This window comes from Rhodosalinus halophilus, assembly GCF_003298775.1.
In the GTDB taxonomy this organism is placed as follows: Bacteria; Pseudomonadota; Alphaproteobacteria; order Rhodobacterales; family Rhodobacteraceae; genus Rhodosalinus; species Rhodosalinus halophilus.
The window spans coordinates 109,659-163,346 of the sequence record NZ_QNTQ01000002.1 but is presented as its reverse complement, the minus strand read 5'-3'; the positions used below and the strand labels follow the sequence as shown (position 1 = coordinate 163,346).

Genomic DNA, 53,688 nt, shown 5'->3' with positions numbered 1-53,688 from the left:
ATCCACGCGCTGGCGCTCGATATCGACGCCTGACGCGTCAGCTCTGCTCGTCCTCGCGGCGCACGGCCCAGAGCCGGCGCCCCGCGGACTTGTCCGCGATGCCCCGGTCGTCATGGCCGCGCTCGGCGCGCAGCACGCCCGGGATCGCGATCGGGTCTTCGCCGTCATCCTGCGCCGCAGCGGCCGAGGGCTCGCCCGGCGGCTGAGCCGCTTCGCCCGAGACGGGCCGCAACGCCGGGCGTTCGCCGGGGGCAGACGGCGCGGACGCGGGCGCCCCCAGCGACGCGGCGCTCGCCGGCCGGCCCTGCGCGGCGGCGGGTCTGCGGAACACGAGCAGCGTCCGCATCTGCGTGGTCTTGCCTGCGAGGCCCTTGCGCTCCTCCGAGGGCAGCGTCTCGGCGCGCAGATATTCCCAGCCCTCGGCGGCGTAATGATTCATCAGTTTCTCGACCGAGACGGCGAAGCGCTGCTCCGGCGCGCTCACGCCCTTGAGCTTTTCCGCCCGGGCGGGCGCGGGCACCACCTTGTATTCATATGCTGACATGTGTTTCTCCGGCCGGCTGCGGCGGCGCAAGCTAGCAGATGGGGGGCGTCGATACCAGCCGCGCGCGACCTCACTCCGCCGGCGGACGACGACGGGCGTCGATGCGCCGTGCCTCGGCCCGCAGCAGCAGGATGCCCACCCCTGCGACCGTCAGGGCCGCGAGCGGAACCGCGAATTCGAACAGGGTCATGCGCGGGGCTCCTTCCTCAGCATGCCCAGAATATAGTGCGCCGCAGCGTGCAGCGCCAGTCCGGCGACGCTCCACCACAGCGTGAGCCAGCCGAGCGCCGCGCCCTGCTCGACCAGCGGGCGGATCAGGGCGAAGGCGATGAGCCCCAGCCCCACCGCGTTCAGAAAGCCCGAGAAGAGCTTCACCCGCTCGTTGTGGACGAGGATCTCGTCACGCAGCGGGCGCATCGGGCCTCAGAGCCCCAGCTTCGCCGCCACGATGTCGTTGACCGCCTTGGGGTTGGCCTTGCCGCCGGTGGCCTTCATCACCTGGCCCACGAACCAGCCGGCGACCTTGGGGTTGGCGCGCGCCTTTTCCACCTGCGCGGGGTTCTCGGCGATGATGCGGTCGACCTCGGCCTCGATGGCGCCCGTGTCGGTGACCTGGCGCATGCCGCGGGCCTCGACGATCTCGGCCGGGTCGCCGCCCTCGGCATAGACGATCTCGAAAAGCTCCTTGGCGATCTTGCCCGAGATGTCGCCGCTGGCGATCAGATCGATGATGCCGCCGAGCTGCGCGGGCGAGACGGGGCTTTCGGTGATCTCGCGCTCGTCCTTCTTGAGCCGGCCGAAGAGCTCGTTGATGACCCAGTTGGCGGCCTGTTTGCCGTCGCGGCCGTCCGCCACCTGCTCGAAGTAGTCGGCCGCGGCGACCTCGGCGGTCAGCACGCCCGCGTCGTATTCGGTGAGCCCGTAGTCGGCGACGAAGCGGGCCTTCTTGGCGTCCGGCAGTTCCGGCAGGCTGTCCGCGATCGCGTCCACCCAGTCCTGTTCCAGTTCCAGCGGCAGCAGGTCGGGATCGGGGAAATAGCGGTAGTCGTGCGCTTCCTCCTTGGAGCGCATCGAGCGCGTCTCGCCCCGGTCGGGGTCGTAGAGGCGCGTCTCCTGCACCACCTCGCCGCCCTCCTCGAGCAGCGCGATCTGGCGGCGCGCCTCGTAGTCGATGGCCTGCTGGATGAAGCGCATCGAGTTCATGTTCTTGATCTCGCAGCGCGTGCCGAGATGGCCGGGATCCCCCGTTTCGATGAACTTCTCGTAGGCGCCGGGCCGGCAGACCGAGACGTTCACGTCCGCGCGCAGGTTGCCCGACTGCATGTTACCCTCGCAGGTGCCGAGGTAGCGCATGATCTGCCGGAGCTTGGTGAGATAGGCCGCCGCTTCCTCCGGCCCGCGGATGTCGGGGCGCGAGACGATCTCCATGAGCGCGACGCCGGTGCGGTTGAGGTCCACGAAGGACATCGCCGGGTCCATGTCGTGGATCGACTTGCCGGCGTCCTGCTCGACGTGGATGCGCTCGATCCGGACGCGCCGCGCGACGCCGGGCGCCATGTCCACCAGCACCTCGCCCTCGCCCACGAGCGGGTGGTAGAGCTGGCTGATCTGGTAGCCCTGCGGCAGGTCGGGGTAGAAGTAGTTCTTGCGGTCGAAGGCGCTCACCAGGTTGATCCTGGCCTTCAGCCCCAGCCCCGTGCGCACCGCCTGCTCGATGCAGAACTCGTTGATGACGGGCAGCATGCCGGGCATCGCCGCGTCCACGAAGGACACGTTAGAGTTCGGCTCGGCGCCGAAGGCCGTGGAGGCGCCGGAGAAGAGCTTGGCTTTCGAGGCGACCTGCGCGTGCACCTCCATCCCGATCACCAGCTCCCAGTCATGGCGGGCGCCGGAAATGACCTTGGGCTTGGGCGGTTCGTAGGCGAGATCGAGCATGGACGTCCCCCGTGTGCGCTGCGGCCTTGAGGTAGCCAAAGCCGCGGCGACATGCAATCGCGCCGCGCTCAGCCGGCGCGGGGGAGCGCCGCGGCCGCCGCCGCCTCGAGCGCGGCGCAGGCGAGCGTGGCGCCCGCCTCGATCGCCGCGGGCCGGTCGCCGCGGTGCCCTGACGCCTCGGCCCAGACGAGCGGGTGAATCTCGGTCATGTGGTCGCGGAGGATGCGAAGGCCCGCCTCGCGCACGGCCTGGCGGCGCGGGGCGATCGCCGCGTTCATCTCGGCCTGTCCGCGCCCCCTGTGGCCTGGCGCGAGCGCGCAGAAGGCGGCGAGCTGGTTGAGCAGGTGCTGATCCTCGTGGCGGAGCAGGATATCCTCGATCCCCTGCATGAAGCGGCCGAGCTCCAGCCGCTCGAAGCCGCGCGGATCGGCGAGCAGCACGTCGCGCCAGCACCAGACGTAGCCGCCCGCGCCCCAGATGTCGGCGGTGCGCTCGGCGGTCGCGCAGGCGACCCGGTCGAGCTCGGTGAAGGCGCCGAGGCCCCGCGGCCGGAGCGCGCGGCCCAGCGCGCGCATGTGACGCGGGTTCGCCGGGTCGAGGTCGATCAGATCCTCGTAGAGATCCGCGACATGGCCCGCGTCCGCGCGCCAGACGGGCGCCACGGCACAGCGCGCGGCCGCGAGCGCCGGACTGTCGAGCTCGATCGGGTCGAAGGGGTCGAGGACCTGCGCGGCCTGGGCGAGATGGGCGAAAAAATCCATCCGCTGCGCGACGCCGAGCTCGCCGGGCTCGGAATCGCCGCGGGCGGTCTCTGCGGTGGCGATCTCGGCTAGGGCGACCGTAAGCGCGATGCCGGGTCGTTCGGGTTGCTCGCGCAGCAGATCGTGCAGCCAGGGGATTCCGGCGCCCGGCGTCCCGTCGAGGCCGGGTTCGAGCGCATCGGTGACGGCCCCGCGCGCCAGAAGTTCGGCGACGGTCTCTCCGCCGGGGGTCGCTGCCCGCACCGCGTCGGTCTCGCGGATCAGCGCGTCCAGTTCGTCCCATCGCTCCTGCCGTGCGAGAAACAGGCCCTGGCGGAGATAGTTCGTCCTTTCGCGCTCGTCGTGGGTGATGTCGCGCACGGGCAGCACGCCGTCCCGCTGGCGCGGCGACCGCCGCAGGCTCGACGGCAGCGGGGCGCGCAGCGGCGCGGGCGCCACGGGGTCGGCCTTCCCCTCGGTCGCAGGCAGGCGGAAGTTCCGGGCGATCCGTCGGATTATGATGCGCAATGCGCTCATGGCGCGGGGCCTCTCCCGTTCGAGGTGCCCCTCATTTGTCCTCCCGCAATCGGGCCGAAATCGGGCAGGGCTGAGAAAAGATCGCGCTATACGTGTGCGATCCGATCGAACGCGATCAGTTGGAACTCGTCTGCCGGATCCAGGAGGGCCGCCGCGTGTTGTCCACCAGCGAGACGACCGGCGCGCGATGGCCGCCGAGCGCAAGCGTGGCGCGCCGCATCAGCTCGATTCCCTCTTCGGATTTCGCGGGCAGGGACCGCGGCGAAATCGGCTCGCCTACCGTGATGCGGTACGGCTGGCGGTGCTTGTTCAGCGTCTCGTGGAACAGCGTGATGTCCCGCAGCGTCGGGTGCAGCAGGTCGAACAGGTAGAACAGCACCGAGTTCCGCGCCCGGATGTTGACGGGAATCACGGGCAGCTCGAACTTGCGGGCGATCATCGCGGCCGAGGGCATCCATTCCCGCTCGTGCAGGCTGAGGCCGCGGCGCTTGGCGAGGCGGCCGGAGGGGAAGATCACGCCCAGCCGCTCCTCTTCGACCGCACGGCGGGTGTAGGCCATGGTCTCGCGGGTCTTGCCGTGAGTGCGCTTCTCGACCCGCCATTCGACAGGGGCGATCATGCGCTCCATCTGCGGCATCACCCGCAGGATGTCGTGGTTGGCGAAGAAATAGAGATCAGGGCGCAGCTCGGCCAGGACGGCGTGCAGCATGATGCCGTCGGCGATGCCGGTGGGATGGTTCGCCACGACGAGCGCCGCGCCCTGGCGCGGGATGTTGTCGAGGCCCGACGCCTCGATGTCGCGGGCGAGCAGGCGCACCATCTCGCCCATGACGCGATCCGCCGGCAGGTCGCGCAAGGCGCTGCCCAGGTCGATCGTGCGGTCATAGCCCAACACGCGATTGAGCACGGCGCGGGCCGGCGCGACCAGCGGGCTGTCGGAAAAGAGCCAGGGCGCGCGCTCGGCGATCAGCGGGTCGATCCGGTCCTTCATGGCGCCCTTTAACCACTCGCGTTGCGACGAACATATGACGGCGATCGGAAAATTGCACGGATCACCGGAAGCTGGAACCCCCGAAGCGGGGTTCGGTTCCCTTGGGCGGTGTGGCGCGCATCGCTCACATGAGCGAGAAATGGTGCCGTTCGGTGGCGATCCCGCGCTCCGCCAGGGCGGCCTCCAGGTCGCGCCAGGGCGGCACGCTTTCCTGCGGCAGGCGCAACTTGCGTCCCGTGACGAGCACGATGCTGACCTTCACCGACAGGTCGAGTCGCGTGTCGAAGCGTACCTTGTCGATGCGGCCGAAGACGACTTCGCCCGCGCTGCGGCCCGAATGCCAGCGGATCGTGTCCTCGCCGATCTCCAGGCCCGCCCTGCGGTCCGAGATGAGATCCCAGACCGCCGGCAGGGTGAAGAGCGCGGGGATCGCCAGTACCCAGAGCGCGGCGTCGAGGAAGACCACCAGCGCGCCCATGACGGCCCAGACCGCGGCGAGCGCGACGGCGGTCTGCCGGGTTCGCCCGCTGCGCTCGAAGCGGTAGGGCGCCACCGCCTCAGCCCAACATGCGCCCGACCATCTCGGCCCCGTCGCGCGAGAGGTCGGGCGTGGCCGCGATCCGCTCCAGCGCGGCCTTCGCGTGCGCCTGCCGCCCCGCGTCGTAGCGCCGCCAGGTCTGGAAGGCGGTCATCATCCGCGCCGCGGTCTGCGGGTTCACCGGATCGAGCCGGATCAGCCAGTCGGCCAGCAGCGCGTAGCCCGCGCCGTCCGCCCGATGGAATCCCGCATGGTGGCCGGCGAGCGCCCCCATGACCGCGCGGAAGCGGTTGGGATTCTTCCAGTCGAAGGCCGGATGCTCGGTCAGCCGCGCGGCCGTCTCCACCGCGCTTTCGGGCTTCGCTTCCGCGATCTGCAGCGCGAACCACTTGTCCATCACCAGACGGTCGTCCTTCCACCTTTCGTGGAAGGCGGCGAGTTCGGCGGATCCCTTGCCCACGCGCAACAGGCACGCGAGCGCGGCCAGCGCGAGCGTCATGTTGTCCGCCTCGGCGTATTGCCGCGCGGCCAGCGCGCCCGCGTCGCGGCGCGAAATGAGCCCCAGCATCGCGTTGCCCAGCGCGCGCTTGCCCGACTGCTCCGCGTCGGGCGCGTAAGGCCCCGTTACCCGCATCGCGTCGTAGAGCCCTGGCGCGAGGTCAGACAGGTGCCGCGCCATCGCGTCCTTCAGCCCCTCGACCGCGCCGTGAATGGCGTCGGGGTCGGGTGTCTGGCCCCGGTCCGCCAGCGCCTGCGCGAGTTCCGATTGCGTCGGCAGCGCCAGCACCTGCGCGCGGAAGGCCGGGTCGAGCGTGTCGTCGCGCAGCATCGCGGCCAGCCCCTCGAGCCAGTCGGCATCGGGGGCGGCCCCCTCGCGGATCGTGGCGATCAGGCTGTCGCGTGCAAGGCTGCGCGCCGCCTCCCAGCGGTTGAAGGGGTCGGTGTCATGCGCCATCAGAAAGGCGCGCTCGGCCCGCGACGCCGCGCGCTCCAGCACCACCGGCGCGGAGAAGTCGCGCAGGATCGACGGCACGGGCTTGGACGCGAGCCCCTCGAAGGCGAAGCTCTGCCGCGCCTCCGTGAGCTCCAGCATGCGGGTCGGCACCACCTCGTCGCCGTTGGGCGACAGCAGGCCCACCGCGATCGGGACGACCAGCGGCCTCTTCTCCTCCTGCCCCGGCGTGGGCGGCGTGTGCTGCGTGAAGGTGAGCGTGTAGGTGCCGCCCTCGAAGCTCTCCTCGACCGAGACCCGCGGCGTGCCGGCCTGACTATACCAGAGCTTGAACTGGCTCAGATCGCGCCCCGTCGCATCCTCGAACACCTTGAGCCAGTCCTCGATGGTGCAGGCCTGCCCGTCGTGGCGGTCGAAGTAGAGATCGAGCGCCTTGGAATAGCCCGCGTCGCCCACGAGCCGCTTGAGCATCCCGATCACCTCGGCGCCCTTCTCGTAGACGGTCGCGGTGTAGAAGTTGTTGATCTCCTGGTAGCTCTCGGGCCTCACCGGGTGCGCGAGCGGGCCCTGATCCTCGGGGAACTGGCGCGCGCGCAGCATCCGCACGTCCTCGATCCGCTTCACGGCGGCCGAGCGCATGTCGGAGGTGAACTCCTGATCGCGGAAGACGGTGAGCCCCTCCTTCAGGCAGAGCTGGAACCAGTCGCGGCAGGTGATCCGGTTGCCCGTCCAGTTGTGGAAATACTCGTGCGCGATGATCGATTCGATGCGCTCGAAGTTGGCGTCGGTCGCGGTGTCGGGGCTGGCCAGCACGGCGGCCGAGTTGAAGATGTTGAGCCCCTTGTTCTCCATCGCGCCCATGTTGAAGTCGTCCACGGCCACGATGTTGAAGACGTCGAGATCGTATTCGCGCCCGTAGCGCGCCTCGTCCCAGCGCATCGAGGCCTTCAGCGCCTCCATCCCCCAGGCGCATTTCCCCTCGTCGCCCGGTCGCACCCAGAGGGCGAGGTCCACCGTCTTGCCCGACCGGGTGACGAAGCTGTCGCGGTGCGCCACCAGGTCGCCCGCCACGAGCGCGAAGAGATAGGCGGGCTTGGGCCAGGGGTCGTGCCATTCGGCCCAGCCCTCGCCCACGCCCACCGGGTTGCCGTTCGACAGCAGTACCGGTGCGTCCCCTTCGATGCGCACGGTGAAGGGCGCCATCACGTCGGGGCGGTCGGGGTACCAGGTGATCTTGCGGAAGCCCTCGGCCTCGCACTGGGTGCAGTACATGCCGCGGCTCATGTAGAGCCCTTCCAGCGCGGTGTTCGTCTCGGGCGATATCTCCACCTCCGCCTCCCAGGTGAAGGGCGCATCGGGCACCGCGCAGGTCAGGCCCGCCTCGGTGATGTCCGGGCGCACCTCCTGCCCGTCGATGGCGGCGCGGATCGGGGTGAGGCTCTCGCCATGCAGGAAGAAGTCGCGCGACGACGACTCGGGGTTCGGGCGAAAGCGGATGCGGCTCAGCACCCGCGTGGCCGTGGGTGCGAGACGGAAAGTCAGGTGCACCTCGTCCACCAGATAGGCGGGCGGCGCGTAGTCCTTCAGATAGACGGTCTGCGGCGCGGCGTCCTTCATGGCGGCCTCCTCTGGCGCGGGCTTTCCGGGCGGTCGGCGTGACCTACCCTTGCTAGTGACTGGGGCAGGGCACGGCAAGCGAATGGCTGGGGCGCAATCTGGCACGGCGATCGTCTGGTTCAAGCGCGACCTGCGGGTGGCGGATCACCCTGCGCTGGCGCGCGCCGCGGCAAGCGGCCTGCCGGTGCTGCCGCTCTACATCGTGGAGCCCGGCCTCTGGGCCGAGCCGGACGCGAGCGCGCGGCACTATGCCTTTCTCGGGGAAACGCTCGCGGACCTTCAAGACGATCTCGCCGCGCTCGGCGCGGCTCTGGTGGTGCGCGTGGGCGCGGCGGTGGAGGTGCTGGAGGCGCTGCGCCGCGCGCATGGGGTGACCCACCTCTTCAGCCACGAGGAGACGGGAAACGCCTGGACCTATGCCCGCGACCGCAGGGTCGGCGACTGGGCGCGCGCGCAGGGCGTGAGCTGGGAAGAGCTGCCGCAGTCCGGCGTGGTGCGCCGCTTGCAGGGCCGCGACGGCTGGGCCGCCCGGCGCGACCGCTTCGTCTTCGCCGAGCCGGTGCCGGCGCCTGTGCGATTGCAGGCAGTGGCGGCGCGGAGCGACCCTTGGCCCGAGGCCGCGCGGTTCGGCCTCGCCGCAGATCCCTGCCCGGGCCGCCAGCGCGGCGGGCGCGCCGAGGCTCTCCGAACGCTCGACAGCTTCCTCACCGAGCGCGGGCGTGATTATCGTCGCGCCATGTCCTCGCCGCTGGAGGGGGCCGAGGCCTGTTCGCGCCTCTCGCCGCATCTGGCCCTTGGCGCCCTGTCGGTCCGCGAGGCCGCCCTTGCCGCCGCATCCCGCCAGCGCGCGGTGCGCGGCACCCGCGACGGCTGGGCCGGCAGCCTGCGTTCCTTCCAGTCGCGGCTCGCCTGGCGCGACCATTTCATGCAGAAGCTCGAGGACGAGCCGGCGCTGGAGCATCGCTGCCTGCACCCCGCCTACGAGGGGCTGCGCCCGCGCCCGCCCGACGCCGCCCGCCTCGCGGCCTGGGCGAGAGGCGAGACCGGCATTCCCTTCGTGGACGCCTGCATGCGCTCGCTGATCGCGACGGGCTGGATCAACTTCCGCATGCGCGCGATGCTGGTGGCGGTGGCCTCCTATCACCTCTGGCTCGACTGGCGCGACACGGGCCCGGTGCTCGCGCGGCTCTTCACCGACTACGAGCCCGGCATCCACTGGCCGCAGATGCAGATGCAGTCGGGCACCACCGGCATGAACACGGTGCGGATCTACAACCCCGTCAAGCAGGGTCGTGACCAGGATCCCACCGGCGCTTTCACGCGCCGTTGGGTGCCCGAACTGGGCGAGGTGCCCGATGCCGTCCTGCAGGAGCCGTGGCGATGGGAGCGCGCCCCCGCGCTGCTCGGCCGCGGCTATCCAGCGCCCGTCGTGGAGGTCGCCGCCGCCGCCCGCGCCGCGCGCGAGGCGGTCTGGGGGATACGCCGTGGCGAGGGCTTCCGCGAGACGGCCGACGCGCTGGTGACGAAGCACGCCAGCCGCAGGGAGGGCACCGGCCGCTTCGTGAACGACCGCGCGCCGCGCCGGCGCAAGCCCGCCGACGACCGGCAGGGGAGCTTCGGCTTCTGATGGCCCGGATGCGCAGGAAGTCCGACCTGCCGCAGAAGATCTGCGTCACCTGCGGCCGTCCCTTCGCCTGGCGGCGGAAATGGGCGAAGGTCTGGGACGAGGTGCGCCACTGCTCGGACCGCTGCCGGCGCGCGGCCAGGCGCCACTGAGCGGAGCGGCCTGCGGCCGCACGCCCTCTGGCGCTTCGCGCGGCCGGGGGCGCTGCCCCCGGACCCCCGGGATATTTTTCGCAAGGAGAAGACCGGGGACGCGCGAGGGGGGCACGACGCGTCTTCGGGCGGTTTCAGGCCCAGTCGGGCCCGAGATCGGCGCGCGCCCGATCGATCCAGTGCTCGCGCAGCCAGGGGCAGGGTTTCGAGCGGCGGATCAGCGAGCCGCGGTAGCCTTCGACCGCCTCGGGCATCTTGGGCCGGCCGTGGAAGCAGACGACGCGCGCGTTCTCCGGCAGGCGCGGCGCGCGCAGCCAGTTCACCGGCGGCAGGCCGAGGCAGTCGTACTTGAAGCTCACGACCAGATCGCCGGGGATGTATAGAAAATCGCCCCGCTCCATCGCCTTGTGCGAGGTGTAGCGCTGCTCGGACCCGCGGGCGGTCTCGACCTCGGTGTAGGGATTCGCGGCGAGATCGGCGTAGAGATAGCCGTGGCGCGCCGGGTCGAAGCGGAAGACCGAGCCGTGGCCGGTGGGGCGGCCCTTGCGCGCCTCGGTCCAGTCGTGGCGCATGGCGACCTTCGCCGGGTCGAGCGCCCGGATCGGCTCCAGGTTTCCGGTGATCACCACGTCGAGGTCGAAGCCCAGCACCGGGCCCGCGAGATCGGGGATCGCGCCGGGGCGGAAGAGCGAGACCTTGCGCATCGCGCCCTGCCGGTTGGCGCGGGCGAGCGCGCGGTCCATCTCGTCCTGGAAGGGTTCGCGGGGCAGGGGGATCACCTCGACGTCCGGGTGAAGCCCCTCGGCCCGCTCGGTCATGCAGACGAAGCGGACCGGGCACGCGAGGTTGCGTCGCACGCCGGAGTAGAGGCGATTGACGTATTCGGGGCCGAAGGCGGTGCCCCACTTGATGCAGGCGACGGTGGCAGGCTCCACGCGCGCTCTCCGGTCAGGATTCGCGCGCTGCCTAGCCCAGGGCGGCGGGATTGGCCAGCCGCCCGCGAAGAGGCCCGGCAGGGCCGATGAGCGCGGCCCGCCTCAGGCCGCCGGCATCCGGCGCTCGATCACCTCGGCCCACCAGGAGCAGCCGGCGGGGATCGTCGCGTCGTTGAAGTCGTATTCCGGGTGGTGGACCATCGCCGTGTCGCCGTTGCCCACGAGGATGTAGGCGCCCGGCCGCGCCTCGAGCATGTAGGCGAAATCCTCGCCGCCCATGACCTGCGGGGCCTCGTCGCACGCGCCCGAGACCGCGCGCGCGACCTCGGCGGCGAAGTCGGTCTGCGCCTCGTGGTTGGCCATGACCGGATAGTTCCGGTGGTAGTGCACCTCGACCGTGCCGCCGAAGGTCGCGGCCACGCCTTCGCAGACCGCGCGGATGCGCCGTTCGGCCAATTCGCGCATCTCGGGCGACAGCGTGCGCACCGTGCCGCGCAGATGCACCCGTTGCGGGATCACGTTGAAGGCCTGCGAGGAGGTCTGGAAGCTGGTGACCGACACGACGATCTGGTCCACCGGGTCGGCGTTGCGGCTGGCGATGGTCTGAAGGGCCGTGACGGCATGGGCCGCCATCACGGTCGTGTCCACGGTGTCGTGCGGTTTGGCCGCGTGGCCGCCCACGCCCTCGAATTCGATGTCGAACTCGTCCGTGGCGGCGAAGAAGGGGCCCGGGCGGATGGCGAAGCTGCCCACCGGACGGCCCGGCCAGTTGTGCATGCCGTAGACTTCCTGGATGCCCCAGCGATCCATCAAGCCGTCGTCGCACATCTCCTTGCCGCCGCCGCCGCCCTCTTCGGCGGGCTGGAAGATGACCACGCAGGTGCCGTCGAAGTTGCGCGTCTCGGAGAGGTATTTCGCCGCGCCGAGCAGCATGGCAGTGTGCCCGTCGTGGCCACAGGCGTGCATCGCGCCCGCGGTCTTGGAGGCATGCGGCGCGCCGGTCTGCTCGTGGATGGGCAGCGCATCCATGTCCGCCCGCAGGCCGATCACCCGGCCGGCGGTGTCGGCCTTGCCCTTGATCACGCCCACGACGCCCGTGCGCCCGATGCCTTCCACCACCTCGTCGCACCCGAACGCGCGCAGCTTCGCTGCGACGATCTCGGCGGTGCGGTAGGTCTCGAAGAGGATTTCGGGGTGCTGGTGGAAATCCCGGCGCCAGGCGGTGATCTCCTCGTGCAGTTCGGCGAATCGGTTCTTGACGGGCATGGGCGTGTCTCCTGTGCGCCCGAGGATCGGGCATCTTCGTCACAGATAACGCGACGCGGCGGAGATGTCACATGGCCCTCCCGCTGCGTGGGCCGCGACGAAAAAGGACCGGTGTGCCGGGGCTGCGGCATGCCGGGATCGGTGTGTTCCAATGCGGGCGGAGGCAAAGGGTCGATGTTCGGCCGGGTCTTGCAGGCCGGGAAAACGTTCCGTCTCGACGGGTCTGTACGCGGGAACCATGCCTTGATCCCTGCGCTTTCGCGCCGCAACTGGACGGATATTCCGACGCAGGGGAGTGTGCGATGTATCAGGATCTGGGCATCGCGGCGCTGAGCGCGCCGCAGGCGGCAGTGGTGTTCGGGGTCTTGCTGGGCCTCGCCTTCGGCGTGCTGGCCGAACGCACGGGCTTCTGCCTGCGCCGCTCGGTCGTGGCCGGGCCGGACCGCCGGCCGGCGGCGGGCGTCTGGCTCGCGGCGCTGGCCGCCGCGGTGGCGGGCACGCAGGCCGCGGTGGCACAGGGCTGGATCGGCTTTTCCGACCACCGCTTCATGGCGGGGGAACTGCCCGTGCTGGCGGTGGCGCTCGGCGGGCTCATGTTCGGAGTCGGCATGGTGCTGACGCGCGGATGCATCTCGCGGCTGACGGTCCTGTCCGGCACCGGCAACCTGCGCGCGCTGCTGGTGGTGCTGGTCTTCGCGCTCGCGGCGCTGGCGACGATCCGCGGCGTGCTCGCGCCGGCGCGGCTCTGGCTGGGCGAGACGACGGTCTCTCTCGGCGCGGCGGCGTCGCTCGCCGCGCTGCCGGGCGGGGCGCTGGTCTGGGCCGCGGGGATCGGCGCCGGGGCCCTGGCCGTCGCGCTGCGCTCGGGCGCGCCGGCCGGGCGGCTCGCGCTCGCCGCGGCGCTGGGCCTTCTGGTGCCGCTGGGCTGGGTCGGCACCGGGCTGGTGCTCTACGACGACTTCGATCCGGTCGCCTTCCAGAGCCTCGCCTTCACCTCGTCTTCGGCCGAGACGCTGTTCTGGCTGGGTGCCGCGACCTCGATCCCGCTGAGTTTCGGCGCGGGCCTCGTGGGCGGCACGCTCGCGGGGGCGCTCGTCTCGGCGCTGTCCGCGCGCCGCTTCCGCTGGCAGAGCTTCGAGAGCCCGGCGCAGACCGGCCGGTATCTCGCCGGGGCGGCGCTCATGGGCTTCGGCGGGACGCTGGCCGGGGGGTGCACGGTGGGTGCGGGGCTCTCGGGGACGGCGACGCTGTCGGTCGCGGCTTTCCTCGCGCTTGGCGCGATGGTCGCCGGGGCCCGGGTCGCCGACCGGGCGCTCGTCAGTCGAGCTTCGTCCGGATCCGCCGGACCGCGAGGAACACGATCGCCACAACCGGCAGAGTGATCGCGGCCGTCAGGACGCCCTTGCTCACGCCCAGCGGTTCGGCCACCGGGTACAGAAGGTAGCCCAAAAGCGAGACCGCGTAATAGCTGATCGCCACGACCGAGAAGCCCTCGACCGTCTTCTGAAGCCTCAGTTGCAGGTCCGCGCGGCGGTCCATGCTTTCCAGCAGCGCCTGATTCTGGGCGCTGCGCGCCACGTCCACCCGCGTGCGCAGAAGGTCGCCCGCCCGCATCGCCCGGTCCGCCATGGCCTGCAGCCGGCCCTGGGTCGATTTCACCGTGCGCATCGCCGGGTCGAAGCGGCGCATCATGAATTCGTTGAAGGTCTGCCGCCCTTCGAATCGTTCCTCGCGCATGACCTCGATTCGCTGATGCACGATCGCCTCGTAGGCCGCCGTCGCGCCGAAGCGGAACGAGGCCTGAGCCGAGAGCGATTCGAGCTCGGCCGAGACCGCGAGCAGTGCCTGCAGCGTCTCTTCGGCCGGGGCGGCGCGGTCGGTCATCCCGGACATCAGGCGCGAGAGTTCCTGGTCGATCTCGCCCATGCGCGGCGAGAGCGCCTTGACCCGCTGGAAGCCCAGCATCGACATGGTCTTGTAGGTCTCGATCTCGGCCAGCCGCTGCACGATCCGGCCGATGCGGCGGCGGCCGGTGCCCTCCGAGGGGAAGACCGCGAAGCGCATGTGCCCGGCCGGGTCGATACGGAAATCGCCCGCCACCACGGCGCAGTCGTCCTGCACCCGGCTGACGGCCACGCTTTCCGAGACGAACCATTCGCCGATGCGCTCGGCGATCTCCTCGGCCGACGGGCGCGGCTCGATCCGGATCAGCGCCGAGGTGATGCGCTGCCCCGGCGCCGCCTCCAGCCAGTCCTCCGGGAACACGTCGAAATCGTCCGGGTCGAAGGGCTTGGCGCCCGTGCCGTCGATAAAGACGGTGTAGGTGACGAACTCGGTATGGCTTTCCCATTTCAGCCGATGCTTGCCGATCTGGCCGAACCAGTGGGTCGCGCCCGGCTTGGGATGGTCGGTGCCGTGCCGGTCGAGCAGGGCGATCAGGTGATCGAGATCGGCCTGCCGGTCGCGGCTCTCGGCTTCGTCCGGGCGCTTGATGGCGAGATACACGGCCCGCCCCGGGGCGGCGAGCGACGGGAAGGGCCGCGCGTGCAACTCGTTGGCGAGCTGGTAGCGCAGGGGATGGTCGGCGATGGGCGGCATGGCGGTCTCCGGATGGCGTGGAGGTAATGCTGCGCTGCGGAGAAGTAAAGGGGAATATACAGCAAACTCATGGGGTTAGGCGTGTGCGATGGTATGCTGCGCCACACCCGCGCGGCCAAGCCCATGTTTCGGAACGACAAAGGGCGCCGCGTCCCGCGGCGCCCTTCGCAAGCCGTGCGGGCGGACCCCGCTCACTCGATCAGCGACAGCAGCTTGGTCAGGCTCTCCTTGGCGTCGCCGTAGAACATCCGCGTGTTCTCCTTGAAGAAGAGCGGGTTCTCGATGCCCGAGTAGCCCGTGCCCTGGCCGCGCTTCGAGACGAAGACGTTCTTGGCCTTCCAGACCTCGAGCACCGGCATCCCGGCGATGGGGCTGTTGGGGTCGTCCTGCGCCGCCGGGTTCACGATGTCGTTCGAGCCGATCACGATCACCACGTCGGTGTCGGGGAAATCGTCGTTGATCTCCTCCATCTCCAGCACGATGTCGTAGGGCACCTTGGCCTCGGCCAGAAGCACGTTCATGTGCCCGGGCAGGCGGCCCGCCACCGGGTGGATGGCGAAGCGCACTTCCTTGCCCTTGCCGCGCAGCTTCTTCGTGAGCTCGCTGACCGCGTTCTGCGCCTGCGCCACCGCCATGCCGTAGCCCGGCACGATGATGACGCTGTCGGCCTCCTCCAGCGCCGCGGCCACGCCCTCGGCGTCGATGGCGACCTGCTCGCCCTCGATGTCCGCGGCCGGTCCCTGGCTGCCGCCGAAGCCGCCCAGGATCACGTTGATGAACTTGCGGTTCATCGCCTTGCACATGATGTAGCTCAGGATCGCACCCGAGGAGCCCACCAGCGCGCCGGTGACGATCAGCAGGTCGTTCGACAGCGTGAAGCCGATGGCCGCTGCCGCCCAGCCCGAGTAGCTGTTGAGCATCGACACGACCACGGGCATGTCCGCGCCGCCGATCCCCATGATCAGGTGGTAGCCGATGAAGAACGCCAGTGCCGCGATGGCCAGCAGCGCGGTCATCGAGACGACGCCGGAATCGGCGGTCAGATAGACGATGGCCAGCACCAGCGAGCCGGCCGCGGCGGCTGCGTTCAGCAGGTGCCCGCCGGGCAGTTGCACGGGCTTGCCGTCCACCTTGCCCGCGAGCTTGCCGAAAGCGATCACCGAGCCGGTGAAGGTCACCGCGCCGATGAAGACGCCGAGCACGACCTCGATCTGCAGGAAGACGACCTCGGGGCCCGTCTTGGTGGCGACCTTGGCCGCGAAGGCGGAAAAGCCCTCGACCAGCGCGGCGGGCGGCGACACGCCCTCCGGGTTGGGGAAGGGCACGCCCGCCTCTTCGAAGGCGGCGGCCACGCGCAGGCGCGCGGTCTCGGCGTTGATGCCGACGAAGACGGCGGCGAGGCCCACGAAGGAGTGCAGCGCGGCCACCAGCTGCGGCATCTCGGTCATCTCGACCTTGGCCGCGACATAGGCGCCGACCACGGCGCCCACGATCATCATCGGGATCATCAGCCAGTAGGCGCCGATCCCCGGCCCCAGCGCGGTGAAGACAACCGCGAGCGCCATGCCCACGATGCCGTACCAGACCGCGCGCTTCGCGCTCTCCTGGTTCGAGAGGCCCCCGAGAGAGAGAATGAAGAGGACGCTCGCGGCGATGGCCGCGGCGGTGACGAACTGTTCTCCGACCATTGTCCTGCCTGTCCCCCGCTCAGGATTTCTGGAACATGGCGAGCATCCGGCGCGTGACCAGGAAGCCCCCCACGATGTTGATTGTGGCGATCAGCACCGAGATCGCGGCCAGCAGGATCACCAGCCAGTTGCCCGAGCCGATCTGCAGGATCGCGCCCAGGACGATGATCCCCGAGATCGCGTTGGTGACCGCCATGAGCGGCGTGTGCAGCGCGTGGTTCACGTTCCAGATCACCTGGAAGCCCACGAAGCAGGCGAGCACGAAGACGATGAAGTGCTGCATGAACGAGGCCGGCGCCACGAGGCCCAGAAGACCCATCAGCACCAGGCCCCCGCCGAGCAGCGTCACCTGGTTGCGCGTCTGCTTGCGGAACTCGGCGATCTCCTGCTGGCGCTTCTCCTCGGCCGTGAGCTCCTTCGGCTTCTCCTTGGGCTTCTGCGCCGCGATCGCCTGCACCTTGGGCGGAGGAGGCGGGAAGGTGACCTCGCCGGCGTGCGCCACGGTCGCGCCGCGGATGACGTCGTCCTCCATGTCGTGCACGATCTTGCCGTCCTTCTCGGGCGTCAGATCGGTCACGAGATGACGGATATTGGTGGCGTAGAGCGTCGAGCTCTGCGTGGCCATCCGCGAGGGGAAGTCGGTGTAGCCCACGATCGTCACGCCGTTGTCGGTGACGATCTTGTCGTCCGGCACGGTGAGCTTGCAGTTGCCCCCGCGCTCGGCGGCGAGATCCACGATGACGGAGCCCGGCTTCATGGCCTTGACCATGTCCTCGGTCCAGAGCTCCGGCGCCTCCTGGTTGGGGATGAGTGCGGTGGTGATGACGATGTCCATCTCCGGGGCGAGCTCGCGGAACTTGGCGAGCTGCGCCTCGCGGAACTCGGGGGAAGAGGGCTTGGCGTAGCCGCCCGAGGCGGAGCCGTCCTCCATGTCCTCCTCGAAATCCAGATAGACGAACTCGGCGCCCATCGATTCGACCTGCTCGGCCACCTCTGGGCGCACGTCGAAGGCGTAGGTGATCGCGCCCAGCGAGGTCGAGGTGCCGATCGCGGCGAGCCCCGCGACGCCCGCGCCCACGACGAGCACCTTCGCCGGCGGCACCTTGCCTGCCGCGGTGACCTGTCCGGTGAAGAAGCGGCCGAAGTTGTTGCCCGCCTCGATCACCGCGCGATAGCCCGCGATGTTGGCCATCGACGACAGCGCGTCCATCTTCTGCGCGCGGCTGATGCGCGGCACCATGTCCATCGCGATGACGGAGCTGCCCTTTTCGGCCAGCGCCTTCATGTGATCCTCGTTCTGGGCGGGCCAGAAGAAGGAGATCAGCAGCTGCCCCTCGCGGGTGCGCTCGACCTCGGCGTCCGTGGGCGGGCGGACCTTGGCGACGATCTCCGCCTCCTTCCAGAGCGCCTCGGCGTCGGGCACCACCGTCACGCCGGCCTCTTCGTAGGCGGAGTCGTTGAAGCCCGCCTTCTCGCCGGCGCCGGCCTCGATGAGGCAGTCGTGGCCCAGCTTTTGCAGATCGCGCGCGCTCTGCGGCGTCATCGCGACGCGCGCCTCGCCCTCCATCACTTCCTTCGGCGTTCCGATCTTCACCGGTCTCGTCCCCCCGCGTTGACGGGCCCGAAGGCCCGGGACTGGCTCTTCAACGTGCGACCCCTAGCGTCAAGGCCGCGTCTTCACAAGGCGCGCGGTCGCCCCCGGACCGGGACGCGTCGCCTTTTTGCTATATCCAGCGCCGCACCTGGCGCTCGTAGCGCGCGAACTCCGCCCGGAACGTCCGGCGCAGGCGATCCTCCTCGGGCACGACGAAGCGCCGCTCGAGCACCCACAGCAGGAGCGGGACCAGCGCGAGCGACGGCACTGCGTCCCAATAGAGCACGAGCCCGGCGAGAATCATGAGGTCGGCCAGATAGATCGGATTGCGCGTGCGACCATATATCCCGGTCGTGATCATCGCCGTGGGCTGGCGGTGCGGCACGATGGTGGTGCGGGCGCGGCGGAACTCGGCCGCCGCCAGCGCGATCAGCACCAGCCCGCCGCCCACCAGCAGCCCGCCGGCGAGATCGGCCCAGCCGCCGCCGAAGGACAGCCCCAACGGCCACCATCGCGCCTGCGCCCAGGCGAGCGCCAGCGCGCCCGCAAGCCAGACGGGCGGAAGGTCGAGCCATTTCAGCATGACGGGCCAGCCTGCGAATTCTCGTACGAAAGTTCGCAGGTGGATTGCGGGGCTGTGGAAGAACTTTCGTACGAAAATTCTTCGGATCTGGCGCGGGCGATCATCGGAGGCCTCCTTTTTGCGCCATCCTGATTTCGTGCCGTGCGCGATTCGGGAAGGGGCCGTATCGTCGCGCCGCGCTTGCGGCCGGATGCCTGCCCGCTAAGCTCGCGGCAAAGGGAGGACGCCATGACATTGCAGGGAAAGCACGCGCTCGTCACCGGGGGTGGCACGGGCATCGGGCTCGCCATCGCGCGGGCGCTGGCCGGGCAGGGGGCAGAGGTCACGATCACCGGGCGCCGCCGCGAGGTGCTGGAGCAGGCGGCGGGCGATGGCCTGCATCCCCTCGTCATGGACGTGACCGACGAGGCACAGGTGGTGGAAGGCGTCGCGGCCGCGGTCGCGGCGCGTGGCCCCGTGCAGGTCTGCATCGCCAACGCCGGCATCGCCGAGGGGCGGTCCCTGCACAAGACCGACACGGACTTCTGGCGGCGCATGATGGCCACCAACCTCGACGGCGCCTTCCTGACGATCCGCGAATCGCTGAAGGGCATGGTGGGCACCGACTGGGGCCGGGTGCTGGCGGTCTCGTCCATCGCGGGGCTGCGCGGCCTGAAAGGCGCGCCGGCCTACACGGCCTCGAAGCACGGGATGATCGGGCTGATCCGCGCGCTGGCGGAGGATTTCGTGGGCAAGCCCTATACCTTCAACGCGATCTGCCCGGCCTATACCGACACCGACATCGTCACGCGCAATACGCGCTCGATTGCCGAGCGGGCCGGCGTGGACGCCGACCGCGCCTTCCAGATGATGGTGAGCATGAACCGTCACGGTCGGCTGATCGCGCCGGAAGAGGTCGCCGCGGCCGCGCTGTGGCTCTGCGGGCCGGGCTCGGAAAGCGTGAACGGCCAGTGCATCGAGATCGCAGGCGGGCAGATCTGAGCGCCTTGAGCGACGACAGGGGGCTGTCTGGCCCCCTCGGCGGCTCTGGCCGCCTCACCCCCCGAGGGTATTTCTCGCAAGAGGAAGACCCTGTTCCGCGCCTCCGGCCGATCTGGACGGCCGGGGCGGATGGCACTAGGGTCCGCGGCAATCCCCGGGGAGAACCTGCCGCATGACCGATTTCGCCGCCACCAAGGCCCGTTTCCACCTGCCCGAGGGGCTGATCTATCTCGACGGCAATTCGCTGGGCCCGCTGCCTCTGGACGCGCCGGCGAAGATGGACGCGGTGATGCGCGCCGAATGGGGCGAGATGCTGATCACCGGCTGGAACCGCGCCGGCTGGATGGACCGGCCGCAGTCGATCGGCGACCGCATCGGGCGGCTGATCGGGGCGGAGCCCGGCCACGTGGTGATGGGCGACACGCTGTCGATCAAGGTCTATCAGGCGCTGGCCGCGGCGCTCGAGATGCGCCCCGACCGCCGCGTGGTGCTGTCGGACACGGGCAACTTCCCTTCGGATCTCTACATGGCCGAGGGCCTGCTGGGCATGCTGGGCGAGGGCTACGAGCTGCGCGTGGTCGCGCCCGAGGAGGTGGCCGACCACATCACCGAGGAGGTCGCGGTCACCCTGATCACCGAGGTGGACTATCGCACGGGACGGCTGCACGACATGCGCGCGCTCACGAAGAAGGCGCATTCCGTGGGCGCGCTGACGGTCTGGGACCTGGCGCATACGGCCGGTGCGACGGAGGTGGATGTTTCGGGCTGCGGCGCGGATTTCGCGGTGGGCTGCACCTACAAGTACCTCAACGGCGGCCCCGGCGCGCCGGCCTTCATCTACGTGGCGCCGCGGCATGCCGACCGCGCGCGGCCGGCGCTCTCGGGCTGGCTGGGTCATGCCGCGCCCTTCGAGTTCGAGCAGAGCTACCGCCCCGCGCCGGGGATCGAGCGGATGCGGGTCGGCACGCCGCCGATCCTGGCACTCGCCGCGCTCGAGGCCGCCCTCGACGTCTGGGAGATGACCGACATGGCCGCCGTCCGCGCGAAGTCGCTTGAGCTGACGGCGCTTTTCATCGAGGAGGTCGAGGCGCGCTGTCCCGAACTGGTGCTCGCCACGCCGCGCGCGCCCGCCGAGCGGGGCAGCCAGGTCTCCTTCCGCTTCCACGAGGGGTTCGCCGCGATGCAGGCGCTGATCGCGCGCGGGGTGATCGGGGACTTCCGCGCGCCCGACATCATGCGCTTCGGCTTCACGCCGCTCTTCATCGACGAGGGCGACGTGGTGCGCGCGGCGGAGATCATGGGCGAGGTGTTCGGGGAGAGGCTCTGGGACGACGCGGCCTACCGCAAGAGGGGCCGGGTGACCTGATGGCGCTGCGCGTGCCCCTCTGCCGGCCCGCGGGCTGGGTGGCGGCCTGGCGCCGGATGGCGGCGATCGCGAGCCTCGACGGGTGAGGCGGGGCAACCGCCCCGCCGTTCCCCCTTTCGAGGAGATACACCGATGACCGACCCCTACGATCCCGCCCGGGAAGGCGCGCAGATGGCCTTCGACGGGCGCATGTCCTATGGCGACTACCTGCGGCTCGACGCGATCCTTGGCGCGCAGCATCGCCTGTCGGACGCGCATGACGAGATGCTCTTCATCATCCAGCACCAGACCTCCGAGCTCTGGATGCGGCTCGCGCTGCACGAGCTGGGCGCGGCGCGCGAGGAGCTGACCGTGGGGCGGGTGCGCCCGGCCTTCAAGATGCTCGCGCGCGTGGCGCGGATCTTCGAGCAGCTCAACTCGGCCTGGGACGTGCTGCGCACGATGACGCCCGCCGACTACACCCGTTTCCGTGACGCGCTGGGACAGAGTTCGGGCTTTCAGTCGCACCAGTACCGGCAGATCGAGTTCCTGCTGGGCAACCGCAACGCGGCGATGCTGCGGCCCCATGCGCATCGGCCCGAGATCCATGCCGCGCTGGAGGCGGAACTCGCGCGGCCCTCGCTCTACGATGTCGCGCTCCGGCTCCTGCATGACGCCGGCCACAGGGTGCCCGACCACGTGCTGCACCGCGATCTCGCGCGGCCGCATGTGGCCGATCCGGGCGTCATGGCGGCCTGGACCGCGGTCTATCGCGCGCCGGAGGCGAACTGGGAGCTTTACGAACTGGCCGAGAAGCTCGTGGATCTGGAGGACTATTTCCGCCGCTGGCGCTTCAACCATGTCACCACGGTCGAACGCGTGATCGGCTTCAAGCGCGGCACCGGCGGCACGGGGGGCGTGAGCTACCTCAAGCGGATGCTGGAGGTGGAGCTCTTTCCGGAGCTCTGGCACCTGCGCACGGCGCTCTGAGGCCCGGGCCGCAGGAAGGGGGGCTGTCTGCCCCCCTCTGGCCCGTTCCGGGCCATTCACCCCCCGAGGATATTTCCATCCAAGAAGAAGGGTGAAGGCCGGCACGGAGCGGCTGTCGCGCGAGTGTCAGGCCACCTGCGCCCGGCGGTCCAACGAGAGCGGGCCTGCGCCGAAGGCCACGAGCATCCCCATGCCGCCGGCGATGGCGAGGTTCTTGAGGAAATGGTTGATGTCGTTCTGCGCCGCCATGCCTTCGGCCGCCAGGCCGGGGACGAGGTGGAAGATCACGCCCGAGACGAGCGAGAAGCCGCCCAGCAGCACCGCCCAGAGCCGCACGCGCCAGCCCAGCAGCAGCGCGAGGCCGCCCGCGATCTCGAGCGCGATCACCAGGGCAGCAGCGCGCCGGGCACCCCCATCGCCTCCATGTAGCCCTGCACGCCAGCGTAGCCGCCGAGCTTCTGCACTCCGGCGAGCAGGAAGATCGCGGCGAGGCAGAGCCGGCCCAGCGGCGCGGCGTAACGCGCGATTTCGGTCATCGGTGTCCCTCCGTTTTCCGGCGGGCGCGACGGCGCCCGCGACGCGGGGGAGATGGCGCGCGGCGGGCGTCTGCGCCAGGCGGGAAATGCGCGCGGTCCTGTGCGCGGATGCGCAGCCCTTCAGCCGGCCGCTTCGGGCCAGCGGTCGAAGAGCGCGCCCAGCGCGTCCCAGTCGGTGTATTCGCGGTCCTTGCCGGGGTCGATCGTCTCGCCCTTCTGGGCCGCGATATGGCGCATCGCCCAGCGGCGGAAGAAGTCGTACTGCGTGAAACGGAAGGCGCCGGCGACCTGAACGATCCGCCCGGGCCGCCAGCCCGCCCTGTCGCAGAAGGCCTGCGCGATCCGGTCGATGTCGGCCAGTTCGTCCTCGTCCGTGCCGGCCGCGGCGAGGGAGACCTGCAGGAAGAGCGTGGGCCGGGCGTTGAGCTCGTCCGCATGCGCGGCGGCGAACTCGGCCAGCTCGTCCTGCACCCGGCCCATGTGCAGCGAGCCCGCGAGCACCGCCGCCTCCACGCCGGCCCAGTCGATGTCTTCGGCGTCGGCGACGTGCAGAAGCTCGGCGCCGTGGCCGCGGTCGGCGAGACGGCTGGCGGCGAAGCGCGCGATCCTGCGGGTCTGACCCTCCGTGGTGGCGTAGACGATCAGGATCTTCATAGAGTCCTCCGGGCTCTGCCGCGGGCGACGGGTCAGGCGCGCCGCGCCACGGGCGCGGCCCGGCGCTCGGCCGCGAAGGCGTGCGTCGCGGCGCCGAAGGCCTCGAAGAGCGGGCGCGAGACCGGGTCGTTGGCGGCGTCCCATTCCGGGTGCCATTGCACCGCGAGGGTGAAGCCCGGCGCGCCCGCGACATAGCCCGCCTCGGGCGTGCCGTCGTCGGCCCAGCCGTCGATGACGAAGCGGGCGCCGGCGCGCTTGATTCCCTGGCCGTGCAGGGTGTTGGTCATCACCTCGCGCGCGCCCATGAGGCGGTGGAACAGCCCGTTTTCGCTGAAGCGCACCTTGTGGCGCAGGGCGAATTTCTCTTCCAGCGTGCCGTCGGGCGGCATCCGGTGGTTCATACGCCCCGGCAACTCGCGGATCTCGGGGTGGAGCGAGCCGCCCATCGCGACGTTCACCTCCTGGAAGCCGCGGCAGATGCCGAGGAAGGGCTGGCCGCGCGCGACGCAGGCCCGCACGAGCGGCAGCGCGATCGCGTCGCGCGCCCGGTCGAAGGCGCCGTGCTTCTCGGTCTCCTGCTCGCCGTATTCCTCGGGGTGGACGTTGGGCCGCCCGCCGGTCAGCACGAAGCCGTCGCAGACCTCCATCAGCTCGTCGACCGAGACGATGCGCGGGTCGGAGGGGATGACCAGCGGCACGCAGTCGGCCACATGGCTGACGGCCTCCGAGTTCATCGTGCCGCCCGCATGGGTCGGATACTGATCGTTGATCAGATACTGGTTGCCGATGATGCCGACGACGGGCCGCGCCATGTCTCTCCCCGATATGCTTCCGCCAGAAGATAGGCCGCGGGGCCCGGATGGGAAAGGGGCGACGGCGCAGGCTCAGTCCAGCGGGAACTCCTCGACGCTGTCCGCGGTGTTGTCGATCAGCATGAAGATGTCGAAATAGGCAAAGCGGGGCGTGCGCCCGGTACGCGCGCGGAACCGTTCCACCCACTCTGCATCATGCGCGCGCTCGGCCGCCGCCCGGTCCGGCCAGAGGTAGATGCCCGCGATGGTGCCGTCCTCTGCCCGCGCGAAGTGCTTGCGGATCAGGTCGGGGTCGGCGCGCCACTTCGCCACCGTGGAGCGCGCGTCCTCCAGCAGATCCGCGTCGGAGAACCCTTCGGGCCGCTCGAAACTGACCATCTCGAGGATCATCCTCGCCTCAGCCGCCCGTATGGCTCATGTGGCGCGAGACCTGGCCGTCGGCGCGCTGGCGCGAGTAGTCGAAGTCGTGCCCCTTCGGCTTGCGGTCGATGGCCTCGCGGATCGCGGCCTCGAGGGGCGCGTCCGTCTCGGGGTGGTTGCGCAGCGGCGCGCGCAGATCGGCCTTGTCCTCCTGCCCGAGGCACATGAAGAGCTCGCCCGTGCAGGTCACGCGCACGCGGTTGCAGCTTTCGCAGAAATTGTGCGTGAGCGGCGTGATGAAGCCGATGCGCTGGCCGGTCTCCTCGAGGCGGACATAGCGCGCGGGGCCGCCCGTGCGCTCGGGCGTGTCGATCAGCGTGTAGCGTGCGGCCAGCCGCGCGCGCAGGTCCGAGAGCGCCCAGTACTGGCCCACCCGGTCCTCGTTGCCGAGATCGCCCATCGGCATGACCTCGATCCAGGTGAGGTCCATGTCGTGCGCCGCGCACCATTCGGTCAGCTCGAAGAGCTCTTCCTCGTTGAAGCCCTTGAGCGCCACGGCGTTGATCTTGACCCGGAGCCCCGCCTCGCGCGCCGCGCGGATGCCGTCGAGCACCTGGGGCAGGCGGCCCCAGCGGGTGACGCGGGCGAATTTTTCCTCGTCGAGCGTGTCGAGCGAGACGTTCACCCGGCGCACGCCGGCGGCGTAAAGCTGGTCGGCGAAGCGGGCGAGCTGCGAGCCGTTGGTCGTCAGCGTGAGCTCCTTCAGCGCGCCGGAGTCGAGGTGCCGCCCCATGCCCTCGAAGAAGGTCATGATGTCGCGCCGCACCAGCGGTTCGCCGCCGGTGATCCGCAGCTTTTCCACGCCCAGCCGGACGAAGGTGGTGCAGAGCCGGTCGAGCTCCTCGAGCGAGAGCAACTCCTTCTTCGGCAGGAAGGTCATGTTCTCCGCCATGCAATAGACGCAGCGGAAGTCGCAGCGGTCGGTGACGGAGACCCGCAGGTAACGGATCGCGCGCTGGAAGGGGTCGACGAGCGGTGCGGTCATGCCCGCAACCTAGGCTCGGCGCTGAATCGGGGCAAGAGGCGTCGCCGTTGCGGAGTTCCGTGCGAGCGCCTAGGCTCGGGCCATGCGCGTGATCTCCGTTCTGCTCCTGGCCTTGGTGACGGCCGCCTGCGCGGCACAGATCGAACGGCCGCAGGCGCCGACGGGCGACGGGCAGACGCGGCCGCTCGCGCGGCCGGCGCAGGACGCAACGGCGCAGGAACGCACGGCCGATACGCTCGGCACCACCACGCCGGCCGGGAGGCCGGCGGCAGCCGGTGCCGGCGGCGGCGTTTCGCTCGGCACCACCGTGGCCTCGCTGGGCGATCCGACGGAGGCGGGCTTCTGGCTCAAGACGCCGCTCGTCGCGGCGACCTCGCCGGGCCGCGTCGAATATGCCGGCACGGGCCAGGCGGTGGAGGTCGAACTGCGCCCCTCGGGGACGGAGGCGGGCGGCGGAAGCCAGATCTCGCTCGCCGCCATGCGCGCGCTGGGCGCGCCGCTTACCGGGTTGCCGGAGCTGCGGGTCTATCGGCGGTAGGTCGGCCCGTCAGAGATATCTCGACGCCTCGCGCCGGGCGAAGGGCTTCATCGCCGGCCCGTGATCGGCGAGAAAGGCGCGCACCCGGTCCGGATCGCGCTTCGACAGATCCCGCAGCCACCAGGCCACGGCCTTCTGGATGAACCACTCGGGATCCCGCGTGTATGCGCCCGCCCAGCCCAGAATGCGCTCTCGTCGCGCGGCGTCGGCGGCGTCGGGATGGCGCATCCGCGCCCAGGGCAGCGTCATCACCAGCGCGGCGCGGCGTGCCCACATGTGGGGCGATCGGGTCCAGCCCTCGACCTCGTTAAGCCGGTCCGGCACGGCCTCCAGCCGGCGCTGGCCGGCCATCGCGGCGTGGTCTGCGATCGCCCAGCTGTCGAACGCGTCCACCCAGGAAGCGATCAGCCGCCAGGCGGCCTCTTCCTGCGGCGCGGGCTTCATGCGCGCCTGCGTGAGCAGCTTGGCCGCGGCGATCCGCGCCTCGAAGATGTCGCTCTCCCACAGCGCGGCGGCGAGCGGGATGCGTTGGTCGAGCGGCAGCGCGCGCCGCCAGTCGCGCACCATGGGCTCGATCGCGGCATTGGCGACGCCCAGAACCTCGCGTGCCTGCTTGTGATAGCGCGCCATCTCTGCGGCGCGTCCGGGCTCCGCGGCCGCGCGCAGGGCCTCCAGAGCCGCCGCCGGCGTCATTCCACCGTGACGGACTTGGCGAGGTTGCGCGGCTGATCCACGTCGGTGCCCTTCGCGACGGCGGTGTGATAGGCGAGCAGCTGCGCGGGGATCGCATAGAGGATGGGCGTGAGCATCGGGTGAACGGTGGGAACGACGATCCGCCGCCAGACCTCCTCGCCCGCGGCCTCGGCGCCGGGCGCGTCGGTGACGAGCAGCACCTGCCCGCCGCGCGCCATGACCTCCTGCATGTTGGACACGGTCTTGTCGAAGAGCCCGTCGCGCGGCGCCATCACCACGACGGGCACCGCCTTGTCGATGAGCGCGATGGGGCCGTGCTTGAGCTCGCCCGAAGCATAGGCCTCGGCGTGGATGTAGCTGATCTCCTTGAGCTTCAGCGCCCCTTCGAGCGCAAGCGGATACATCAGGCCGCGGCCCAGGAAGAGCACGTCGCGCGCTTCGGCGAGGCGCTGCGCGGCCTCGCGGAGCGTGCCGTCGAGATCGAGCGCTCCGGTGATCTGCGCGGGCAGGGCGCGCAGCGCCGAGAGCCGGTCGGCGAGCGCGTCGCCCTCCAGCGCGCCCCGCGCCTCGGCCGCCCGCAGCGCCATCAGCAGCAGCACGGTGAGCTGGCAGGTGAAGGCCTTGGTCGAAGCGACGCCGATCTCGGGGCCCGCGTGGATCTGCAGGTCGAGATCGGCCTCGCGCGCGATGGAGCTCTCGACGACGTTCGTGACCGACACCACCCGATCCGCGCGCCCCCGCACATGGCGGAGCGCCGCGAGGGTGTCGGCCGTCTCTCCCGACTGGCTGACGAAGACGGCGAGCGTGCCCGGCGTCACCGGCGGTTCGCGGTAGCGGTATTCGGAGGCGATATCCACCTCGACCGGCAGGCCCGCGATCTGCTCCATCCAGTATTTCGCGGTCAGACAGGCATAATAGGCCGTGCCGCAGGCCACCATCAGGACGCGTTCGACACCGGCGAAATCCAGCGTGTCGGGCAGGTTGAGGGCGGCCCCGTCCTCGGAGAGATAGGCGTCCAGCGCGGCGGCGATCGCGCGCGGCTGCTCGGCGATCTCCTTGGACATGAAATGCTTGTGGCCGGCCTTGTCGATGCGCGCGGCCTCGGCGCGGACGGTGCGGACGGGCCGGTTCGCGCGGCGTCCTTCGTCGTCCACGATCTCGGCGCCTGCCCGCGTGATCACCGCGCGGTCGCCCTCCTCGAGATAGGTGATCCGGTCGGTGAGCGGCGCGAGCGCGATCGCGTCCGAGCCCACGTACATCTCGCCTTCGCCCCAGCCGATCGCGAGCGGGCTGCCCCGGCGCGCGGCGATCAGCAGATCCTCCTCGCCCTCGAAGAGAAACAGCAGCGCAAAGGCGCCCTCGAGCCGGCGGAGCGTGGCGTCGGCGGCCTCGACCGGGGGCATGCCCTGGGCCAGATGGCGTTCGGTCAGCAGGGCGACGGTCTCGGTGTCCGTGTCGGTCTTGAAGTCGCTGCCGGCGGCGCTCAGCTCGGCGCGGAGCTCGCGAAAGTTCTCGATGATCCCGTTGTGCACCACGGCGACGGGCCCGGCGCGGTGCGGATGCGCGTTGCTCTCGGTGGGCGCGCCATGCGTGGCCCAGCGGGTGTGGCCGATCCCGGCCTTGCCCCGGAGCGGGTCGCGCACCAGAAGGTCGGAAAGATTGACCAGCTTGCCCACGGCGCGCCGGCGGTCCAGCCGGCCGTCGTGCACCGTCGCGATGCCGGCGCTGTCGTAGCCGCGGTATTCCAGCCGCCCGAGCGCCTCGACCAGGATCGGCGAGACCTCGTGACTGCCGAGGATGCCTACGATTCCGCACATGGTCAGCCTGCCTTGTTTCGTTGCGCCCTGGCCCGCAGACGCGCCATCAGCTTGGCTGCGAGGCCGGGCTTGTTGACCTGCCGCGCCCGGCCCAGCGCGAGCGCCTCGGCCGGCACGTCCTCGGTGATCACGCTGCCCGAGCCGGTCATCGCGCCGTCGCCCACGCGGACGGGCGCCACGAGCATGGTGTCCGAGCCGATGAAGACGTCGGCGCCGATCTCGGTGCGGTGCTTGGAGACGCCGTCGTAGTTGCAGGTCACGGTGCCGGCGCCCACGTTGCTCTGCGCCCCGATCGCCGCGTCGCCGATATAGCTGAGATGGTTGACCTTCACGCCCGCACCGAGGGTCGCGTTCTTGATCTCGACGAAATTTCCCACGCGGGCGTTCTCGGCGAGTTCGCACCCCGGCCGCAGGCGTGCGTAGGGGCCGACGACGGAGCCGCGCGAGACGTGACAGCCCTCGAGGTGGGAAAAGGCGCGGATCCGCGCGCCCGTTTCGACCGTCACGCCGGGGCCGAAGACGACGTAAGGCTCGATCTCCGCGTCGCGGCCGATCACCGTGTCGTGCGACAGCATCACCGTCTCGGGCGCCGTCAGCGTCACGCCGGTCTCGAGCAGCGCGGCGCGGGCCCGCGCCTGAAAGGCGGCCTCCGCCGCGGCGAGGTCGGCGCGGGAGTTGACCCCCAGCATTTCCGCCTCGCTGCCGCGGACGAACGTGGCGCGCGCGCCGTCCTGCCGCGCGAGTTCGACGACGTCGGTGAGATATTGCTCTCCGCTCGTGGCGGCCGGCGTCAGGCGCTGGACGAGCTTCAGCAGCAGCTCGGCCGGCGCCGCGAGGACGCCCGAGTTGCAGAGCCGGATCTGCCGCTCCTCCTCGGAGGCGTCCTGCCATTCGACGATGCGCAGCAGCCCCTCTCCCTCGGTCACGAGCCGCCCGTAGCGCGCCGGATCGGCCGGCTCGAACCCCAGCACCACCACCTCGGCGCGCGCGCGCGCCTCGGCCAGCGCGGCGAGCGTTTCGGGGCGGATGAAGGGCGTGTCGCCGTAGAGCACCACGACGTCGCCCTCGAAGCTCTGCAGGAACGGTGCGGCCTGCGCGACCGCGTGGCCGGTGCCCAGACGCTCGGCCTGCACCGCGATGCCGGCCTCGGGGCATTCCTCATGCGCGGCGGCGGCGACGGCCTCCATATCGGGGCCGGTGACGACGACCACCCGCTCCGGCGCGAGCGCGCGCCCGGCCCGCAGCGCATGCGCGAGAAGCGGCGCGCCGCCCACCTCGTGCAGCACCTTGGGACGGTCCGACCGCATCCGGCTGCCCATGCCGGCGGCGAGAACAACCAGTGCCGTGGCCATCGCTGCCTCTCTGCCCGTTTCTCTTTGCCAATGCCGCCTCCCCGTATTACCGACGAGCGAAGCGGTCGCAAGGCTCGCCGTTTTCACCAAGGATTTCGGGCTGTGACAGGAGCCATGCCGTGCGCACGGTGATCTTCGACCTCGACGGAACGCTTGCGGACACGAGCGGTGATCTGATCGCCGCCGCCAACGCCTGCTTCCGCGCGATGGGCCATGAGCCGCTGCTCGACCCCGCGCGCGACGCGGCCACGGCGCTGCGCGGCGGCAAGGCGATGCTGCGGCTGGGGCTCTCGCGGCTCGGCCGCGAAGGCGACGAGGCGGCGGTCGATCGGCACTACCAGGACCTTTTGCGCCTCTACGGCGAGGCGATCGATACGCATACACGGCTCTATCCCGGCGCGATGGAGGCCGTGGCGGCGCTCGATCGGGCCGGGTATCGGACAGGAATCTGCACCAACAAGCCCGAGCGCCTGGCAGAGCTTCTGATGACGCGCCTCGGCGTGCGCGACGCCTTCGCCTCGCTCGTCGGCGCGGACACGCTCGCGGTGCGCAAGCCCGATCCCGCGCCGCTGCGCGAGGCGGTGCGCCGGGCGGGCGGCGACCCGGCGCGCGCCGTCCTGATCGGGGACACGGTGACGGACCGCGAGACGGCGCGCGCGGCCGGGGTGGCCTCGGTGCTCGTCACCTTCGGGCCCGGCGGCGCGCAGGTCGCCGCGCTGGAGCCCGAGGCGATGATCGGCCATTTCGACGAGTTGCCGGAGGTCGTTGCGCGTCTGCTGCCGTGAGCGTTGACGCAGCGCGCCCGCGCCGTCATTGAAGAACCATGAGCGAGCGCTTCACCGGGAACTTCACCCAGCAGGAGCCGATCCCGGAAGAGGGGATCGCGGCCGCCGTCGAGGCGATGCGCCACGGCCGGCTCCACCGTTACAACCTGGCCCCAGGCGAGGCGGGCGAGGTCGCCCTTCTGGAAGAGGAGTTCGCCGCCTTCACCGGCGCGCGCTACTGCCTCGCCGTGGCGAGCGGCGGCTACGCGATGGCGACGGCGCTGCGCGCCGTGGGCGTGCGGCCGGGCGATGCCGTGCTCTCCAACGCCTTCACGCTGGCGCCGGTGCCCGGCGCGATCGCCAGCCTCGGCGCGCGGCCGATCCATGTGGGCGTGACGGAGGCGCTGACCATCGACCTCGACGATCTCGCGGCGAAGGCGGATCGGGCGCGCGTGCTGCTGCTCAGCCACATGCGCGGGCACATCGCGGACATGGACCGGCTCATGGCGATCTGCGACGCCGCCGGGGTCACGGTGATCGAGGACTGCGCGCACACCATGGGGGCGGCCTGGCGCGGCGTGCCCTCGGGGCGGCACGGGGCCGTCGGCTGCTACTCCACGCAGACCTACAAGCACATGAATTCGGGCGAGGGGGGGCTGATCGTCACCGACGACGCCGAGCTGGCGGCGCGGATGATCCTGTTCTCGGGCTCCTACATGCTCTACGCCCGCCACCGCGCTGCGCCGCCGCCCGAGGCCTTCGACCGGCTCAAGTGGGAAACCCCCAACGTCTCGGGCCGGATGGACAATCTGCGCGCCGCGATCCTGCGCCCGCAGCTGCGCGGTCTGCGGGCGCGATGCGCGGCCTGGACGGAGCGCTATCGTGTCGTCGAAGAGGGGCTGCGCGGCACGCCGGGTCTGTCGCTCGTCGAGCGGCCGGCCGAAGAGGCCTTCGTCGGCTCCTCCTTCCAGTTCCTGCTGCTCGACTGGCCGGCCGAGGCGATCGCCGGACTCGTCGCGCGCTGCGCCCGCCGCGGGGTCGAGCTGAAGTGGTTCGGCGAGGCCGAGCCGCGCGGCTTCACCTCGCGCTACGACTCCTGGCGTTACGCGCCGTCCGAGCCGATGCCGGCCACCGATCGCGTGCTCGCGGGACTTCTCGACATGCGGCTGCCGCTGACCTTCAGCCTGGAGGACTGCGCGCAGGTCGCCCGGATCATCCGCGCCGAGGTGCAGGCGGCGGCGCAGGGACATCAGGCCGCCGAATAGCGGCGGGAGTGTTGACCGGACCACGGACGGGATAGTATTGAACACCTGTTCAATTAAGGGAGGGCGGCGATGTTCATGGCCTCCATGCGCTTCGATCTGGGCGAGGACGTCGAGGCGCTGCGCGACACGGTGCACCGCTGGGCGCAGGAGCGGGTGAAGCCGCTCGCCGCCGAGATCGACCGGGAGAACGTCTTTCCGCACGCGCTCTGGCGCGAGATGGGCGACCTCGGCCTCTTGGGCATCACCGTCGAAGAGGACTACGGCGGTGCGGAAATGGGCTATCTCGCGCATGTCGTGGCCGTCGAGGAGATCGCCCGCGCCTCGGCCTCGGTGAGCCTCTCCTACGGCGCGCATTCCAACCTCTGCGTCAACCAGATCCGGCTCAACGGGACGGCGGAGCAGAAGGCGAAATACCTGCCCCGCCTCGTCTCGGGCGAGCATGTGGGCGCGCTCGCCATGTCGGAGGCGGGCGCGGGCTCCGACGTCGTCGGCATGAAGCTGGCGGCGGAGCGACGCAACGACCACTACCGGCTCAACGGCACCAAGTACTGGATCACCAACGGCCCCGACGCCGACGTTCTGGTGGTCTACGCCAAGACCGATCCGGAGGCGGGGTCGAAGGGCATCACCGCCTTCCTGATCGAGAAGGACATGGCCGGCTTCTCGACCAGCCCGCATTTCGACAAGCTCGGCATGCGCGGCTCGAACACGGCCGAGCTGATCTTCGAGGATGTCGAGGTGCCCTTCGAGAACGTCCTCGGCGAAGAGGGCAAGGGCGTGCGCGTGCTGATGTCGGGGCTCGACTACGAGCGCGTGGTGCTCTCGGGCATCGGCACCGGCATCATGGCCGCCTGCCTCGACGAGATCATGCCCTACATGCGCGACCGCAAGCAGTTCGGCGAGCCCATCGGCAACTTCCAGCTGATGCAGGGCAAGATGGCCGACATGTACACCAAGATGAACTCGGCCCGCGCCTACGTCTACGAGGTGGCGCGCGCCTGCGACCGGGGCGAGGTGACGCGCGCCGACGCCGCGGCCTGCGTGCTCTACGCCAGCGAGGAGGCGATGACGGTGGCCCATCAGGCGGTCCAGGCGATGGGCGGCGCGGGCTTTCTCAGCGACACGCCCGTCTCGCGCATCTTCCGCGACGCCAAGCTCATGGAGATCGGCGCCGGCACCTCCGAGATCCGTCGCATGCTGATCGGGCGCGAGATGATGGGGGCGATGGCGTGAGGCGGAAGGGCCGGTCATGCCGCGCTGGGCGATGCTGTCGCTTCTGACGCTCTCGGCGCTGGCTGCGGCGCTCGGGCTGCGGCTGGGCTGGATGACGGCCACGCTCGACGAGTCCGCGGTGATCGACCGGTATGCCGGCCGCTACGTCGCCGCGGGCGGGGATCGGGCCGACTGCCACGCGGAGCCGGGCGCGGCGCTCTTCGAGCGCGTCGTCGTGATCTGCACCCCGCCCGGGCGGCCGGGCGCCCGCCACCTCTGGGCGGTCGCGCCCTGGGGTCAGCTTCTGCGCGCCGATACGCCCGGGACACGCAACGCCGACGACAGGGAGGCTTCCGGATGACCGGGTTCGCCGATCTTTCCGCGCTCTACGTGAACACCTCGCTCAAGCGGGAGTGGCGCGAAAGCCATACCGCGCTGCTTATGGGCGCCTCCGCCGACATCATGGAAAAGCAGGGTGTCTCCGTCGATCGGCTGCACATGCTCGACCATCAGGTGCCGCCCGGCGTCTACCCGGACATGACCGGGCACGGCTGGCCGCGCGACGACTGGCCCGCGCTCTGGGAAAGGGTGAAGGCCGCCGACATCCTCGTGATCGGCACGCCGATATGGCTCGGCGAGGAAAGCTCGGTCTGCCGTATCCTGATCGAGCGGCTCTACGGCATGTCGGGCGGCCTCAACGATCGTGGACAGTCTGTCTATTACGGCAAGGTCGGCGGATGCGTCGTCACCGGCAACGAAGACGGCATCAAGCATGTCGCCATGACGGTCGGATATGCGCTGAACCATCTTGGCTACACGCTGCCGCCGCAGGCGGACTGCGGCTGGATCGGAGAGGCCGGGCCGGGGCCCTCCTACGGGGACGAGGTGGAGGGCGCCCGCGCCGGCTTCGGCAACGACTTCACGCAACGCAACACCACGATCATGACGTGGAACCTGATGCATCTGGCGCTGATGCTGCGGGCGGCCGGCGGCTATCCGAACGAGGGCAACGACCGCCGCGCCTGGAAGGCCGGCTGCCGCTTCGACTACGAGAACCCGGACTATCGCGCCTGATGCTGGGGCGGGCCGCGACATACGAGGCGCTCCGCGCGGGCTTCCGCTGGGCGCTGCCCGGGCGCCTGAACATGGCCCGGCAGGCGCTTGACAATTGGGCGGAAACCGCGCCCGAGCGTCTGGCGGTGCTGGATCTCTCGGAGGGCCGCGAAGCGATCAGCTACGGCCGGTTGCGCGAGAGGACGGACGGGCTTGCGGCCGCCTTTGCGGCGCAGGGCGTCGGGCCGGGCGATCGTGTCGGCGTGCTGCGCTCGCAGGACGCCTGGACACTGGCCGCGCATCTCGCCGCCTGGAAGCTGGGCGCGATTTCCATCCCGCTTTTCAAGCTCTTCGGGCGCGAGGCTCTGGTGATGCGCCTTTCGGACGCGGGCGCGAAGCTGGTCGTTGCCGATCGCGACCCGCCCGAGGCGCTGCGCGCCTGGGAGGGCGCCGTGCTGGTGCCGGAAGAGGCGCGGCTTTCGACCACGCCGGTCGCGGTGGCGGACACCGGCCCGGAGGATCCGGCCGTCATCATCTACACCTCCGGCACCACCGGATCGCCCAAGGGCGCGCTGCACGGTCACCGCGTGCTTACCGGGCACCTGCCGGGGGTGGAAATGAGCCACGATTTCCTCGGACAGGAGGACGACGTGCTCTGGACGCCGGCCGACTGGGCCTGGATCGGCGGGCTCTTCGACGTGGCGATGCCGGGACTGGCGCTGGGCGTGCCCGTCGTCGCGGCCCGCCGCCCGAAGTTCACCCCCGAGGATGCCGTGAATATCGTGCGGGAAGGTTCTGTCAGAAACGTCTTTTTCCCGCCCACCTCGCTCAGGATGCTGAAGGCCGCCGACGTCGCGCTCCCTGGCCTGCGCTCCGTCGCCTCGGGGGGCGAGCCGCTGGGCGCCGAGATGCTCGACTGGGGCCGCCGCGCCCTCGGCGTCACGATCAACGAGTTCTACGGCCAGACCGAGTGCAACATGGTGGCGAGCTCCTGCGGCGCGCTCTTCGAACCGAGACCGGGCTCTATCGGCAAGCCGGTGCCGGGCCACGAGGTCGCCGTGATCGACACCGAGGGCCGGCCCGCCGAGGGCGAGGGCGACGTGGCGATCCGTCGCGGCTCGGCCAGCATGATGCTCGGCTACTGGAACCGGCCCGAGGCCACGGCCGGGAAGTTCCGCGGCGACTGGATGCTCACGGGCGACCGGGGCATGTGGGAGGAGGGCTACCTGCGCTTCCTCGGCCGCGAGGACGACGTGATCACCTCGGCGGGCTACCGCATAGGGCCGGCCGAGATCGAGGACTGCCTGATCACCCATCCGGCGGTGGCCTCGGCCGGTGTCGTGGGCAAGCCCGACCCGATGCGCACCGAGATCGTCGTCGCCTTCGTGGTGCTGCGCGACGGGGTGACGGACGATGCGGCGCTGGCGGAAGAGCTTCGGGAATACGTAAAGGATCGTGTGGCAAGGCATTCGTATCCAAGAGAAATTACGTTTGTTCCCAGCTTGCCGATGACGGTGACGGGCAAGGTGCTGCGCCGCGATCTGCGGGCGCGGGCGACGGAGGAAGAGGCATGAAGATCGACTCGCGCGTACTCACCGGCTCGGAGGAATTTCAGGCCAACCGCGCCGCGCATCTGGCGCTTCTGGACGAGGTGCGCACGGCGGCCGAGGCCGCCGCCGCGGGCGGCGGCGCGCGGGCGCGCGAGCGGCATGTCGCGCGGGGCAAGATGCTGCCGCGCGAGCGGGTGGCGAACCTGCTCGACCCGGGCTCCCCGTTCCTGGAGATCGGCGCGACGGCGGCGCACGGCATGTACGACGGCGCGGCGCCCTGCGCCGGCGTGATCGCAGGCGTAGGCCGCATCCACGGGCTCGACTGCATGGTGGTCTGCAACGACGCCACCGTGAAGGGCGGCACCTACTTCCCGATGACAGTGAAGAAGCACCTGCGCGCGCAGGAGATCGCGGAAGAGAACCACCTGCCCTGCGTCTACCTCGTGGACTCGGGCGGCGCGAACCTGCCGCAGCAGGACGAGGTCTTTCCCGACCGCGACCACTTCGGCCGCATCTTCTACAACCAGGCGAACATGAGCGCGAAGGGCATCCCGCAGATCGCGGTGGTCATGGGCTCCTGCACCGCCGGTGGCGCTTATGTCCCCGCGATGTCGGACGTCACCATCATCGTGCGCGAGCAGGGGACCATCTTCCTCGCCGGCCCGCCGCTGGTGAAGGCCGCGACGGGCGAGGTGGTGAGCGCCGAGGACCTGGGCGGCGGCGACGTGCACACGCGGCTCTCGGGCGTCGCCGACTACCTCGCCGAGGACGACGGCCACGCGCTCGCCCTCGCGCGCCGCGCTGTGGCGGGGCTCAATCGCCGCCCGCCCCAGACGGTGGTCTGGGAGAGCCCCGAGCCGCCGGCCTACGACCCGGAGGAGATCCTGGGCGTGGTGCCGGCCGACCTGAAGACACCTTACGACATCCGCGAGGTGATCGCGCGGATCGTCGACGGCTCGCGCCTCGACGAGTTCAAGCCGCGCTTCGGCGAGACGCTGGTCTGCGGCTTCGCCCATGTCGCGGGCTGCCCGGTGGGGATCATTGCCAACAACGGCGTGCTCTTCTCCGAGTCCGCGCAGAAGGGCGCGCATTTCGTCGAGCTCTGCTCGCAGCGCAAGGTGCCGCTGGTGTTCCTGCAGAACATCACCGGCTTCATGGTCGGGCGCCGCTACGAGAACGAGGGCATCGCGCGCCACGGCGCGAAGATGGTCACGGCGGTCGCCACGACGCAGGTGCCGAAGGTTACCTTGCTTGTGGGCGGCTCCTTCGGTGCGGGGAATTACGGCATGGCGGGAAGGGCTTACAGCCCGCGCTTCCTGTGGACATGGCCCAACAGCCGGATCAGCGTCATGGGCGGCGAACAGGCCGCCGGCGTGCTGGCGACCGTCAAGCGCGACGCGATGGAACGCGCAGGCGAGGACTGGTCGGCCGAGGAGGAAGCCGAGTTCAAGCGCCCCACCATCGAGATGTTCGCGCGCCAGTCGCATCCGCTCTACGCCAGCGCGCGGCTCTGGGACGATGGTGTCGTCGACCCCCGCAAAAGCCGCGAGGTGCTGGCGCTGTCGCTGAAGGCGGCGCTCAATGCGCCCATCGAAGAGACACGCTTCGGCGTGTTCCGGATGTGAGGCGCGGGGTGGCCGCGGGGGCCGGGGGCGCTGCCCCCGTCGCGCGTGCCGCGCGACTCCCCCGGGATATTTGGACCAAGAAGAAGGACCGGGGCGCCGCGGCGCCCGGCGAGAGCAGCATCGAGGGAGCGGGGCCGTGTTCGACAGCGTTCTGATCGCCAACCGGGGCGAGATCGCCTGCCGCGTCATTTCGACGGCACGCGCGATGGGGATGCGGACCGTGGCGGTCTATTCCGACGCCGACGCGGGCGCGCGGCATGTGGCGATGGCGGATATGGCCGTGCGCCTCGGGCCGCCGCCGCCGGGCGAGAGTTACCTCCGGGGTGCGGCGATCATCGCGGCGGCGCGCGACACGGGCTGCGGGGCGATCCATCCGGGCTACGGATTCCTCTCCGAGAACCCGGACTTCGTGGCGGCGGTCGAGGCGGCGGGTCTGACCTTCGTCGGCCCCTCGGCCGAGGCGATCCGGGCGATGGGGCTGAAGGACGCGGCCAAGCATGTGATGGAGCAGGCGGGCGTTCCGGTGGTGCCCGGCTATCACGGCGAGAGTCAGGACGACGAGCATCTGGCGGGCGCGGCCGAGGCCATCGGCTATCCGGTGCTGATCAAGGCCGTCGCCGGCGGCGGCGGCAAGGGGATGCGTCGGGTGGACCGGCCGGAGGACTTCGCCGAGGCGCTGGCCTCGGCGCGCGCGGAGGCGCGCGGCGCCTTCGGCAACGACGCCGTGCTCGTCGAAAAATTCGTCGCCAAGCCGCGCCACATCGAGGTGCAGGTCTTCGGCGACGGCACGCGCGCCGTGCATCTGTTCGAGCGCGACTGCTCGCTGCAGCGACGGCATCAGAAGGTGATCGAGGAGGCCCCGGCGCCGGGCATGACCGAGGAGATGCGGCGCGCCATGGGGCAGGCGGCCGTGCGCGCGGCCGAGGCCATCGGCTATCGCGGCGCCGGCACGGTGGAGTTCATCGTGGACGCCTCAGAGGGGCTGCGGCCCGATCGCTTCTGGTTCATGGAGATGAACACGCGGCTGCAGGTCGAGCACCCCGTGACCGAGGCGGTGACGGGCGTGGACCTTGTCGAATGGCAGTTCCGCGTGGCGGCCGGAGAGCCGCTGCCCGCGGGCCAGCAGGACCTGGCGCTCTCGGGCCATGCCTTCGAGGCGCGGCTTTATGCCGAGGACGTGCCCAAGGGCTTCCTGCCCGCCACCGGGCGGCTTGCGCATCTGGCCTTTCCGGCCGGCGTGCGCGCCGACACGGGCGTGCGCGCGGGCGACGAGATCACGCCGCATTACGACCCGATGATCGCGAAGCTCGTCGTGCACGGCCCCACGCGCGAGGTCGCGCTGATGAAGCTGCGTCGCGCCCTGGGCGAGACGCAGGTGGCGGGCACGGTCACGAACCTCGCCTTCCTCGGTGCGCTGGCGAAGCACGCGGGCTTCGCGGCCGGCGACGTGGACACGGGGCTCATCGACCGCGACCGCGAGGCGCTGGTGGCCGCGCCGGACCCCGCGCCCGAGGTCTGGGCCGAGGCGGCGCTGGCCGCGGCGGGGCTCACGGCGGCGGAGGCGCCCGCGACGGGCTTCGCGCTCTGGGCGCCGTTGCGGCGACGGATCGGGCTCCGGCGCGCGGGCGAGGAGACCGGCGTGCACCTGCGCGCCGAGGCGCCGGACGCGCATGTGATCGAGGTCGCCGGGCGCGAGATCCGGGCCGAGCGGCGCGATGGACGCTGGCGCTTCGACGGGCGGCCGGGGGCCGGCGCGCATCTGGCCGGTGGCCGCGTGACCGTCTTCGCCGATCACGGGCAGGTCTTCGAGATCGCCGATCCGCTGGAGCGCGGCGCGGTGGCCAGCGGCGAGGACGTGATCGAGGCGCCGATGCCGGGGCTTCTGCGCGAGGTGCTCGTCGAGTCCGGGCAGGCCGTGGCGGCGGGCCAGCGTCTCGCCGTGCTGGAGGCGATGAAGATGGAACATGCGCTGACCGCCTGGCGCGACGGCGTGGTGGCCGAGGTTCTGGCCGGGCCGGGCGCGCAGGTCGAGGCGGGCGCGGCGCTCATCCGGCTGGAGGAAGAGGCCGATGGCTGAGGTCGTCGAGATCTTCGAGGTCGGCCCGCGCGATGGGCTTCAGAACGAAAAGGCCCATATCCCGACCGAGGCGAAGATCGCGCTGATCGACTGCCTGAGCCGTGCGGGCTTTCGCCGGATCGAGGTGGCGAGCTTCGTGAGCCCCAGATGGGTGCCGCAGATGGCCGATTCGGGCCAGGTGCTGGCCGGTATCCGCCGCGCACCGGGCGTGAGCTACGCCGCGCTCACGCCCAACATGACGGGGCTCGAGCGCGCGATCGCCGCGCAGGCCGACGAGATCGCGGTCTTCGGCTCGGCCTCGGAGGGCTTCTCGAAGGCCAACATCAACGCGACCATCGACGAGAGCCTCGAGCGCTTCCGCCCGGTCACGGAGGCTGCGCGCGAGGTCGGGCTGCCGGTGCGCGGCTACATCTCCTGCGTGACCGACTGCCCCTACGACGGTTCGGTGGCGCCGGAGGCGGTGGCCCGGGTGGCCGGGGCGCTCGATGCGATGGGCTGTTACGAGATCAGCCTGGGCGACACGATCGGGCAGGGCACGCCCGGGCGGGTGGCGGCGATGCTCGATGCGGTGCTGGAAGCCGTGCCGGCCGAGCGGCTCGCGGGGCATTTCCACGACACCGCGGGCCGCGCGCTCGGCAACATCGAGGCGGCGCTGGACAAGGGCCTGCGGGTCTTCGACGCGGCGGTGGGCGGCCTCGGCGGCTGCCCCTTCGCGCCAGGGGCGGCGGGCAACGTGGCGACCGAGGCGGTCGCGCGACGGCTGGCCGAGCTGGGCCTCGAGACCGGGCTCGACATGGCGGTGATTGCAGAGGCGGCGGAGATGGCCCGCGCGCTGCGTGCGGGGTAAGGCGCAAGGCGTTTGAAAACGCCTTGCAAAATTCTTTGCAAGAATTTTGGGAGCCTGGAATGACCGATTTCGAGACAATCCGCGTCGCGCGCGACGAACGTGGGGTGGCGACACTGACGCTGGCGCGGCCCGACAAGCACAACGCGATGTCGGCGCAGATGATCGCGGAGCTGACACGGGCCGCCGACCTCTTGGGCGACGACGACGGGGTGCGCGCGGTCGTGCTCGCGGCGCAGGGCAAGAGTTTCTGCGCGGGCGGCGACCTTGGCTGGATGCGCGCGCAGATGGAGGCGGACCGCGCCACCCGGATCGCCGAGGCCACGAAGCTCGCCCGGATGCTGATGGCGCTCGACCGGATGCCCAGGCCGCTGATCGGGCGGGTGCACGGCAACGCCTTCGGCGGCGGCGTGGGGCTCGCCTCGGTCTGCGACATCGCGATCGGCACCGAGGCGGTCAAGATGGGCCTGACCGAGACGCGGCTGGGCATCATACCGGCCACCATCGGGCCATACGTCGTGGCGCGCACGGGCGCGGCGCGGGCGCGGCAGGTCTTCATGTCCGCGCGCGTCTTCGGTGCGGCGGAGGCCGAGCGTCTCGGGCTGCTCGCCCGCGTCGTGCCCGAGGCGGATCTCGACGCGGCGGTCGAGGCGGAAGTGGCGCCCTATCTCGCCTGCGCGCCCGGCGCGGTGGCCGCGGCCAAGGCGCTGATCCGCGACGTCTCCACTCCGCCGGACGAGGCGATGATCCGCGCCACCATCGAGGCGCTGGCCGACCGCTGGGAGACGTCGGAAGCGGACGAGGGCATCGCCGCCTTCTTCGAGAAGCGCAGGCCCGCCTGGGCGAGCGGCGCGTGACCGCGCAGATCGCGCATCTCTTCGCGCTGGGCTGCCTCGCCGGCATCTTCTTCCAGATCGCGCTGATCGCGGGGGCGCCGCTGGGCCCCTGGACCCAGGGCGGGCGGCATCCGGGCGCGCTGCCGCTCTCGGGGCGCGCGCTCGCGGCGCTCTCGATCCCGGTGCTGGCCGCGCAGGCGCTGGCGATCCTCTCGGCGGCCGGGTTTCCCGGACTGGACTGGCCGCGCTGGACCGGCTGGGCCGCGCTGGGTCTCAGCGTCGTGACCGCCGCTCTGAACCACCTCACGCCCTCTGCGCGCGAGCGCGCCGTCTGGGCGCCGGTCACGCTGGTCATGGCCGGCCTCGCGGCCTATGTGATGATCGTCACGCCGTGACCGGCGCTGGCCCGGCGCCCGGCTTGACCCCGGCGGCATACAGCCGCATACACCGCCCGCCGATCACCGGCAGAACCGGGCTGACGCGGCGGCGGCGCGGCCTCGCCGCACTGCGGCGTCGGTTGACCGGACCGGGGGGCGAGCGTAAATCAGGTGGGAACACGCGGTCCCGGCGCGGCGCTGCGTACCCAGGCCGGAAGGAGCCGAGGCATGGAAGAGCTGCTCAGGGAATACGCGCCGATCCTCCTGCTGCTGGCGGTGGCGATCGGCCTGGGCCTGATCCTCATCCTCGCGGCGGTGGTGCTTGCCGTGCGCAACCCGGACCCCGAGAAGGTCTCGGCCTACGAATGCGGCTTCAACGCCTTCGACGACGCGCGGATGAAGTTCGACGTGCGGTTCTACCTCGTCTCGATCCTGTTCATCATCTTCGACCTCGAGATCGCCTTCCTGTTCCCCTGGGCGGTGGCCTTCTCCGAGATCTCGATGACGGCCTTCTGGTCGATGATGGCCTTCCTCGCCGTGCTGACCGCGGGCTTCGCCTACGAATGGAAGAAGGGGGCGATGGAATGGCAGTGACGCCGAACAAGGAGACGGGCGCGGTCAACGCCGCCGGCCCCGACCCCGAGCACGCGACGCAGACGCTCAACCGCGAGCTCCAGGACAAGGGCTTTCTCGTCACCACGACCGAGGACATCATCAACTGGGCGCGCACCGGCTCGCTGCACTGGATGACCTTCGGGCTTGCCTGCTGCGCGGTCGAGATGATGCACACATCGATGCCGCGCTACGACGCCGAGCGCTTCGGCGTGGCCCCGCGCGCGAGCCCGCGGCAGTCGGACGTGATGATCGTGGCCGGCACGCTGACGAACAAGATGGCGCCGGCGCTGCGCAAGGTCTACGACCAGATGCCGGAGCCGCGCTACGTGATCTCCATGGGCTCCTGCGCCAACGGCGGGGGCTACTACCACTACAGCTATTCGGTGGTGCGCGGCTGCGACCGGATCGTGCCGGTGGACATCTACGTGCCCGGCTGCCCGCCCACGGCCGAGGCGCTGCTCTACGGCATCATGCAGCTTCAGCGGAAGATCCGCCGCACGGGCACCATCACGCGCTAAAGGCGCCGGAGGACGCGATGAGTTCAGACGCAACCACGGCCGCGCTCGAAGAGCTCGGCGCCCATATCGAGGCGCGGCGGCCGGACTGCGTGCTTTCCTGGGAGATGTCCCACGGTGAGCTGACGGTGAACGTCGCGCCCGCCCGGGTCGCGGGGCTTGTGGAGTTCCTCAAGCAGGATGCGAGCTGCGGTTTCTCGACGCTTGTGGATATCACGGCCGTGGACTGGCCGGAGCGGCCGAAGCGCTTCGACGTGGTCTATCACCTGCTGTCGATGTATCAGAACCACCGCATCCGCCTGCGCGCCGCGGTGGACGAAGAGGAGCTGGTGCCCTCGATCACCGGCGTGCATCCGTCCGCCGGATGGTTCGAGCGCGAGGTGTTCGACATGTTCGGCATCCTCTTTTCCGGCCACCCGGATCTGCGCCGCATCCTGACCGACTACGGCTTCCGCGGGCATCCGCTGCGCAAGGATTTCCCGACCACGGGCTACACGGAAGTTCGCTACGACGAGGCTGCCAAGCGCGTCGTCTACGAGCCGGTGAAGCTGGTGCAGGAATACCGGCAGTTCGACTTCATGAGTCCCTGGGAGGGGGCGCATTACGTGCTTCCGGGCGACGAGAAGACCGAGGAGGGCACGACATGATGATGAATGGTGGCGGCGGCGGGCTGCTCTGGCTCGTGATCGTGGGCGTGCTGGTCGTGATCCCCTTCTGGAAGCTTCTGCCGCGCTTCGGCATCCCCTCCTGGGTGGCGCTGGCGGCGCTTATCCCCTTCGGCGCGCTCGTGCTGCTCTGGGTCATGGCGTTCAAGGATGACGGAGGCCGCGCATGAAGGACGCGAAGGGCTTCGAGGACGTCGAGACCGGCGAACAGCAGATCCGCAACTTCAACATCAACTTCGGTCCGCAGCACCCTGCGGCGCACGGGGTTCTGCGACTGGTGCTGGAGCTCGACGGCGAGATCGTCGAGCGCTGCGACCCGCATATCGGGCTTCTGCACCGCGGCACCGAGAAGCTGATGGAGAGCCGCACCTACCTGCAGAACCTGCCCTATTTCGACCGTCTCGACTATGTCGCGCCGATGAACCAGGAGCACGCCTGGTGCCTCGCGATCGAGAAGCTGACCGGCGTCGAGGTGCCGCGCCGCGCGCAGCTGATCCGCGTGCTCTTTTCCGAGATCGGGCGCGTGCTGAACCACCTGCTCAACGTGACCACGCAGGCGATGGACGTGGGCGCGCTGACCCCGCCGCTCTGGGGCTTCGAGGAGCGCGAGAAGCTCATGGAGTTCTACGAGCGGGCCTGCGGCGCGCGGCTGCATGCCGCCTATTTCCGGCCCGGGGGCGTGCATCAGGATCTCCCGCCGGAGCTCATCGACGACATCGAGACCTGGGCTGAGGCCTTCCCCAAGGCGCTCGACGACATCGACGGGCTGCTGACCGAGAACCGGATCTTCAAGCAGCGCAACGTCGATATCGGCGTCGTGACCGAGCAGGACATTCTGGACTGGGGCTTCTCGGGGCCGATGGTGCGCGGTTCGGGCCTTGCCTGGGATCTGCGGCGGGCGCAGCCCTACGAGTGCTACGACGAGTTCGAGTTCCAGATCCCCGTGGGCAAGAACGGCGACTGCTACGACCGCTATCTCGTGCGGATGGCGGAGATGCGCGAGAGCGTGAAGATCATCCATCAGGCCCTCGCCAAGCTGCGCGCGGAGCCGGGCGAAGTCATGGCGCGCGGCAAGATCGCGCCGCCCTCCCGCGCCGACATGAAGACCTCGATGGAGGCGCTGATCCATCACTTCAAGCTCTACACCGAGGGCTTCCACGTCCCCGAGGGCGAGGTCTATGCCGCCGTCGAGGCGCCCAAGGGCGAGTTCGGCGTCTACCTCGTGGCCGACGGCACCAACCGGCCCTACCGCGCCAAGCTGCGCGCGCCGGGGTTCCTGCATCTTCAGGCGATGGACCATATCGCACGGGGCCATCAGCTCGCCGATGTCGCCGCGATCATCGGCACGCTCGACGTGGTCTTCGGGGAGATCGACCGATGAAGAGGGCTTTCGCGGCGCTGCTCTGCCTGTCGCTGAGCGCCGCCTGCGCGCTTCCGCCCGAGGGCACGACGGAAGAGGACCGGGCCAACTACGACTCCGCGGTGGCAAGCATCGGCTGCACGCTACAGTACGAATCGGACTATGCGCCCGTCGAGCTGCAGACCGGTCTCACGCGCGAGCAGGTCATGGCGATCTCGAACTACCGCATCGCGCTCGAACAGGCGGTGCGCACGCCCGAGGGGGGCGTGCGCCTGACCACCGGCCCCTGCGCGCCGGCGGCCTGAACGCGGCGGATCACACGAAGGAACAGGCATGCTTCGACGCCTTCATCACGAACAGCCCGAGGGCTTCGCCTTCACGCCCGAGAACCTGGAATGGGCCAAGGCGCAGATCAGCAAGTATCCAGAGGGCCGGCAGGCCAGCGCGATCATCCCGCTGCTTTGGCGCGCGCAGGAGCAGGAGGGCTGGCTGAGCCGGCCGGCGATCGAATACGTGGCCGACATGCTGGGCCTCGCGCATATCCGCGCGCTCGAGGTGGCGACCTTCTACTTCATGTTCCAGCTCGCGCCTGTGGGCTCGGTCGCGCATGTGCAGGTTTGCGGGACGACCTCCTGCATGATCTGCGGGGCCGAGGATCTGATGGCCGTGTGCAAAGAGAAGATCGCGGCCAATCCGCACGAGCTGTCCGAGGACGGGCGGTTCTCGTGGGAGGAGGTCGAGTGCCTCGGCGCCTGCGCGAACGCCCCGATGGCGCAGATCGGCAAGGATTACTACGAGGATCTGACCGCCGAGCGGCTGGGAGAGATCCTAGACGCGCTGGCCGCCGGCGAGGTGCCCGCGCCGGGGCCGCAGAACGGCCGCTACGCCTCCGAGCCCGCGGGCGGCCTCACCAGCCTCGCGGCGCATGCCGAGGGGCGCGCGCCCCACAACGCCTCGGTCGCGCTGGCGCTCGACAAGCGCGACACGATCAAGCGGATCGACGGCAGCGAGGAGCCGCTCTACACCCCCTGGCGCGATCTCTCGCACGAGAAGGGCGATGCCGAGAGCGACCCCGAGGGCCCGGTGCTCGCACCCGAGCGTCCGGCTGACGAGACCGGAATAGACCGGCGCGAGGCCCCGGTGCAGGGGCGGGGGAAGCCCGCCACAGGGGAGCCCGCGCCGCGGGAGAAGCTGGCGCCCGAGCCGCCGACCGAGCCGGGCGCGGTCGCTCCCGGCGCCGAACCGCCGCGCCTCGACAGCCCCCGCGACGATGCGGCGGATGACCTCAAGCGGATCAAGGGCGTCGGCCCCAAGCTCGAGAAGCTGCTAAACGGCCTCGGCATTTTCCACTTCAGCCAGATCGCGGAGTGGTCGGAGGACGAGATCGCCTGGGTGGATTATCACCTCGAGGGCTTTCAGGGACGTGTGCTGCGCGATGCCTGGGTGGAGCAGGCGCGCCTTCTGGCCGCAGGGGGCGAGACGGATTTCTCGGCCCGTGCTAAGAAGGGGGATGTCTGATGAAAGGTCCGAGAGACACCACCTGAGGGGGACGAGAGATGACGCAGACCGACAAGGACAATAGCTGCACGATCGTATGCTGGGGACTCGCCGGGCTCGGCGGGCTCGGCGTGCTTATCATCGCCATGCAGGGCGTGTGGTTCATCGTGGCGCTGATCCTGGGCCTCGCCTTCGCGGCATGGTTCGGTCTGCTCCTGCAAAAGAAGATCTGCGGCGTCTTTTCCGCGCCCTGGGAGGGGCAGTCGATCGGCGAGCTGACCGGCATCGAGAAGCTCTCGCCGCAGCGCAAGCGCGAACTTGGACTGGAAGACGAGGCGCCCGCCCCGGCGCCCGCCCCGAAAAGTACGGCACCGGCGCCCGCGCCTGCGCCGTCGGCCAGGGCCGAGGCGGCCCCGAAGCCGGCCGAGACCACCTCGAAGACCGGCGCGGACAAGGCGCCGCCCACCGCCGGGATGTCGGACAGCCCGGGCAAGAAGCCCGAGGCGCTCGAAAAGCCGCGCGGCGGCGGGGCGGACGATCTGAAGAAGATCAAGGGCGTGGGGCCCAAGCTCGAAAAGCTGCTCAACAGCCTCGGCTTCTATCACTACGACCAGATCGCCAACTGGACGGCCGACGAGATCGCCTGGGTCGATGCCAATCTGGAAGGGTTCAGGGGAAGGGTGACGCGCGACGACTGGGTGTCGCAGGCCAAGACGCTCGCCGCGGGCGGCGAGACCGAGTTCAGCAAGCGCCAGTAGGGCGCGCGACGGAGACGCGATGGCGGACCGCCGGGAGCCGACGGAACACGACCGCAGGATCGCGCGGCAGGGCCGTGTGATCGCACTGGTGGTGGCCGCGGCGGGCCTGGCCGCGTTGCTCGCGCCCTGGATCACGGCGCAGGCCGGTCTCTCTGTCCGCCACGAGATGCTGATCTATCTGGCCGCGATGGGCGCCTTTCTCTGGGCGTTCGTCGCGGCGATCGGGCTCTGGCGCCAGCGCACCCGCTGAGGCGCCGGACGGAAAGGAACGGGAATGCTCAAGGACGAAGACCGGATCTTCACCAATCTTTACGGGATGCACGACCGCAGCCTCGCGGGCGCCAAGGCGCGCGGGCACTGGGACGGCACGGCGGAGATCATCAAGCGCGGCCGCGACGCCATCATCGACGAGATGAAGAAGTCGGGCCTGCGCGGCCGCGGCGGCGCGGGCTTTCCCACCGGGCTCAAGTGGTCCTTCATGCCCAAGGAATCCGACGGCCGGCCCGCGTACCTGGTGGTGAACGCCGACGAATCCGAGCCCGGCACCTGCAAGGACCGCGAGATCATGCGCCACGATCCGCACACGCTGATCGAGGGCTGCCTGATCGCCTCCTTCGCGATGAACGCGCACACCTGCTACATCTACATCCGCGGCGAATACATCCGCGAGCGCGAGGCGCTGCAGGCCGCCATCGACGAGGCCTACGAGGCGGGCCTGCTGGGGCGCAACGCCGCCGGCTCGGGCTGGGACTTCGACCTCTACCTGCACCACGGGGCAGGCGCCTACATCTGCGGCGAGGAAACCGCGCTTCTGGAGAGCCTCGAGGGCAAGAAGGGGATGCCGCGCATGAAGCCGCCCTTCCCGGCGGGCGCGGGCCTCTACGGCTGCCCCACGACGGTGAACAACGTCGAGAGCATCGCGGTGGTGCCGACGATCCTGCGCCGCGGCGCGGACTGGTTCGCGGGCTTCGGCCGGCCGAACAACACCGGCACCAAGATCTTCGCCATCTCGGGCCACGTCGAGCAGCCCTGCGTCGTCGAGGAGGAGATGTCGATCTCCTTCGAGGAACTGATCGAGCGGCACTGCGGCGGAATCCGCGGCGGCTGGTCGAACCTCAAGGCGGTGATCCCCGGCGGCTCCTCGGTGCCGCTGTTGCCGGGCTCGGTGATGCGCGAGGGCATCATGGATTTCGACTGGCTGCGCGAGAACAAGTCGGGCCTCGGCACGGCGGCCGTGATCGTGATGGATCAGTCCACCGACATCATCAAGGCGATCTGGCGGCTGTCGAAGTTCTACAAGCACGAGAGCTGCGGCCAGTGCACTCCCTGCCGCGAGGGCGCGGGCTGGATGATGCGGGTGATGGAGCGGCTCGTGACCGGCGAAGCCGAGGTCGAGGAGATCGACATGCTGCTCGACGTGACCAAGCAGGTCGAGGGGCACACCATCTGCGCGCTGGGCGACGCCGCCGCCTGGCCGATCCAGGGCCTCGTGCGGCACTTCCGCGACGAGATCGAGGACCGCATCAAGGCGCAGAAGTCCGGCCGGCTCAGCGCGGTGGCGGCCGAGTGACGGAAGCGGGCACCCGGAGGCGCCGATGAAGAAGTATCGCTTCGAGGAGGGCGACGTCGCGGCCGACATCCGCGGCAAATACGCCTACGACGGCGAGCTTCTGGCGATCTACGCCGGCAACGACGGGCCCGAGGTGCACAAGTGGCACCACTACATCCCGCTCTACGACCGCTATTTCGCGCGCTTCCGCGGAACATCGGTCCGCTTTCTCGAGATCGGCGTGGCGAAGGGCGGGAGCCTGCAGATGTGGCGGCGCTGGCTGGGCGAGGCGGCGGTGATCTTCGGCATCGACGTCAACCCCGACTGCGCGCGCTTCGACGGCGAGGCAGGCGAGGTGCGGATCGGCTCGCAGACCGACCCCGATTTCCTCGACGCGGTGGTGGCGGAGATGGGCGGGCTCGACCTCGTGCTCGACGACGGCAGCCACCGGATGACGCATGTTCGCCGCAGCTTCGAGCATCTCTTCCCGCGGCTGTCTGCCGGAGGGATCTACATGATCGAGGATCTGCACACCGCCTACTGGCCGAAGTTCGGGGGCGGCTACGGCACCTCGGGCAACTTCTTCCGTTACATGGCCGAGGTGGCCGACGACATGCATCACTGGTATCACGGCCAGGGCGAACGCCGCGCGGGGCTCGGGGCGCATGTCTCGGGCATGCACATCCACGACTCCATCGCGGTGTTCGAGAAGGGGCCGGTGCACCGGCCCGTCCATTCGAGGGTGGGCGCATGAACGGTTTGGGCCGGATCACGGTGGTTGCACTGGGACTCGCCGTGGCGGGCTGCGGCGGGCGCACGGAGATCGCCTTTCAGGGCGAGGTCTACCGCGCGCGTGCCGCGCAGGCCGACGCGCGCGAGGCCTTCACCGTGTCGGTGCGCCCGGTCGAGGCGGGCCTCGAGGGGGCGGTGCTCGCCGGCGCGCACGAGGGCAAGCGCTACTGCATCGAGAACTTCGGCAGTTCGCGGATCGTCTGGGACATCGGCCCGGAAACCGATCCCGCCGCCCTGCCGTTGGAGGGGAGCACCTTGACGCTGCAGGGGACATGCGAGCCGTGGTGACGCGCGTGGGGACGATGCTCGGGGCGCTCGCGCTCCTGATGCCCGTGGCGGGCGCCGCCGCGGACCGCCCGCCGCTGCGCGAGGTGCAGGAGATCGACGGCGCGCTGCTCGCCGTGGCGATCGCCAACGAGATCCGCGAACGCTGCCCGGAAATCGAGCCGCGCTGGATTCGGGCCTACGGAACGCTGAACGCGCTCAAGGCACGGGCGAGGGATCTCGGCTATTCAGAGCCGGAGATAGAAGACTACGTGACGAGCGAGGCGGAGAAGGCGCGGATGCGGCGCCTCGGAGAGCGCTACATCCGACAGCACGGCGCCGATCCGGGCGCGACCGCCGAGCTCTGCGCCTTCGGGCGCGACGAGATCGCAAGGGGCAGCGCCGTGGGCAGGCTGCTCAGAGAGAAGTGAGATCATGACCGAACTGCGCAAGATCGTCATCGACGGCCGGGAGATCGAGGTCGATCCGGCCATGACCCTGATCCAGGCCTGCGAGGAGGCCGGCATCGAGATTCCGCGCTTCTGCTACCACGAGCGGCTCTCGATCGCGGGCAACTGCCGCATGTGCCTCGTCGAGGTGGTGGGCGGGCCGCCGAAGCCCGCCGCCTCCTGCGCGATGCAGGTGCGCGACCTGCGCCCCGGCCCCGAGGGCCAGCCGCCGCAGGTCAGGACCAACTCGCCCATGGTGAAGAAGGCGCGCGAGGGGGTGATGGAGTTCCTGCTCATCAACCACCCGCTCGACTGCCCGATCTGCGACCAGGGCGGAGAGTGCGATCTTCAGGACCAGGCAATGGCTTACGGGGTGGACTTCAGCCGCTACCGCGAGCCCAAGCGCGCGGTCGAGGATCTCGACCTCGGCCCCCTGGTCGAGACGCACATGACGCGCTGCATCTCGTGTACGCGCTGCGTGCGCTTCATCACCGAGGTCGCGGGGATGCCCGAGCTGGGCCAGACGGGCCGCGGCGAGGACGCCGAGATCACGAGCTACCTCGGCCAGACCCTCGAATCGAACATGCAGGGCAACATCATCGACCTCTGTCCGGTGGGCGCGCTGGTCTCCAAGCCCTACGCCTTCACCGCGCGGCCCTGGGAGCTGACCAAGACCGAGTCGATCGACGTGATGGACGCGATGTGCGCATCGATCCGCGTGGACACCAAGGGCCGGGAGGTCATGCGCATGCTGCCGCGCAACCACGACGGCGTGAACGAGGAGTGGATCTCGGACAAGACGCGCTTCGTCTGGGACGGGCTGCGCCGCCAGCGGCTCGACCGCCCCTACATCCGCGAGAACGGCAAGCTGCGGCCCGCCGGCTGGGGCGAGGCGCTCAAGCTCGCGGGCGACAAGCTGAAGACGGCGGAGCGGCCCGCGGGCCTCGTCGGCGATCTCGCCAATACCGAGACGGCCTTCGCGCTGCGGCAGCTCATGGAGCGCCTCGGCGGCGTGGCCGAGTGCCGCGTGGACGGGGCGAAGCTGCCCGCCGGCAACCGCTCCGGCTACGTCGGCACCGCGGCGATCGAGGATATCGACGCCGCCCGGCGCATCCTGCTGATCGGCACCGACCCCCGCAACGAGGCGCCGGTGCTCAACGCGCGCATCCGCAAGGCATGGTCGGCGGGCGGCGAGGTCAGCCTGATCGGCGCGCCGGTGGATCTGACCTATTCCTACCACCACATCGGGCGGACGGGCGCCGATCTTGACCGGCTGACCGACAGTGCGGCCGAACTGCCCGGGCCGGCCGAGGGTCCGGCACTCGTGATCGTCGGGCAGGCGGCGCTGCGCCGCGCCGACGGCGAGGCGGTGCTGTCCGCCGCCATGCGGATCGCCGAGGCGCAGGGCGCGGGGCTGCTGATCCTGCACACTGCGGCCGGCCGCGTCGGGGCCATGGATGCGGGCGCCACCTGCGCGGGCGGCCTCGACGAGGCGCTGAAGGCCGACGTGATCTGGGCGGTCGGCGTGGACGAGACCGACATCCCCGAGGGCCCCTTCGTCATCTATCAGGGCAGCCATGGCGACCGCGGCGCGCATCGCGCCGACCTGATCCTGCCCGGCGCCGCCTGGACCGAGGAGCAGGCGCTCTTCGTCAACACCGAGGGACGGCCGCAGCTCGCGCTGCGCGCCGGCTTCCCGCCGGGCGAAGCGAAGGAGAACTGGGCGATTCTGCGCGCCGTCTCGGCCGAGGCAGGGCAGACGCTGCCCTACGACAGTCTCGCCCAACTCCGCCAGGCGCTCGTCCGGGAGGCCCCCTTCCTGGCCGAGATGGACCGGGTGGTCGAGAACGACTGGCGCCCGCTGGAGCCGGCGAAGATCTCCGAGGCGGCCTTCGGCCTCGCCGTGGAGGACTTCTACCTCACCAACCCGATCGCACGGGCGAGCGAGGTGATGGCCGAGCTTTCGGCGCGGGCACGGGCGCGCGCGGCGGAGCAGATCGCGGCGCAATGAGACCGCCCAGCGCGGCGCTCGCGCTCGCCGCAGTGCTCGCGGCGGGCTGCGCCGAAGAGGAGCCGGCGGCGACGCAAGCGCCCGCCCCGGCGCGGCCGGCAGAGGAGTATCTGGGTGTGGAGACCCGTCTTCTGGATCCCGAGCTGGTGAACCTGCGCGTGACGCTGGCAGGCGACGCGACGGCAGAGGAACTGCGGGCCTACGCCGATTGCGCGGCGGCGCAATACACCCTGATCAGGGGCTACGGATTTGCGCGTCACGTGCGCACGAATCTGGGCGAAGAGGGTGGCAACTCGACCGCAGATGCGGTTTACACCATCTCGCCGAGCCTGCCTCCGGGGTTCGCCACGCTGGACGCGGAAGCGGTCGTAGAGGATTGCGCCGCACGCGGAATACCGACGGTATGAGGGACTGATGGACGCCTTCTTCGCCACGCCTCTTGGCACCTTCCTGATCGTGCTGTCGCAGTGCCTTTCGGTGCTCGGCTTCGTGATGATCTCGCTGCTGTTCCTGGTCTACGCCGACCGCAAGGTCTGGGCGGCGGTGCAGATGCGGCGGGGCCCGAACGTCGTGGGGGCCTTCGGACTGCTGCAGACCATCGCCGACGCGCTGAAATACGTCCTCAAGGAGGTCGTCGTGCCCGCCGGCGCCGACCGGCCGGTTTTCATCCTTGCGCCGATGACCAGCTTCGTTCTGGCGGTGCTCGCCTGGGCCGTGATCCCCTTCAACGACAGCTGGGTGCTTGCCGACATCAACGTGGCGATCCTCTACGTCTTCGCCATGTCCTCGCTCGAGGTCTACGGCGTGATCATGGGCGGCTGGGCCTCGAACTCGAAGTATCCCTTCCTCGGGAGCCTGCGCTCGGCCGCGCAGATGATCTCCTACGAGGTCTCGATCGGCCTCGTGATCATCGGCGTGATCATCTCGACCGGCTCGATGAACTTCGGCCAGATCGTCGGCGCGCAGGACAGCGACTGGCATTTCTTCGGCTGGTACTGGCTGCCGCATCTGCCGATGGTCTTCCTGTTCTTCATCTCCGCGCTGGCGGAGACGAACCGCCCGCCCTTCGACCTCCCCGAAGCAGAATCCGAGCTGGTGGCCGGCTACCAGGTGGAATATTCCTCGACGCCCTTCCTGCTCTTCATGGCGGGCGAATACATCGCCATCTTCCTGATGTGCGCGCTGATGAGCCTGCTGTTCTTCGGCGGCTGGCTCTCGCCCATTCCCGGCCTGCCGGACGGCGCGCTGTGGATGGTGGCGAAGATGCTGTTCTTCTTCTTCCTATTCGCCATGGTGAAGGCGGTGACGCCCCGCTACCGCTACGATCAGCTGATGCGGCTGGGCTGGAAGGTCTTCCTGCCGATGAGCCTGATCTGGGTGGTCTTCGTGGCCTTCGCCGCCAAGTTCGAATGGTTCTGGGGCATCTATGCCCGCTGGTCCCTGGGAGGCTGACATGCAGGAACTCAAGACCGCGATCCTCAACGCCCGCTACATCGACATGATGGAGCTCGCCGCGACCGCGGCGGAAGCGGCCGATCAGAGCACGGAGAGGGACAATCAACTGGCCGGCCCGCGCGCGCAGGCCATCGCCGCCGCGATCTTCCGCTGGGCCGCCGACGAGATCGACGGAGACACCCGATGACCCAGATCGACTACAACCGGGCGGCGAAGTACTTCCTGCTCACGGACTTCATCGAGGGGATGAAGCTGGGGCTGAAGTATTTCTTCGCGCCCAAGGCCACCGTGAACTATCCGCACGAGAAGGGGCCGCTTTCGCCCCGCTTCCGCGGTGAGCACGCGCTCCGGCGCTATCCCAACGGCGAGGAACGCTGCATCGCCTGCAAGCTCTGCGAGGCGATCTGCCCCGCGCAGGCCATCACCATCGACGCCGAGCCGCGCGCGGACGGCTCGCGCCGCACCACGCGCTACGACATCGACATGACGAAATGCATCTACTGCGGCTTCTGCCAGGAGGCCTGCCCGGTAGACGCCATCGTCGAGGGGCCGAACTTCGAGTTCGCCACCGAGACGCGCGAGGAACTCTACTACGACAAGGCGAAGCTTCTGGAGAACGGCGAGCGCTGGGAGGCCGAGATCGCCCGCAATCTGGAAATCGACGCGCCGTACCGATGAGCGGGGCGCGCCGGATCCTGCGCGCGACAGGGGGGCGCTGCCCCCCGTCGGCTGCGCCGA

At 70.2% G+C, this 53,688-nt stretch carries 59 protein-coding genes (1 of these 59 cut by a window edge); 37 read left to right on the top strand and 22 right to left on the bottom strand.

The window, feature by feature from the left end:
* Window positions 1–33, top strand: the final stretch of a protein-coding gene (locus DRV85_RS02925; protein WP_113287942.1) for a BolA family protein. It extends 225 nt beyond the left edge of the window; only the last 33 of its 258 coding nucleotides appear in the window; the start codon falls outside the window, past its left edge; it ends in the stop codon at window positions 31–33.
* Window positions 34–37: 4 nt separating this feature from the next.
* Here the strand turns inward: DRV85_RS02925 and DRV85_RS02920 are convergent, their stop codons facing one another.
* The 7 genes from DRV85_RS02920 to pepN form a co-directional block, all read right to left on the bottom strand.
* The gene (locus DRV85_RS02920) at window positions 38–544 is read right to left on the bottom strand and encodes a DUF4177 domain-containing protein (protein ID WP_113287941.1); all 507 of its coding nucleotides are present in this window, start codon (window positions 542–544) and stop codon (window positions 38–40) included.
* A gap of 186 nt (window positions 545–730) precedes the next feature.
* Window positions 731–961 carry a hypothetical protein gene (locus DRV85_RS02915; RefSeq protein WP_113287940.1) on the bottom strand — a complete coding sequence of 77 codons (231 nt, stop codon included), beginning with the start codon at window positions 959–961 and terminating at the stop codon, window positions 731–733.
* A 6-nt stretch (window positions 962–967) separates the two neighbouring features.
* Window positions 968–2,479, bottom strand: coding sequence for an Asp-tRNA(Asn)/Glu-tRNA(Gln) amidotransferase subunit GatB (gene gatB / locus DRV85_RS02910; RefSeq protein WP_113287939.1), 1,512 nt, complete (start codon window positions 2,477–2,479; stop codon window positions 968–970).
* Window positions 2,480–2,547: 68 nt separating this feature from the next.
* Window positions 2,548–3,756, bottom strand: coding sequence for a hypothetical protein (locus DRV85_RS02905; RefSeq protein ID WP_113287938.1), 1,209 nt, complete (start codon window positions 3,754–3,756; stop codon window positions 2,548–2,550).
* 115 nt (window positions 3,757–3,871) lie between these two features.
* On the bottom strand, window positions 3,872–4,747 hold the full coding sequence (locus DRV85_RS02900) for a lysophospholipid acyltransferase family protein (RefSeq protein ID WP_113287937.1): 876 nt from the start codon (window positions 4,745–4,747) through the stop codon (window positions 3,872–3,874).
* Window positions 4,748–4,871: 124 nt separating this feature from the next.
* Window positions 4,872–5,300, bottom strand: coding sequence for a hypothetical protein (locus DRV85_RS02895; RefSeq protein ID WP_113287936.1), 429 nt, complete (start codon window positions 5,298–5,300; stop codon window positions 4,872–4,874).
* A 4-nt stretch (window positions 5,301–5,304) separates the two neighbouring features.
* Window positions 5,305–7,854 carry an aminopeptidase N gene (gene pepN / locus DRV85_RS02890; RefSeq protein WP_113287935.1) on the bottom strand — a complete coding sequence of 850 codons (2,550 nt, stop codon included), beginning with the start codon at window positions 7,852–7,854 and terminating at the stop codon, window positions 5,305–5,307.
* Window positions 7,855–7,936: 82 nt separating this feature from the next.
* Here pepN and DRV85_RS02885 point away from each other — a divergent pair, with 82 nt between their 5' ends.
* Both DRV85_RS02885 and DRV85_RS02880 read left to right on the top strand, forming a co-directional pair.
* Window positions 7,937–9,481, top strand: coding sequence for an FAD-binding domain-containing protein (locus DRV85_RS02885; RefSeq protein WP_113287934.1), 1,545 nt, complete (start codon window positions 7,937–7,939; stop codon window positions 9,479–9,481).
* Window positions 9,481–9,630, top strand: a complete 150-nt coding sequence (locus DRV85_RS02880; protein ID WP_199525788.1) for a DUF2256 domain-containing protein — start codon at window positions 9,481–9,483, stop codon at window positions 9,628–9,630. The genes DRV85_RS02885 and DRV85_RS02880 overlap by 1 nt, the downstream gene beginning before the upstream one ends.
* Before the next feature lie 134 nt (window positions 9,631–9,764).
* Here the strand turns inward: DRV85_RS02880 and DRV85_RS02875 are convergent, their stop codons facing one another.
* Both DRV85_RS02875 and DRV85_RS02870 read right to left on the bottom strand, forming a co-directional pair.
* Window positions 9,765–10,565 carry a glycosyl transferase gene (locus tag DRV85_RS02875; RefSeq protein WP_113287933.1) on the bottom strand — a complete coding sequence of 267 codons (801 nt, stop codon included), beginning with the start codon at window positions 10,563–10,565 and terminating at the stop codon, window positions 9,765–9,767.
* A 102-nt stretch (window positions 10,566–10,667) separates the two neighbouring features.
* Window positions 10,668–11,831 carry a M20 aminoacylase family protein gene (locus DRV85_RS02870; protein WP_113287932.1) on the bottom strand — a complete coding sequence of 388 codons (1,164 nt, stop codon included), beginning with the start codon at window positions 11,829–11,831 and terminating at the stop codon, window positions 10,668–10,670.
* 302 nt (window positions 11,832–12,133) lie between these two features.
* Here DRV85_RS02870 and DRV85_RS02865 point away from each other — a divergent pair, with 302 nt between their 5' ends.
* Entirely contained in the window at window positions 12,134–13,213 is a 1,080-nt protein-coding gene (locus DRV85_RS02865) for a YeeE/YedE family protein (protein ID WP_113287931.1), read from the top strand.
* On the opposite strand, the gene DRV85_RS02860 is transcribed toward DRV85_RS02865, so the two are convergent.
* From DRV85_RS02860 to DRV85_RS02845, 4 genes are all read right to left on the bottom strand, one after another.
* The gene (locus DRV85_RS02860) at window positions 13,149–14,429 is read right to left on the bottom strand and encodes a DUF3422 family protein (protein ID WP_113287930.1); all 1,281 of its coding nucleotides are present in this window, start codon (window positions 14,427–14,429) and stop codon (window positions 13,149–13,151) included. The two genes, DRV85_RS02865 and DRV85_RS02860, sit on opposite strands and share 65 nt — an antisense overlap.
* Before the next feature lie 191 nt (window positions 14,430–14,620).
* Window positions 14,621–16,117 (bottom strand): NAD(P)(+) transhydrogenase (Re/Si-specific) subunit beta, encoded by a 1,497-nt coding sequence (locus DRV85_RS02855; protein WP_113287929.1) that lies wholly within the window; start codon window positions 16,115–16,117, stop codon window positions 14,621–14,623.
* 19 nt (window positions 16,118–16,136) lie between these two features.
* On the bottom strand, window positions 16,137–17,711 hold the full coding sequence (locus tag DRV85_RS02850; protein WP_113287928.1) for a Re/Si-specific NAD(P)(+) transhydrogenase subunit alpha: 1,575 nt from the start codon (window positions 17,709–17,711) through the stop codon (window positions 16,137–16,139).
* A 130-nt stretch (window positions 17,712–17,841) separates the two neighbouring features.
* A complete protein-coding gene (locus DRV85_RS02845) occupies window positions 17,842–18,294 on the bottom strand; it encodes a methyltransferase family protein (protein ID WP_113287927.1) in 453 nt (150 codons plus the stop codon).
* A gap of 228 nt (window positions 18,295–18,522) precedes the next feature.
* On the opposite strand from DRV85_RS02845, the gene DRV85_RS02840 reads away from it, so the two are divergent.
* The 3 genes from DRV85_RS02840 (at window position 18,523) to kynA (ending at window position 21,610) form a co-directional block, all read left to right on the top strand.
* Window positions 18,523–19,275: an SDR family NAD(P)-dependent oxidoreductase gene (locus DRV85_RS02840; protein ID WP_113287926.1), complete on the top strand. Its 753-nt coding sequence runs from the start codon at window positions 18,523–18,525 to the stop codon at window positions 19,273–19,275.
* Window positions 19,276–19,447: 172 nt separating this feature from the next.
* On the top strand, window positions 19,448–20,641 hold the full coding sequence (kynU, locus tag DRV85_RS02835) for a kynureninase (protein ID WP_113287925.1): 1,194 nt from the start codon (window positions 19,448–19,450) through the stop codon (window positions 20,639–20,641).
* Between the two features lie 132 nt (window positions 20,642–20,773).
* Window positions 20,774–21,610, top strand: coding sequence for a tryptophan 2,3-dioxygenase (gene kynA / locus DRV85_RS02830; protein ID WP_113287924.1), 837 nt, complete (start codon window positions 20,774–20,776; stop codon window positions 21,608–21,610).
* 126 nt (window positions 21,611–21,736) lie between these two features.
* Here kynA and DRV85_RS19470 read toward each other — a convergent pair whose 3' ends face one another.
* The 6 genes from DRV85_RS19470 to moaA form a co-directional block, all read right to left on the bottom strand.
* On the bottom strand, window positions 21,737–21,997 hold the full coding sequence (locus tag DRV85_RS19470; RefSeq protein ID WP_233495381.1) for a DoxX family protein: 261 nt from the start codon (window positions 21,995–21,997) through the stop codon (window positions 21,737–21,739).
* A complete protein-coding gene (locus DRV85_RS19465; RefSeq protein WP_233495380.1) occupies window positions 21,994–22,146 on the bottom strand; it encodes a DoxX family membrane protein in 153 nt (50 codons plus the stop codon). Before DRV85_RS19465 ends, DRV85_RS19470 begins: the two co-directional genes overlap by 4 nt.
* A gap of 120 nt (window positions 22,147–22,266) precedes the next feature.
* A complete protein-coding gene (locus tag DRV85_RS02820) occupies window positions 22,267–22,800 on the bottom strand; it encodes a flavodoxin domain-containing protein (RefSeq protein ID WP_113287923.1) in 534 nt (177 codons plus the stop codon).
* A gap of 32 nt (window positions 22,801–22,832) precedes the next feature.
* On the bottom strand, window positions 22,833–23,612 hold the full coding sequence (locus DRV85_RS02815; RefSeq protein WP_113287922.1) for a gamma-glutamyl-gamma-aminobutyrate hydrolase family protein: 780 nt from the start codon (window positions 23,610–23,612) through the stop codon (window positions 22,833–22,835).
* A 72-nt stretch (window positions 23,613–23,684) separates the two neighbouring features.
* Window positions 23,685–24,002, bottom strand: a complete 318-nt coding sequence (locus DRV85_RS02810; protein ID WP_113287921.1) for a hypothetical protein — start codon at window positions 24,000–24,002, stop codon at window positions 23,685–23,687.
* Window positions 24,003–24,009: 7 nt separating this feature from the next.
* Complete coding sequence (gene moaA / locus DRV85_RS02805) at window positions 24,010–25,017, bottom strand: GTP 3',8-cyclase MoaA (protein ID WP_113287920.1); 1,008 nt, start codon at window positions 25,015–25,017, stop codon at window positions 24,010–24,012.
* An 82-nt stretch (window positions 25,018–25,099) separates the two neighbouring features.
* Between moaA and DRV85_RS02800 the strand changes: the two genes are divergently transcribed.
* Window positions 25,100–25,555 (top strand): hypothetical protein, encoded by a 456-nt coding sequence (locus tag DRV85_RS02800; protein ID WP_113287919.1) that lies wholly within the window; start codon window positions 25,100–25,102, stop codon window positions 25,553–25,555.
* Window positions 25,556–25,564: 9 nt separating this feature from the next.
* Here the strand turns inward: DRV85_RS02800 and DRV85_RS02795 are convergent, their stop codons facing one another.
* Genes DRV85_RS02795 through glmU form a run of 3 tightly spaced genes read right to left on the bottom strand, consistent with a single transcriptional unit; the run spans window position 25,565 to window position 29,417 of the window.
* The gene (locus tag DRV85_RS02795; RefSeq protein WP_113287918.1) at window positions 25,565–26,248 is read right to left on the bottom strand and encodes a DNA alkylation repair protein; all 684 of its coding nucleotides are present in this window, start codon (window positions 26,246–26,248) and stop codon (window positions 25,565–25,567) included.
* Window positions 26,245–28,065, bottom strand: a complete 1,821-nt coding sequence (glmS, locus tag DRV85_RS02790; protein WP_113287917.1) for a glutamine--fructose-6-phosphate transaminase (isomerizing) — start codon at window positions 28,063–28,065, stop codon at window positions 26,245–26,247. The genes DRV85_RS02795 and glmS overlap by 4 nt, the downstream gene beginning before the upstream one ends.
* Window positions 28,066–28,067: 2 nt before the next feature.
* The gene (glmU, locus tag DRV85_RS02785) at window positions 28,068–29,417 is read right to left on the bottom strand and encodes a bifunctional UDP-N-acetylglucosamine diphosphorylase/glucosamine-1-phosphate N-acetyltransferase GlmU (protein WP_113287916.1); all 1,350 of its coding nucleotides are present in this window, start codon (window positions 29,415–29,417) and stop codon (window positions 28,068–28,070) included.
* A 119-nt stretch (window positions 29,418–29,536) separates the two neighbouring features.
* On the opposite strand from glmU, the gene DRV85_RS02780 reads away from it, so the two are divergent.
* The 29 genes from DRV85_RS02780 to nuoI all read left to right on the top strand — a co-directional run bounded on the left by DRV85_RS02780 (window position 29,537) and on the right by nuoI (window position 53,628).
* Window positions 29,537–30,202 carry an HAD-IA family hydrolase gene (locus tag DRV85_RS02780; protein WP_113287915.1) on the top strand — a complete coding sequence of 222 codons (666 nt, stop codon included), beginning with the start codon at window positions 29,537–29,539 and terminating at the stop codon, window positions 30,200–30,202.
* Window positions 30,203–30,240: 38 nt separating this feature from the next.
* Window positions 30,241–31,446 (top strand): DegT/DnrJ/EryC1/StrS family aminotransferase, encoded by a 1,206-nt coding sequence (locus DRV85_RS02775; RefSeq protein WP_113287914.1) that lies wholly within the window; start codon window positions 30,241–30,243, stop codon window positions 31,444–31,446.
* 69 nt (window positions 31,447–31,515) lie between these two features.
* Window positions 31,516–32,679 (top strand): isovaleryl-CoA dehydrogenase, encoded by a 1,164-nt coding sequence (locus DRV85_RS02770; protein WP_113287913.1) that lies wholly within the window; start codon window positions 31,516–31,518, stop codon window positions 32,677–32,679.
* Window positions 32,680–32,695: 16 nt separating this feature from the next.
* Complete coding sequence (locus tag DRV85_RS02765; protein ID WP_113287912.1) at window positions 32,696–33,019, top strand: hypothetical protein; 324 nt, start codon at window positions 32,696–32,698, stop codon at window positions 33,017–33,019.
* The gene (locus tag DRV85_RS02760; RefSeq protein WP_113287911.1) at window positions 33,016–33,732 is read left to right on the top strand and encodes a flavodoxin family protein; all 717 of its coding nucleotides are present in this window, start codon (window positions 33,016–33,018) and stop codon (window positions 33,730–33,732) included. The genes DRV85_RS02765 and DRV85_RS02760 overlap by 4 nt, the downstream gene beginning before the upstream one ends.
* The gene (locus DRV85_RS02755; protein WP_113287910.1) at window positions 33,732–35,285 is read left to right on the top strand and encodes an AMP-binding protein; all 1,554 of its coding nucleotides are present in this window, start codon (window positions 33,732–33,734) and stop codon (window positions 35,283–35,285) included. Before DRV85_RS02760 ends, DRV85_RS02755 begins: the two co-directional genes overlap by 1 nt.
* A complete protein-coding gene (locus DRV85_RS02750; protein ID WP_113287909.1) occupies window positions 35,282–36,886 on the top strand; it encodes a carboxyl transferase domain-containing protein in 1,605 nt (534 codons plus the stop codon). Before DRV85_RS02755 ends, DRV85_RS02750 begins: the two co-directional genes overlap by 4 nt.
* 136 nt (window positions 36,887–37,022) lie before the next feature.
* On the top strand, window positions 37,023–38,963 hold the full coding sequence (locus tag DRV85_RS02745) for an ATP-binding protein (RefSeq protein WP_113287908.1): 1,941 nt from the start codon (window positions 37,023–37,025) through the stop codon (window positions 38,961–38,963).
* The gene (locus tag DRV85_RS02740; RefSeq protein ID WP_113287907.1) at window positions 38,956–39,810 is read left to right on the top strand and encodes a hydroxymethylglutaryl-CoA lyase; all 855 of its coding nucleotides are present in this window, start codon (window positions 38,956–38,958) and stop codon (window positions 39,808–39,810) included. Before DRV85_RS02745 ends, DRV85_RS02740 begins: the two co-directional genes overlap by 8 nt.
* A gap of 59 nt (window positions 39,811–39,869) precedes the next feature.
* Entirely contained in the window at window positions 39,870–40,664 is a 795-nt protein-coding gene (locus DRV85_RS02735) for a crotonase/enoyl-CoA hydratase family protein (protein WP_113287906.1), read from the top strand.
* The gene (locus DRV85_RS02730; protein ID WP_113287905.1) at window positions 40,661–41,038 is read left to right on the top strand and encodes a hypothetical protein; all 378 of its coding nucleotides are present in this window, start codon (window positions 40,661–40,663) and stop codon (window positions 41,036–41,038) included. Before DRV85_RS02735 ends, DRV85_RS02730 begins: the two co-directional genes overlap by 4 nt.
* Before the next feature lie 210 nt (window positions 41,039–41,248).
* Window positions 41,249–41,614, top strand: coding sequence for an NADH-quinone oxidoreductase subunit A (locus DRV85_RS02725; RefSeq protein WP_113287904.1), 366 nt, complete (start codon window positions 41,249–41,251; stop codon window positions 41,612–41,614).
* Window positions 41,605–42,153, top strand: a complete 549-nt coding sequence (locus DRV85_RS02720; protein WP_113287903.1) for a NuoB/complex I 20 kDa subunit family protein — start codon at window positions 41,605–41,607, stop codon at window positions 42,151–42,153. The genes DRV85_RS02725 and DRV85_RS02720 overlap by 10 nt, the downstream gene beginning before the upstream one ends.
* Window positions 42,154–42,170: 17 nt before the next feature.
* Complete coding sequence (locus DRV85_RS02715; RefSeq protein ID WP_113287902.1) at window positions 42,171–42,797, top strand: NADH-quinone oxidoreductase subunit C; 627 nt, start codon at window positions 42,171–42,173, stop codon at window positions 42,795–42,797.
* The gene (locus DRV85_RS02710) at window positions 42,794–42,985 is read left to right on the top strand and encodes a hypothetical protein (protein ID WP_233495379.1); all 192 of its coding nucleotides are present in this window, start codon (window positions 42,794–42,796) and stop codon (window positions 42,983–42,985) included. The genes DRV85_RS02715 and DRV85_RS02710 overlap by 4 nt, the downstream gene beginning before the upstream one ends.
* The gene (locus DRV85_RS02705) at window positions 42,982–44,196 is read left to right on the top strand and encodes an NADH-quinone oxidoreductase subunit D (protein WP_113287901.1); all 1,215 of its coding nucleotides are present in this window, start codon (window positions 42,982–42,984) and stop codon (window positions 44,194–44,196) included. The genes DRV85_RS02710 and DRV85_RS02705 overlap by 4 nt, the downstream gene beginning before the upstream one ends.
* A complete protein-coding gene (locus DRV85_RS02700) occupies window positions 44,193–44,480 on the top strand; it encodes a hypothetical protein (protein WP_113287900.1) in 288 nt (95 codons plus the stop codon). The genes DRV85_RS02705 and DRV85_RS02700 overlap by 4 nt, the downstream gene beginning before the upstream one ends.
* Before the next feature lie 28 nt (window positions 44,481–44,508).
* Complete coding sequence (locus DRV85_RS02695) at window positions 44,509–45,693, top strand: NADH-quinone oxidoreductase subunit E (RefSeq protein ID WP_113287899.1); 1,185 nt, start codon at window positions 44,509–44,511, stop codon at window positions 45,691–45,693.
* Window positions 45,694–45,731: 38 nt separating this feature from the next.
* Window positions 45,732–46,430 carry an NADH:ubiquinone oxidoreductase gene (locus tag DRV85_RS02690; protein WP_113287898.1) on the top strand — a complete coding sequence of 233 codons (699 nt, stop codon included), beginning with the start codon at window positions 45,732–45,734 and terminating at the stop codon, window positions 46,428–46,430.
* Window positions 46,431–46,449: 19 nt separating this feature from the next.
* Window positions 46,450–46,680 (top strand): DUF5337 family protein, encoded by a 231-nt coding sequence (locus DRV85_RS02685; RefSeq protein WP_113287897.1) that lies wholly within the window; start codon window positions 46,450–46,452, stop codon window positions 46,678–46,680.
* Between the two features lie 24 nt (window positions 46,681–46,704).
* On the top strand, window positions 46,705–48,000 hold the full coding sequence (nuoF, locus tag DRV85_RS02680) for an NADH-quinone oxidoreductase subunit NuoF (protein WP_113287896.1): 1,296 nt from the start codon (window positions 46,705–46,707) through the stop codon (window positions 47,998–48,000).
* Window positions 48,001–48,025: 25 nt separating this feature from the next.
* Window positions 48,026–48,733, top strand: a complete 708-nt coding sequence (locus DRV85_RS02675) for a class I SAM-dependent methyltransferase (RefSeq protein WP_113287895.1) — start codon at window positions 48,026–48,028, stop codon at window positions 48,731–48,733.
* Complete coding sequence (locus DRV85_RS02670; protein ID WP_147238802.1) at window positions 48,730–49,059, top strand: hypothetical protein; 330 nt, start codon at window positions 48,730–48,732, stop codon at window positions 49,057–49,059. Before DRV85_RS02675 ends, DRV85_RS02670 begins: the two co-directional genes overlap by 4 nt.
* Window positions 49,044–49,466 carry a DUF5333 domain-containing protein gene (locus DRV85_RS02665; RefSeq protein WP_113287893.1) on the top strand — a complete coding sequence of 141 codons (423 nt, stop codon included), beginning with the start codon at window positions 49,044–49,046 and terminating at the stop codon, window positions 49,464–49,466. Before DRV85_RS02670 ends, DRV85_RS02665 begins: the two co-directional genes overlap by 16 nt.
* Window positions 49,467–49,470: 4 nt before the next feature.
* Entirely contained in the window at window positions 49,471–51,495 is a 2,025-nt protein-coding gene (nuoG, locus tag DRV85_RS02660; protein WP_113287892.1) for an NADH-quinone oxidoreductase subunit NuoG, read from the top strand.
* A complete protein-coding gene (locus DRV85_RS02655) occupies window positions 51,492–51,902 on the top strand; it encodes a hypothetical protein (protein ID WP_113287891.1) in 411 nt (136 codons plus the stop codon). Before nuoG ends, DRV85_RS02655 begins: the two co-directional genes overlap by 4 nt.
* A 7-nt stretch (window positions 51,903–51,909) precedes the next feature.
* Window positions 51,910–52,947, top strand: a complete 1,038-nt coding sequence (gene nuoH / locus DRV85_RS02650) for an NADH-quinone oxidoreductase subunit NuoH (RefSeq protein WP_113287890.1) — start codon at window positions 51,910–51,912, stop codon at window positions 52,945–52,947.
* 1 nt (window position 52,948) lies between these two features.
* A complete protein-coding gene (locus DRV85_RS02645) occupies window positions 52,949–53,137 on the top strand; it encodes a hypothetical protein (protein WP_113287889.1) in 189 nt (62 codons plus the stop codon).
* The gene (gene nuoI, locus DRV85_RS02640; RefSeq protein ID WP_113287888.1) at window positions 53,134–53,628 is read left to right on the top strand and encodes an NADH-quinone oxidoreductase subunit NuoI; all 495 of its coding nucleotides are present in this window, start codon (window positions 53,134–53,136) and stop codon (window positions 53,626–53,628) included. The genes DRV85_RS02645 and nuoI overlap by 4 nt, the downstream gene beginning before the upstream one ends.
* Window positions 53,629–53,688: the final 60 nt, after the last annotated feature.

Bases quoted from the DNA above. Each gene is read 5' to 3' on its own strand.
- DRV85_RS02920 (WP_113287941.1), bottom strand. From the start codon at position 544: ATGTCAGCATATGAATACAAGGTGGTGCCCGCGCCCGCCCGGGCGGAA.
- DRV85_RS02915 (WP_113287940.1), bottom strand. From the start codon at position 961: ATGCGCCCGCTGCGTGACGAGATCCTCGTCCACAACGAGCGGGTGAAG.
- gatB (WP_113287939.1), bottom strand. From the start codon at position 2,479: ATGCTCGATCTCGCCTACGAACCGCCCAAGCCCAAGGTCATTTCCGGC.
- DRV85_RS02905 (WP_113287938.1), bottom strand. From the start codon at position 3,756: ATGAGCGCATTGCGCATCATAATCCGACGGATCGCCCGGAACTTCCGC.
- DRV85_RS02900 (WP_113287937.1), bottom strand. From the start codon at position 4,747: ATGAAGGACCGGATCGACCCGCTGATCGCCGAGCGCGCGCCCTGGCTC.
- pepN (WP_113287935.1), bottom strand. From the start codon at position 7,854: ATGAAGGACGCCGCGCCGCAGACCGTCTATCTGAAGGACTACGCGCCG.
- DRV85_RS02885 (WP_113287934.1), top strand. From the start codon at position 7,937: ATGGCTGGGGCGCAATCTGGCACGGCGATCGTCTGGTTCAAGCGCGAC.
- DRV85_RS02880 (WP_199525788.1), top strand. From the start codon at position 9,481: ATGGCCCGGATGCGCAGGAAGTCCGACCTGCCGCAGAAGATCTGCGTC.
- DRV85_RS02870 (WP_113287932.1), bottom strand. From the start codon at position 11,831: ATGCCCGTCAAGAACCGATTCGCCGAACTGCACGAGGAGATCACCGCC.
- DRV85_RS02865 (WP_113287931.1), top strand. From the start codon at position 12,134: ATGTATCAGGATCTGGGCATCGCGGCGCTGAGCGCGCCGCAGGCGGCA.
- DRV85_RS02860 (WP_113287930.1), bottom strand. From the start codon at position 14,429: ATGCCGCCCATCGCCGACCATCCCCTGCGCTACCAGCTCGCCAACGAG.
- DRV85_RS02855 (WP_113287929.1), bottom strand. From the start codon at position 16,117: ATGGTCGGAGAACAGTTCGTCACCGCCGCGGCCATCGCCGCGAGCGTC.
- DRV85_RS02845 (WP_113287927.1), bottom strand. From the start codon at position 18,294: ATGCTGAAATGGCTCGACCTTCCGCCCGTCTGGCTTGCGGGCGCGCTG.
- DRV85_RS02840 (WP_113287926.1), top strand. From the start codon at position 18,523: ATGACATTGCAGGGAAAGCACGCGCTCGTCACCGGGGGTGGCACGGGC.
- kynU (WP_113287925.1), top strand. From the start codon at position 19,448: ATGACCGATTTCGCCGCCACCAAGGCCCGTTTCCACCTGCCCGAGGGG.
- kynA (WP_113287924.1), top strand. From the start codon at position 20,774: ATGACCGACCCCTACGATCCCGCCCGGGAAGGCGCGCAGATGGCCTTC.
- DRV85_RS19465 (WP_233495380.1), bottom strand. From the start codon at position 22,146: ATGACCGAAATCGCGCGTTACGCCGCGCCGCTGGGCCGGCTCTGCCTC.
- DRV85_RS02820 (WP_113287923.1), bottom strand. From the start codon at position 22,800: ATGAAGATCCTGATCGTCTACGCCACCACGGAGGGTCAGACCCGCAGG.
- DRV85_RS02815 (WP_113287922.1), bottom strand. From the start codon at position 23,612: ATGGCGCGGCCCGTCGTCGGCATCATCGGCAACCAGTATCTGATCAAC.
- DRV85_RS02810 (WP_113287921.1), bottom strand. From the start codon at position 24,002: ATGATCCTCGAGATGGTCAGTTTCGAGCGGCCCGAAGGGTTCTCCGAC.
- moaA (WP_113287920.1), bottom strand. From the start codon at position 25,017: ATGACCGCACCGCTCGTCGACCCCTTCCAGCGCGCGATCCGTTACCTG.
- DRV85_RS02800 (WP_113287919.1), top strand. From the start codon at position 25,100: ATGCGCGTGATCTCCGTTCTGCTCCTGGCCTTGGTGACGGCCGCCTGC.
- DRV85_RS02795 (WP_113287918.1), bottom strand. From the start codon at position 26,248: ATGACGCCGGCGGCGGCTCTGGAGGCCCTGCGCGCGGCCGCGGAGCCC.
- glmS (WP_113287917.1), bottom strand. From the start codon at position 28,065: ATGTGCGGAATCGTAGGCATCCTCGGCAGTCACGAGGTCTCGCCGATC.
- glmU (WP_113287916.1), bottom strand. From the start codon at position 29,417: ATGGCCACGGCACTGGTTGTTCTCGCCGCCGGCATGGGCAGCCGGATG.
- DRV85_RS02775 (WP_113287914.1), top strand. From the start codon at position 30,241: ATGAGCGAGCGCTTCACCGGGAACTTCACCCAGCAGGAGCCGATCCCG.
- DRV85_RS02770 (WP_113287913.1), top strand. From the start codon at position 31,516: ATGTTCATGGCCTCCATGCGCTTCGATCTGGGCGAGGACGTCGAGGCG.
- DRV85_RS02765 (WP_113287912.1), top strand. From the start codon at position 32,696: ATGCCGCGCTGGGCGATGCTGTCGCTTCTGACGCTCTCGGCGCTGGCT.
- DRV85_RS02760 (WP_113287911.1), top strand. From the start codon at position 33,016: ATGACCGGGTTCGCCGATCTTTCCGCGCTCTACGTGAACACCTCGCTC.
- DRV85_RS02755 (WP_113287910.1), top strand. From the start codon at position 33,732: ATGCTGGGGCGGGCCGCGACATACGAGGCGCTCCGCGCGGGCTTCCGC.
- DRV85_RS02750 (WP_113287909.1), top strand. From the start codon at position 35,282: ATGAAGATCGACTCGCGCGTACTCACCGGCTCGGAGGAATTTCAGGCC.
- DRV85_RS02740 (WP_113287907.1), top strand. From the start codon at position 38,956: ATGGCTGAGGTCGTCGAGATCTTCGAGGTCGGCCCGCGCGATGGGCTT.
- DRV85_RS02735 (WP_113287906.1), top strand. From the start codon at position 39,870: ATGACCGATTTCGAGACAATCCGCGTCGCGCGCGACGAACGTGGGGTG.
- DRV85_RS02725 (WP_113287904.1), top strand. From the start codon at position 41,249: ATGGAAGAGCTGCTCAGGGAATACGCGCCGATCCTCCTGCTGCTGGCG.
- DRV85_RS02720 (WP_113287903.1), top strand. From the start codon at position 41,605: ATGGCAGTGACGCCGAACAAGGAGACGGGCGCGGTCAACGCCGCCGGC.
- DRV85_RS02715 (WP_113287902.1), top strand. From the start codon at position 42,171: ATGAGTTCAGACGCAACCACGGCCGCGCTCGAAGAGCTCGGCGCCCAT.
- DRV85_RS02710 (WP_233495379.1), top strand. From the start codon at position 42,794: ATGATGATGAATGGTGGCGGCGGCGGGCTGCTCTGGCTCGTGATCGTG.
- DRV85_RS02705 (WP_113287901.1), top strand. From the start codon at position 42,982: ATGAAGGACGCGAAGGGCTTCGAGGACGTCGAGACCGGCGAACAGCAG.
- DRV85_RS02700 (WP_113287900.1), top strand. From the start codon at position 44,193: ATGAAGAGGGCTTTCGCGGCGCTGCTCTGCCTGTCGCTGAGCGCCGCC.
- DRV85_RS02695 (WP_113287899.1), top strand. From the start codon at position 44,509: ATGCTTCGACGCCTTCATCACGAACAGCCCGAGGGCTTCGCCTTCACG.
- DRV85_RS02690 (WP_113287898.1), top strand. From the start codon at position 45,732: ATGACGCAGACCGACAAGGACAATAGCTGCACGATCGTATGCTGGGGA.
- DRV85_RS02685 (WP_113287897.1), top strand. From the start codon at position 46,450: ATGGCGGACCGCCGGGAGCCGACGGAACACGACCGCAGGATCGCGCGG.
- nuoF (WP_113287896.1), top strand. From the start codon at position 46,705: ATGCTCAAGGACGAAGACCGGATCTTCACCAATCTTTACGGGATGCAC.
- DRV85_RS02675 (WP_113287895.1), top strand. From the start codon at position 48,026: ATGAAGAAGTATCGCTTCGAGGAGGGCGACGTCGCGGCCGACATCCGC.
- DRV85_RS02670 (WP_147238802.1), top strand. From the start codon at position 48,730: ATGAACGGTTTGGGCCGGATCACGGTGGTTGCACTGGGACTCGCCGTG.
- DRV85_RS02665 (WP_113287893.1), top strand. From the start codon at position 49,044: ATGCGAGCCGTGGTGACGCGCGTGGGGACGATGCTCGGGGCGCTCGCG.
- nuoG (WP_113287892.1), top strand. From the start codon at position 49,471: ATGACCGAACTGCGCAAGATCGTCATCGACGGCCGGGAGATCGAGGTC.
- DRV85_RS02655 (WP_113287891.1), top strand. From the start codon at position 51,492: ATGAGACCGCCCAGCGCGGCGCTCGCGCTCGCCGCAGTGCTCGCGGCG.
- nuoH (WP_113287890.1), top strand. From the start codon at position 51,910: ATGGACGCCTTCTTCGCCACGCCTCTTGGCACCTTCCTGATCGTGCTG.
- DRV85_RS02645 (WP_113287889.1), top strand. From the start codon at position 52,949: ATGCAGGAACTCAAGACCGCGATCCTCAACGCCCGCTACATCGACATG.
- nuoI (WP_113287888.1), top strand. From the start codon at position 53,134: ATGACCCAGATCGACTACAACCGGGCGGCGAAGTACTTCCTGCTCACG.